The following is a 57,504-nucleotide window of genomic DNA, read 5'->3' as shown; positions in this document are numbered from 1 at the left end:
ATGAACAAAAGGGACGCCGAGGGCAACCCCATGAATTACGAACGGCTCGAGTTTTTGGGCGACTCCATGTTGGGCACCATAATTTCCCGTCACTTATACAATGAAGTACCCGAAGGAGACGAGGGATATCTCACCAAAATGCGCTCCAAGGTGGTTAGCCGAAAACACCTGAACGAGCTAGGTAAGGATCTTGGGCTGCTTCGATTTGTGGAAAGTAGGATTCCCAAATCCCATTTCGGGGAAAACATCCACGGCAATGTTTTTGAAGCGTTGATCGGGGCCATTTATCTTGATCGGGGCTATAAGTATTGTGAAAAATTCATCTATGACAGGGTCATCGAACCCTACGTAGACATTGAACAACTGGAAGGAAAGGTCATCAGCTACAAAAGTTTGGTAATTGAATGGTGCCAAAAACAAAAAAAGTCCTTCAACTACAACGTGTACGAAGATACCGGTAACGATGAGCTCAAACATTTTGCCGTTAAATTGACCATCGGGGACCGAATCATGGCCAAGGCCAGGGCCACTTCAAAAAAGAAGGCAGAGGAAAAAGCGTCCAAGCGTGCATACTTTGCGCTTCAGAACAAAATTGAAAATCAGTAACTTTAAATAAAGGCAAACTCAATCGTTTTCGTTTGATTTATAGGTGTATTGTATTGCAATAACTAGGCATTCAAACGGATTAAGAGTATATTTACCGTTCGTGTTTAGGGCATGTTGACAACACATCGAATATCGGCAGATTTTTATGATGACAGTTTTAAGCTCATCGCCATACACAGTAATTTGGAAGATTATGCCATAACCTATGCCATAAATTCCGGCTGTGGATTGTACTTGAAACGTATGGAAAGGGATCTTTGTCTTGAGGCAAATGCTAAATTTTCCGTTTTTGATTGGGACGATGAACTGAACGATCTGTATTGGACGCTGATTGCCAATAAATGTGTTGTGGAAGAAGTAATTCCCTCGGATGGACTGTTTGGCAACAACACTTCTGAACGTATGGATCACTTGATAAAAGAACGGAAGGAAGTGGATTATTTTTTGAAAGTAGACGCTGCCGATGACGACTTGATAGAAGAACAAGTACGACGCATCAACAAAATAGCCAGGGTTATGACCGCATACCCTATTGACACACAAACCTTAAAATCAAAAAGAAATTTAATCTTTTAACAATGCCAACTAGAAAGAAGACTAAAATTGTAGCAACCTTAGGTCCAGCCACCAGTTCGAAGGAGACCCTTAAAGCAATGATGCTGGCAGGAGTGGATGTATTTAGGATCAATTTTTCACATGCTGCCTACGAAGATGTTGCGGAACGCATTAAAATGATACGGGAACTGAATGAGGAGTTGGAAGTAAACACCGCAATACTTGCCGATTTACAGGGACCAAAACTTCGTGTAGGCGTTATGGGCGGAGAAGCCATTGTAGCACCGGGCGACGAAGTAACCTTTGCCACTGGCGAGCCCTTTGAGGGAACCGCGGAACGGGTTTATATGAACTACAAAAGCTTTCCAAGGGATGTAAAACCCGGTGAGCGCATTTTGCTTGATGATGGTAAGCTCATCTTTGAAGTAAGGTCCACCAACGGTGAAAATGAAGTAATAGCAACCGTAATCCAAGGAGGGCCCCTTAAATCCAAAAAGGGAGTGAATTTGCCCAACACGGCCATTTCATTGCCTGCCTTGACCAAAAAGGATATTAAGGACGCCATTTTTGCCATTGAACAGCAAGTGGATTGGATGGCACTGTCGTTTGTTCGGCACAGCCAAGACCTTATCGATTTGCAAGAATTGATCAAGAAACACTCCGATCACAAGATTCCGATCGTGGCAAAAATAGAAAAGCCTGAAGCCGTGGAGAACATCGATAAGATCGTTACCTATTGTGATGGTTTAATGGTGGCCCGAGGCGACTTGGGTGTGGAAGTCCCTGCCCAAGAGGTCCCCTTGATTCAGAAAAAACTGGTTTTGAGGGCCAAAAAGGCTCGGATTCCTGTAATTATTGCCACGCAGATGATGGAAACCATGATCACCAGCCTTACACCGACACGTGCTGAGGTGAACGACGTGGCCAACTCCGTTATGGATGGTGCCGATGCCGTGATGCTTTCCGGGGAGACCTCTGTTGGAAACTACCCAGTTCAGGTAATCGAAAAAATGGCAAGTATCGTTGCCAGTGTGGAAGGTTCCAACTTGATCAAGGTTCCTCAAACACCACCACATATCCGGACAAAAAGGTTCATCACCAAATCGGTGTGCTACCATGCCGCCCTTATGGCAAACGAGATTGAGGCCAAGGCCATTTCCACATTGACCAATAGTGGGTACACGGCTTTCCAAATTTCAGCTTGGAGGCCTGCAGCCCATATTTTGGTGTTCACCTCCAACAAAAGGATTTTGACCCAATTGAACCTATTGTGGGGCGTAAAGGCCTTTTATTACGATCGATTTGTGTCCACTGATCAAACTATTGAGGACGTGAACCAGATTGCATGCAAAAAAGGATTTTTGAATGTGGGCGATATGCTGGTCAGCTTGGCCGCAATGCCGATCAAGGACAAAGGGATGGTAAATACCCTTCGTGTTACCGAAATTGAGTCCTGTAATTTTTAAGCACCAATAAAGGTCAAAATAGACCCAAAAAATATATCCCCTGCTCCCTTTGGAGCAGGGGATTTTTTATGCTCCAATGTAAGTTTTACAAAGTAAGTTGGACTGATTGGAAGTATTGACCGACCCTTTGTCGGTGAACACAAGCATCATGAAATACGAGTACACAGACCAGAAAATGGGAGCCGTTTTAGGGTTTACCGATGACATCAAAAAAGATGAACATCGATTCGCCCACACCGAATCCACCATTAAGTTTCTTTGGAACAGAAACTGCGAACCGGTTCATTTTCAAGTGGATGGTATTCCCATGGTGCTCCAGCCCAACCAATTGGTTACGGTCACCTATTTGCAACATGTTTCCCTAGAAGCCACTGCGCTGCCTTTAACGGGAATCCTGTTCAACCGTGAATTCTATTGTATTTTTGACCATGATACCGAAGTGTCCTGCAACGGCATTCTGTTTTTTGGCACGCAAGATCTACCCATTGTTACCATTCCGGATGGTCAGTTGAAAAAGTTCAACTTGTTGTTCGATATGTTCTTGGAAGAGTTTTCCACACCGGATACTATTCAGGGCGATATGCTACAAATGCTGCTTAAACGAATGATCATCCTTAGCACCCGATTGGCCAAGGAACAGCTTATTGTGCAAACTTTGGACAACGATCAGATCGATGTGATTAGAAAGTTCAACTATTTGGTGGACTTGAACTTTAAAACCAAGCGCCGGGTAAGCGATTATGCCGAAATGCTCTTCAAATCGCCCAAGACCCTATCCAACCTTTTTGCCATTTACAACCAACGCTCTCCCCAACAGATCATATTGGACCGAATTGCCTTGGAAGCGAAAAGGCTCATCAATTATACCGATAAGCAAAACCAGGAAATAGCCTACGAATTGGGCTTTAACGACCCGGCCCATTTTAGCCGATTTTTTAAGAAAATGACGCAAATGAGCCCTTCCGAATACCGGGATAGTCTGGTTTTGACCCCTTAAGGGAAGAATGCACAACTCGTCGGGAAATCCTTCCTAACACCTGCCCTTTGTATTGCCCCATCTTTGCCCTGTAATTTAAAACAAGGTATTGATGAACATTTCCAACAAATCCATTTTCAATCTCATCGAGATTTTTAGAAGCACGCCCAAACAGGCACAACCTTTGGTTGCCACCGAGCATTGCGGTCAAAAGTTCCATCATGATTTTTATTGTGATGCCGAGAAACCCTTCATTCAGAAATATTAATTCCATATATACCCAAAAAGTAAATAGTATGAGCACATTTAATGTACCCAAAAGAGACGAGGTAAGTCCTGCAAACCAGACCGTATTTGACAATCTTGAAAAAGCATTGGGCTTTGTTCCCAACCTGTATGCCACCTATGCCCATTCAGACAATGCATTGGTGAATTATTTGAACTTTGCGAACGCGAAGACCTCCTTGAAAGCGAAAGAAAAGGAAGTGGTGAACTTGGCCGTGAGCCAAGTAAACAATTGTGAATATTGTTTGGCCGCCCATACCGCCATTGGCAAGATGAATGGATTCACCGAGGATCAAATCTTGGAACTAAGGGCCGGTAAGTCCACATTCGACACCAAATTGGATGCCTTGGCGAAATTGGCCAAGAACATAACCCAGAACAGGGGAAATGCCGATCAGGATGTATTGGATAACTTCTTCGAGGCCGGATGGACGAAGGAAAACTTGATCGATACCATTGTTTTGGTCGGGGACAAGACCATTTCCAACTACATCAACAATACCGCAGGAACACCAATCGATTTTCCTGAAGTACAGCCTTTGGATGAGGTGAATGCCTAATTCAATGTTTTAACTAAACTCCAGACCCTTTCATTAATTTGGAAGGGTTTTTTATTGTCGTTATGGTTCTGGGAATAGTGTGGCGGCTATATTTTTGGCCATATAAATGGGCCAATCATTTTTGAACAAATTACTTTCTGTAATGGCACTTTCATATAGCAGGTACAAACCACCCGATATTTTTTCGGTCTCGGCCTTGGACAGGTTGGGCACGTTATCGCCCACTACTTCCCCAATAAAGAGCAACAACTCCTTTTTCTGTTTTTGAATCACAGCACGAATCTTTGCTTCGTTAGGGCCCAATTCACCGAAAGTCTTCAAACACCAGCACCCTTCGAAATCTTCTTCACGGTACATGTCCTGTAACAGCTCGAACAGTGCCAATAATTGACTTTTACCAGACGGCTTTTTGGCCACAAAGCCTTTTAACCGCTCCAGAAATTGATGGTGTCGATGGTCCAAATAGGCTATACACAGATCTTCCTTGGACTTAAAATGACCATACAGGGTGGCCTTGGCGATATTACAGGTGTCAACGATTTCATTTATACCTGTTGAATGGTAACCTTGGGAATAGAACAGCTTGCCAGCGGTTACAATAATGTGTTGGTGCAATTCAGGACTTTGCATAATGCATTTTAAAAAGTTAAGCGGGGGAGCTGCCCGTGCAAAATAAAAAGAAATCTGGTATTGGACAATCAGACGTTTCTCTCAAAATTCAAACTTGAGTTGCACCAGAACAGCCTCATCTTTGGAATCTTCTTTTTTCTTCTCGGTATTGAGGTTGGCCAACGAAATGCCCAAGAGCCGAACCGAGTTTTCCAGATCGGCTTGGTACAGTAGTTCCTTGGCGGTTTCCAGAATCAGGTCCTTGCTTGCAATATAATAGGGAAGGGTTTTGCTTCGAGTTTGTAAGGTAAAGTCGCTGTACTTGATTTTCAGGGTGATGGTTTTTCCAGCGATTTTGGATTTTTGCAGCCTGCGTTCCAATTCGTTGGCAATGTTTTCCAATTTTTCCAGCATGAAGATCTCACTGCTCAGGTTTTCGGAAAACGTACGCTCTGCCCCAACCGATTTTGGTGTGCGATGCGGTTTAACCGGACTGTGGTGCACCCCTCGTACCACATTGAAATAGTAAGAACCGCTTTTTCCAAAATGCTCGTCCAGAAACTCCTCGGATTTTTGTTTGAGGTCTTTTCCAGTAAAAATGCCCAACCGGTACATCTTGTCGGCTGTTACCTTGCCCACTCCATAAAACTTTCGAATGTCCAACTCTTCCAAAAAGGCAATGACCTCTTCGGGGTTTACCGTTTTTTGTCCGTTCGGTTTGTTGTAATCGCTGGCCACCTTTGCGATAAATTTGTTGATGGAGATGCCCGCTGAAGCCGTCAATCCTGTTTTGTCCAATATTTTTTGGCGTATTTCTTTGGCGATCAAAGTAGCAGAGGGATTGCCTTTTTTGTTTTCGGTCACATCCAGATAGGCTTCATCCAACGATAGGGGTTCCACAAGGTCGGTGTACTCATAAAATATGTCCCGAATTTGCAGTGAGATTTCCTTGTAGCGATCAAACCGGGGCCGCACAAAAATAAGTTGAGGACAATTTTTTTGTGCTTGGTATCCCGACATGGCACTGCGCACTCCAAATTTCCGAGCTTCGTAACTGGCAGCCGAAACCACACCGCGTTTAGATCCTCCACCAACGGCTATTGGTTTTCCCTTAAGCTCTGGATTGTCGTGCTGCTCTACGGATGCATAAAAGGCATCCATGTCCACATGGATTATTTTTCTTAAGGGAAAATCGAATTGCATACCCAAATTTAGGGTATATTTAGTTTGATGGAACATTTGGAAATAGAGCGAAAATTCTTGGTCACCTCGGATGCCTATCGGCAGGAAGCCACTTCCCAAACCCGGATCGCACAAGGGTATTTGAACACTGACCCCGACCGGACCGTTAGGGTCAGGATTATGGGCGAAAAAGGGTTTTTGACCATAAAAGGCGGCCCCAACGATTCAGGTACTACACGGTTTGAATGGGAAATTGAAATTTCCACCCTGGAGGCCACGAACCTGATCGATCTGTGTAATACCGGTATTCTTGAAAAATACCGATATGAAGTGCCCATGGGCAAACATTTTTTTGAAGTGGATGAGTTCTTGGGGGAGAACAAAGGGTTGGTGATCGCCGAAGTGGAGCTTAACCACGAAGATGAAAAATTTGAAAAACCTGAATGGCTGGGTGAAGAGGTCACCGGACAGAAGCAATATTACAACTCCCAGCTGAGCAAAAACCCTTTTAACACATGGAAGCAATAATGGACAAACGCCAAATAAGCATCAATTTTTTAATCGTTATAGCTGCCATTGCAGCAATGAGCGCGGAGCATCTTGGATTTCGACAAGTGTATCTTTTTCTAAAACCCCTAACCACGATTCTGGTTATTTCCCTTTTGGTTTTAATTCCAAAAATCAACAATGCCAATTTTAGGAATTTGATGTTGGCCGCATTTATATTCTGCTTGCTCGGGGATATTTTGTTGCTTTTTGAAACCTATTTTGTTTTTGGACTTGCTTCGTTTTTATCGGCCCATTTATTATTTACCTTAAGCTTCATCAAATTGAAAGGATTTAGTACTCACGTTCTTTCCTTTGTTTTTGTATTTGGTGTGGGAACTGGTATTTTCTTTTGGTTGAAACCGGATTTAGGAACATTTCTTATTCCGGTGTCCCTCTATATTTTGGTAATCAGCTTAATGGCTTGGCAGGGGATTGGACTTTATTTGCGCAACAAGGGAAGGGCTTATGCTTGGATAGCCGTAGCCGTTATGTTGTTCATGCTTTCGGATACCATGATTGCCTTGGTCAAATTCAAGGCACCCTTTGCATATTCCAGCTTCCTTATTCTGGGAACCTATTGGCTGAGCATCGGCTTATTGGCTAATGCAACCTACCGGATTGTTCAGAAAGAAAAGGCTTGAGGGCCTAATCCAATTGTTTATCCAACGCCAGAATTGTGCGTAAGAGCACATTCGCGCCATTGGCCATGTCCTTCGCAGAGGTGAATTCCTTGGGTGAATGGCTGATGCCTCCTTTACTGGGCACAAAGATCATTCCCACGGGCGCTATCCGTGATATATCTTGGGAATCATGACCCGCTCCACTCGGCATGTATTGATAGGAAAGACCCAGTGCTTTGGCCGACGACTCAATTTCCTTTTGGATGGTGGGGTCGGTCAAGGCAGGTTCTGCCGTGGTATCCAGAGGCCTAAACTCTACTGAAACATTGGAGGACTTGGCAATTTCTTCCGTTTTTTGTTTAATGGCCTGATATACTTTTTCAATTACTTCAGAAGATAGATCACGTATTTCCAAACTGGCCACCACTTTGCCCGGAATTACATTGGGTGCTCCCGGTTCTGCCTTAATTCGTCCAACGGTGGCTACCTGAGCCCCATCAAAACTATTCGCTACTTCATTGACGGCCACAATATATTTTGCTGCGGCCAAAAGGGCATCCTGTCTGGCATTCATGGGTGTGGTACCGGCATGGTTGGCAAAACCGGTGAAAACCACATCCCACCAATTCAGCCCAACAATACCTTCTACAACTCCTATATCAAGCCCTAAACTTTCCAATTTCCCCCCTTGTTCAATATGGAGTTCCAGAAAGGCGGCCATGCTGCCTTTTTCCCTGGCAGCTTGCTTTATTTTTGTAGTGTCGCCACCAATTCGCATAATCCCCTCACCCATGGAATACCCAGTGGCGTTTGCAATGGGAAAAGCGGATTTTCCCAAGTTGCCGGCCATCGCCCTACTGCCCATAACGCCGCCTTCCTCGTTCGGGAAAATAATGACTTCCAAGGGATGTGAAGTGGTGATGTTGTTTTCGTTCAGGGTGGCAATCACTTCCAAAGCAGCCATAGAACCCACACAGCCGTCGTAATTGCCTCCATTGGGAACCCGGTCGATATGGGAACCAAATGCTATGGGCTTTTTAGAGGCATCTTTTCCAGCCCGCTGCCCAATGATATTTCCTGCGGCATCAATTCGTACTTCCATTCCAAAACCCTTTAGGGTTTCAACCACCCATTGCCTTGCTTCGATATCCGCATCGCTGAACGCAACACGTTCGGTTTCGCCATTTTTCTGTAGACCGAATTTGGCCAGGTCAAAAATGCGTTGTTCCAATCGTTGCTGATCAACAGTGGGTTGTTTCTTTTGAGAGAAGAGTATACTGAAAGATAGAAATGCCAGAAGTGTGATTCCGTGTCGTATCATGAGCGCCTTAATTTTCAGAAAGGTAGCAATTTATGCGCAGAGCGAGTTGTTGGTATTAGGCATTTTCAGTGGCTGGGGACTTTAGTTTTATTCCAAACCATTTGATGCTTGCCCATTTTTTATGAAACCCATTGAAGATGGGGATACACAGACCTATTGCCAATAAAACGAAGGCAACCAAAAAGATATTGAAGATATCCAAGAACAACGAACCACTGTTCAAAACAGCCAAAATAAGCAAGGTGGACAACGGAAAGGACAATGCTAGAATGGCTACCCCAAAGTCACTGCTAAAGTTTTTTTTCTTGGGTTTCAGGTCCATTTCCATGGAATCGACTGCTGCGATGTGGGCATACGGCCAAAAACTACAGGCGCTTAGACCAAAGGCCATGGTGAGCAAAATTTCGTTTCTCGCCTCGATACCGGAAATCATTACAAATAGTGCGGAAATCAACAAGACCACCCCGGCTCTTGTACACAACAAGGAAAAAATCTGGAAAAATTGTTTCCGTTTGATCTTAACAGCCAGCCCAATGAACAAGAGCACCAAAGGGGTCATGATCAAACTGAGTTTCTCCAAGGTCTCGCTTAAAAAGAAAGGAAGGGAATCCATCGTAAAACCAAAAACCAACAACAACAGGGCAACTCCAATGAAGATATTGACGGGTTCCGAGACCATGGCCTTGATCAAGGGCTTCAGTTTGGTACCACCATTTTTTTGTTGGTCCGATTGTAATGCATAATGCCAGTTCATGGCCACGAGATAGAGGAAGAACAGTACAAATATCTTATTGCCCAGATCGGACATGGCGGCTTTGGCCAGGTAATCTTCCCCCAAAAACTCCAAAATAAAGGGAAACGAGGATAAGCCAGGAGCCAATGAAGGCACCAAAAGTTTTGCGGTTCGGTATTCCGGGGAGTTCTTACCAATTCCCATAAGGGGCAAAACCAAAGGCATGGCCAAGAACAAGAGTAGGTTGAGCCCAAGGGCCAATAGGGGCAATATCAAAAGATGCAACTCTACCTTAATGCCCAATAATGCGATGAAAATCGTGGAGGGCAGGGCCAGGTTGAGAATGATTTTCTTGATTCCGTTGATCTCTTCCTTGGACTTGAACTTAACCTTGAGCAAGATTCCAATGAAAATGAAAAAGAGAAAAACAGCTGTCTTTTGAAATCCGATATCCACTATACCAATACTTTATTGATGGCAGCGGTAAACATTTTCATTTCTTCCATGGTACCCATACTAACGCGGCACCATTTTTTATCCATGAACTCAAAAGCCCTAACACCTACTTTTTGTTCGGTCATTTTGGTTAAAAATTCCTTTCCCTCCATTTCAATGGGGAAAATCAAAAAGCTGGTATGGGAAGGGACATATTCAAATCCCATTTGACCCAAACTCTCATAAACATATTCCCTACAGCTGGCATTCAGGGTTCGGGATGTTTCGATGAATTCTGCGTCGTCCATGGCGGCCATGGCAGCATATACGGAGGGTAGGGAAATACCCATACCGCCCCTGGTAATACTTTGCAAACGATCTAGGGTTGCTTCTTGGGCAACGATATATCCTACCCGAAGTCCAGCCATGCCATGAATTTTGGAGAAGGTTCTGGCGATGATCACATCCTTACCTTGGTTAATCAAGGACACCATGCTCTTTTTGGCGCCTTCATCCAAAAACCAGAGGTAGGCCTCGTCCACAAAAACAGGAACTTTTTCGGAAACCCTGGAACAGAAATCCACCAATTCCTCATGTTCGGTAAGGGTACCGGTCGGGTTGTTCGGGTTACAGATATAGACCAATTTGGTTTCATCATCAATGGCCTCTTCCATCGCCTTTAGGTCGTGCGACCAATCGTCTTTCAATGGAACGGGTTTCCATTTGGCCCCAACCGATTCGGCTACTTGAATGAGCGACATATAGGCTGGGTCTGCGGAAACTACATTGCCGCCATTCATGAAAAAGACCATGGCGGTTTTTTCCAAAAGATCGGAAGAACCTGGGCCCATCATAATGTTTTTGCTTTCCACACCTTCAAAATCGGCGATTTTATCTACCAATTGGAACAACTCTTTCCATGCGTACCTATTTCCATTGGCTGCCGAATTTTTAAAAGCCTCCAAAGCCATGGGTGATGGTCCATACGGATTCTCATTCGCATTCAATTTGGCGGATAGTGGTGGAAGTGGTTCGGCATTTTCTGGCAAGAATTCCTTGAAAAATGGCGTGTAGATAGCATTTCCGAGGCTATCCAATTGTAATGGAACCCTTGGGGTTTCAGCTATTCCAAAATATGGCAAGGCCATTGCACCGCCTGCGGTGAGTACACTTTTTCTAATCCAGTCTCTTCGGTTGATGTTGGTTGTTCCCATTGATTTTGAGTTTTTAGCAAGAATTTAAAATTATGCGATTGTTTTGCCAATTCCAACACTAAAAACGTAAAAATCAAGGGTTTAAAATCAATATATTGAAAATTTGACTGGAAAATATTCCATTATCCTTATTGAAGGAACCCTTTTTTGGGCCATTCGCCAAGGTCTGTGTCATTTCCATCCACCACCAAGTGCTCGATAAAGTTCCACGATTGCACTTAATTGTGCGTATTGGGAATCCACATAACCCAACTCGGAACTCAGGGCGTTTTGTCTTGCAGTGAGCACTTCCAAATAATTGACCAAACCATTGTTCAACAGCTCTTCGGAATATTCCTCTGCCGTTGTGTACGCGTTGAGTTCCTTTTGGCGTGCTTTCAATTTTTGGGTCTCCGCATCGTAGGTATACAACGCATCGGAGACTTCCCTGCCAGCGGTCAACAGTGTTTTTTTGTAGGTAAGCAATGCCTGCTCTTGGCGTGCCTTGGCCACTTCCAACTGGGTGCGCAACCTTCTGCCATTAAAAATGGGCTCCGTAAGCGATCCCACCAACTGGGAAAACAAGGAAGAAGCATCCAGCCAATTGTCAAATTCCAGACTTTGGAACCCCCCGTTTGCACGCAAGGTGACGGAGGGATACATACTACTCCTGGCCACATTGGTCAACTCAAAATTGTTGATCAGGGCATATTCGGCCTGCATCACGTCGGGGCGGTTAGCCAACAGCAAATAGGGCACCCCCGTTTTCAAGTCGGTATTAATGGATTGATCGTCCAAACTGCCACGAATAATCCCATGAGGTGCTTCACCCAACAATATGCTGAAGGAATTCTCCAACAGTTTAATGTTGTTTTCCAAATCGATCAAGATAATTTCAGCAGTATGTACCTGCGCAGCGGTTTGTTTTACGGCCACCTCTGTCACCAGTCCTGCATCCTTTAATGCTTGTGTGGTTTCCAAACTACTTTTTCTGGCCTCAAGGGTCTTTTTAGTGATATCGCGTTGTTTGTCAAGCGCCATAAGTTGATAGTACATATTGGCTATGGCCGCCACCAATTCGGTTTTAACCGCTTGATGCGCCGAAACGCTTTGAAGGTAGGAAGCACCGAATGCCCGTTTGTTGCTTCTGATTTTACCCCAAACATCGGCTTCCCATGAAAGGGCACCTGAAAGTTCGAACTGTTCCAAGGGCCTGGTGAAAAAACTACCGAATTGGCTGTTTTGTGAGTTCTTGGTCCTCGTGAAACTTGCGGTTCCTGACAATGTGGGGTAATATCCAGCTTTTCCCTGTTTCAAATAAGCCTCGGCAGCCACAACACTCTGAAGTGCAATCCGAATGTCGAGATTGTTCTCCAGTGCTTTTTCGATATAGGATTGTAGCTGTTTGTCCTCGAAAAGATCTCGCCAGGAAATATTCGCCATGGAAACACTGTCCTGGGGCAAATTGTCGGTTCTGTACAAGCGTTCGGTCTCCATGTTTGGCCGCTCGTAGTTCTTGGCCACAAAGCAAGACTGGAGTAACAATGGAGCCGTTACCAGTACAAGGATTTTATAGGTTGATTGTATTTTCATGATTGAATTGCGTTGTGGTTAAGCATTTTTAACTTCAATGGTCGGTTCCGGTTTTCCTGAGATGCGTTCCTGCAAAGCTTGGAACACAACAAACAGTACAGGTACCACAAATACACCCAGTATAGTGCCCACAAGCATGCCGCCTACCGCACTTAACCCGATGGACTGGTTACCAATGGCACCGATTCCGGAGGAAAGCGCCAAGGGCAATAGACCAAAGATGAAGGCAAAGGAGGTCATCAAGATCGGTCTCAGCCGAGCTCGGGCACCATCGGCCGCCGCATCGAACAGGGAAAGTCCTGCCCTGCGTCGTTGGAGGGCAAACTCCACGATCAAAATGGCGTTTTTGGCCAATAGACCAATGAGCATGATTAAGGCAATCTGGAAATAGATGTTGTTCTGTAGTCCACCCAATTTCACAAATAGGATAGCGCCAGCAATACCAATCGGAAGTGAAAGCAAAATGGAAAGGGGCAAAATGTAACTTTCATATTGGGCACTGAGCAAGAAATACACAAAGATCAAGCTCAAGATAAAGATCAAGATGGTCTGTGAACCGGCATTGGCCTCTTCCCGGGTCAATCCGGAATAATCGTAGGAATAGGTGGTAGGCAATACCTGCGCTGCCACTTCTTCAATGGCGTTTATGGCATCCCCAGTACTGTATCCTGCATTGGGCACCCCGGATATTTTAACCGAACTTAATAGGTTGAATCGTTCCACCACCTCAGGGCCATATATTTTTTTCAACGTTACAAATTGACTTACAGCAACTGATTCTCCATTAGCGTTCCGAACAAAGATGTGGTTCAGTGAATTTTCATCCGCCCTATCTTCCGGTTTGGCTTGGATCATTACCCGGTATTGCTTGCCAAACCTATTGAAGTCGGTTGCGTAGATACCGCCATAGTAGCCTTGCAGGGCATTGAAAATGTCCGTTGCCGAAAAACCGGCCATTTTCACCTTTTCCATGTCAACATCCAGGTTGTATTGTGGAAAGCCAGGATCGAACTGTGAAATGGCATATTGGATTTCCGGCCTGGCATTCAATGCACCCAAGAATTGATTCTTGATGTCGTTGATGTCCTGCCAATCTTCGCCCCCCTTACTTTGGAGCTGTACTTCAAATCCTGAATTGGTTCCAAACCCCTGGATGCTGGGTGGGGTAAAGTAGATGATCTGTGCATCCTTGAACTGGGCCGACATAGCAAATAGTTTTTGCATGGTTGCACTAAGGGACAATGAATCGGCTTCCCGTTCGCTCCAATCCTTCAGCTTCATGATGGAGAAGGCATAGGAACCTGCACTCACCCGGTTGATCAAACTGAACCCGGCCACACTCATCCGTGCATCGATCACATCCATGGACTCGTAGATCGAATCCAACTTCATGATGGTTTCCTCCGTTTTTTCAATGGTGGTTCCAGGGGGCATGCTCACGTTCGCAAATATGATTCCCCTGTCCTCATCGGGAACAAATCCGGATGGGGTGGTCTTGAAAAGATAAATGGCCAAAGCTGTAAATCCCAATAGCATGGCCACAGTGATCCACTTTCGTTTTACCAAATTACCCACCGTGTTGGTATATTTATTGGTAACGGCCGTGAACCCGATGTTGAATGCTTTGAAAAAGCGGGACATAAAGCTTTTTTTGTGCCCTTCTTCCGAACTATGTGGTTTTAAGAAAAGTGCTGCCAATGCTGGGCTCAAGGTCAAAGCGTTTACGGCAGAGATCAAAATAGCAACGGCCAATGTGATACCGAACTGTTGATAGAACACCCCCGATGAACCTTGGATAAAGGAAACCGGGATAAAAACCGCTGACATCACCAGTGTAATGGATATGATGGCCCCAGAAATTTCACCCATTGCCTTTTTGGTGGCTGTTTTGGCTGAAGTGGCCCCTTCCTCCAATTTGGCATGTACCGCCTCAACCACCACAATGGCATCATCCACCACAATACCTATGGCCAAGATCATGGCGAAAAGGGTAAGCATGTTGATGGAATAGCCAAAAATTTGTAGGAAGAAGAACGTACCCACAATAGCTACTGGAACGGCAATGGCCGGAATCAAAGTGGACCTGAAATCCTGAAGGAACAGGAACACCACAATAAAAACCAAAATAAAGGCCTCTATCAAGGTCTGCACCACATGGTCGATGGAAGCATCCAAGAAATCTTTGGAGTTAAAAGGAATCACATAATCCAATCCTTTGGGGAATTCGGTTTTACTTTCTTCCAGGATGGTTTCGATTTGATCGATAATCTCTTTCGCATTGGACCCAGAAGTTTGGTACACCCCAACGGCAACGCCAGGATTTCCCATACCGGTATTTTTACGCACATAACTGAATGCCCCCAGTTCAATTTCGGCCACATCCTTCAACCGAAGGAATCCACCATCATCTGTGGTTCTTAAAATGATATTTTCATACTCTTCCACATCGGACAACCGTCCTTTGTACTTCATCACATATTCAAAAATACCATCGGCATTTTCGCCGATTTTTCCTGTGGCAGCCTCGCGGTTTTGTTCACGTAGTGCTGCCTGAATATCCGAGGGAACCAAATTGAAAGCGGCCATTTTATCGGGAGAGATCCAAATCCGCATGGAGTAATCCTTGGCGCCGAATACGTTCACATTACCTACACCCTTGATTCGTTGTAACTTGGGTACCAAGTTGATCTTGGCATAGTTTTCCACAAAAGTGGCATCGTAATTTTCGTTTTTGGAGAATATGGAGAAAAACAAGAGGGCACTGTTTTGCGCCTTTTGTGTGGTTACCCCGGTATTGATCACTTCCTGGGGTAAAAGACTGTTGGCCCGTGCTACACGGTTTTGAACGTTTACGGCGGCAATATCGGGATCAACACCGAGTTCAAAGAACACGCTTATACTGGCGGCACCGTCGTTACTGGCAGAGGAGGTCATGTAGGTCATTCCTTCCACTCCATTAATCTGTTCCTCCAAAGGAACCACCACGCTCTTGAGTACGGTTTCGGCATTGGCACCTGTATAGTTGGCATTGACCTGAACGGTAGGCGGTGCAATTTCGGGGTATTGTTCCACAGGGAGCACACTGAGTCCCAAAACACCCAAGATCAAAATGATCACGGATATGACTGTGGAAAGTACGGGACGATCTATAAACTTATCGAACATAGCAGTTGGTTTCTTAATTTATTGAACAACTATTGGATGGGGTTGATGGTTTGACCATCCCTCAATTTGGAGACTCCTTCGGAAACAAGGGTTGATACGCCCTCAAGCCCATCGGAAACAATAAATTCCGTATCGGTCATCGCAACAATGGTAATCGGTTTTGTGTGTACCGTATTGTCATTGTCCAAGGCAAAAACCATTTTGGTGCCTTGTTGGTCTATGGTTACAAATTGGGGCACCACCCAAACATTGTTGTAGGTATAAGGTACTTTTATAGTACCTGTACTTCCTGAGCTCAATAATTGTTCTGGATTGTCAAAATCCGCCCTTAAGGTCACACTCCCCGTAGACGGGTTGATGATATTGTTTACCATGGCAATTCTTCCTTTGGTTGGATAAGTTTCCCCGTTCACCATAACCAGTTCCACTTCAGGTGATGTTTTGGTGCCCATTGGATTGCCTTTGGATGCCATTTGGGATTTCATTTGAAGCAATTCCTTTTCATTCATCGAAAAATAGGCCCGAACACTGCTGATGTCGGATACCACCGTCAACGGAGCCCCCATGTTGCTGCTTACAAGCGCACCCACTTTATAGGGGATTTCACCGATATAGCCATTGGCTGGGCTTACGATGTTGGAATAGCCAATGTTGGCTGCAATGCTGTTGTAGTTGCTTTTGGCCTGTGCCAATCTGGCTTTGGCTGTTTCCAACTGCACATTACTGATGATACCTTTCTGAACCAAGGGCACCAGTTTATCCACTTCCACTTGTGCCACGTTCACGGCTGCCTTGGCCGCCTCGGCATCTTGTGAAAGTGATTGGGTTTCAAGTTTGAACAATAGCTGGCCTTTTTTCACCTGTTGACCTTCTTCTACATAAATATTTTGGACAAACCCGGAAACCTTGGGCCAGATCTCCACATTTTGAATCCCTTGAATGGAAGTGGAATAGGTGTTATAAATGGTAAAGTCTTGCTTCTCTACAGCACTTGTTTTAAGTGATGGCGGGAGAGCGGAGGCCTGTTTGTTCTGTGCCTTGTCGCCACACCCAGAAAGGAACAGCAGGGATATGATTAAGGTTGATGCGATTGTTTTCATGTATGATTTGCTATTGATGAGATTATAGGTTGGTTTAACTTTTGATTTCCAATAAGGATTCCAATTTTTCAATGGATTCGTTTAGCAGTTTTTCATTTTTTTGCATGTACTCCAGATATATGGTGGTTTTGGGACGGCCTTCCTCATACTTGTTTGGGCAATGTTCCTTGTGGTATTCCATCACCATGGTGATGATGTTTTTTTCATTTTCCACACGCTTACGGCTTTCCTGTAACTTGGATAGGAAGAAGGTTTTTTTCTTGGCGGTGATAAAATAGCGCTTCCGGTCACCGTGTTTTGTGAAATAGGTTACCATGCCCATATTCACCAACAAGTTAAGAGAAGTCGATATTGAACTTTTGCTGGCCCCTCTTCGTTCCAGACAATCTTCAAAGGTGAGACCATCTTTGTCCGTTAAAATTAAAATGGCATAGATTCGGGCTGCTAGGGGGGGGAGATTGTATTCCTCTTCCAGGTGCAGACCCAAAGTTTCGATGATTTCCTCTCTTGATTTACCCATTATCAATAATTTGATCAGGCAAAATTAAAGTTAGTTCGGAACAAACAAAACCAAACGAACCTAAAATTGTGTTAAAAGGTTGAAAGGGACATCTTAGGATTTTAAAAAGGGTATTAAAAAGCGCTTTTGAACTGCTCCAGGAAGCGAACGTCGTTTTCGCTCAACAATCGAATATCCGAAATTTGATGCAAGAGCAGGGCGATACGATCAATGCCCATTCCGAAGGCAAAACCGGAGTACACTTCGGGGTCGATGCCACAGTTTTTCAACACGTTTGGATCCACCATGCCACAGCCCATGATCTCCAACCAACCGGTACCCTTGGTCATTCGGTAATCGGTTTCCGTTTCCAATCCCCAGTACACATCTACCTCTGCACTTGGCTCAGTGAACGGAAAGTAGGAGGGACGCAGACGAATTTTCGATTTTCCGAACATTTCGGATGTAAAGTATTGTAAGGTCTGTTTTAGATCGGCGAAAGAAACCCCCTTATCAACGTACAATCCTTCCACCTGATGGAAGAAGCAATGTGAACGCGCAGAAATGGCCTCGTTCCTGTATACCCTTCCCGGTGAAATGGTTCGAATGGGCGGTTTGTTGCTTTCCATGTAGCGGACCTGTACGGATGAGGTATGGGTGCGCAACAAGATATCGGGATCGGTCTGGATAAAAAACGTATCCTGCATATCGCGTGCCGGATGGTATTCGGGCAGGTTCAATGCGGTAAAATTATGCCAGTCGTCCTCAATCTCCGGTCCTTCAGAAACATTGAACCCAATTCGGGAGAAGATGTCCACGATTCGGTTGCGAACAATGGATATGGGATGTCTGGAGCCAATCTCCAACGGTTCTCCAGGGCGGGTAAGGTCTCCATATTTCCCTACTGCTTCCGACTGGTTCTCCAAAGCATCCTTTAAGGCATTGACTTTTTCGGTAGCGGCATTTTTCAACTGATTGACAACTTGACCAAATTCTTTCTTCTGGTCCGAAGGTACATTTTTGAATTCCGCAAAGAATTCGTTCAAAAGCCCTTTTTTACCCAAATATTTAATTCGGAATGCTTCGATTTCATCCTTTGAGGTTGAAGCGAACTGTGCTACCTCAGCCAAGTGTTCCTTAATGGTCTCAATCATGTTCGATGTCGCTATTGGCCGACAAATTTAGCAAATTGTCCCGGAAAATATAGGCAATAAGGAAATGTACTGCTATTCCACCGAAGAAATGCCATAGCCAATGGGTTCCCATGGGAAAAAGATTCTGTAATTTATCCATGATCCGGAAGGCAATGGCAACGCCAAAAATCCCGAATGACGATGTGATCAAGTGCACATTTTCCCAACGGGTCTTTTTCAGGTACAGCAGAATGGGAACCAATATGGTTCCGGCAGAAATGGCATAGCCCAAGGATATTCGCAACCCGCTGGGCATTGGTAATACCCGTAAAGCAAAAGAGATACTCAACAACCCCACAATAAAAACAAGCCTTTTCCACCATGCACTCACTAACTTGAAAACAAAATAAATAACAAGGGATGCCACCAAGAACATAATGGGCATCCAATCCAGGCGCAACCAAAATTCGTGGCTTCGGGTGGCGTGGTACACCGTGCCTCCCACAAAGCTTATGGCAATTATGGGGATTACCCAGGCCAAGTAGACATGTTGTTTCGGATTTTGATAAACTTTGATGCCCCAATAAATGATGATGGCCAAAAAAATAAGGTTGCTGTATGTGTTGAACGGCTCTACGGGAAACCTTCCTTGAAGGGTCTCTAGATAAATTGGTCCTGAATCTTTGGGAAATGTTTGCATCAACATTAAGGATAGTTCAAAACAATACTTAGGTAGCTTCGTTCAAATGTTCACTTAACCAGCGCATACAGTTTTTAAAGTTTTTAAAAATGTGTTCGTTTGGAATTAGATCGGGAATAATGTCGATACGCTCCATCATGTATCTGGGTTGGTCCAAAATGTTCACCAAAAGAACGGTGATGTTCTTTCGCTTTTGTTCCTGTAAAACATCTTCCATGGCATAGAGGCCGGATTGATCCATGTATTGCATTCTCCCCATTCTGATGACCACTATGGAGGCCGAATCGGGAACCTGGGCCGCCAACTGCTGAAATTCGTTGGTGGTTCCAAAAAACAAAGGCCCCTTGATGTGTTTGATGAAAACCTCCTTTTTGATTTTTTGGGACAGGTTTTCCTCATCGGACCAAACTTCTTCCCGCAATGGTTTCACATCGGATCGAAGTGCCGTAAGATCTCCAATTTTTTTCATGAACATCAACGATGCAAGCACTAAACCTATTCCAACCGCATATACGAGGTTCCAAACGGACGACAGGATCATTACCACCAACATGATAACCACTTCTGAACTTAGTTTTATTGGCCCCAGTTTAACATCTTTGGGAAGATAGGGAATTGCTTTCAGTCCCCTATAGTCCATTACCCCGATACCCACGGTTACCAATATACCGGCCAATACGGCAGCAGGTATTTGGGATGCAATTGGGCCTAAGGCGAGTAAAACCAATAAAAGTAAAACCCCTGCAACCATTCCGGAAAGTTTTGTTTTTCCACCGGAATTGATATTGACCACGGTTCTTATGGTGGCACCTGCTCCGGGGATTCCCCCAAAAATTGCGGCTATACTGTTTCCTATCCCTTGTCCTATCAATTCTTTGTTGGGTTTGTGTTTGGTTTGGGTCATATTGTCTGCAACCACCGAGGTGAGCAATGAATCTATGGCTCCCAACAAGGCCAACGTTAATGCAGTGAAAATATATGGTGTTATGGAACTTAGATTGAAACTGGAAAATATTTCTAGATTGGGAATGGGCAAACCACTTGGGATTTTCTCAATGGGCCTGTAATCCAGACCAAAGCCATAGGCTGCACCCGAAACTACAATCAGGGCCACCAAGGTACTGGGAACGGTCGTTGTTATTTTTTTGAAACCGTAGATAATGAGTACCGTTGCAATAGCAAGGCCCAGTTCCAACCAATTGATACGTTGAAGTGCCCTTGGCAGAACTTTGATGGTCCCGATGACCCCCGAAGCTTCTTTTGCGGCCATGGTCTGGGCATTGTTTACCATTTCTTGATGGGTAATGGCCTTGGCGCGGTCTATGGTTACTTCAAAATTTTCCAAAACCAAGATGCCCTCACCAGCTTCTTCTTTTAGGATGCTCTCCAAAATTTCTTCTTCTGCTGCCGGGATATAATGGCTTACCAATCCCTCATCTTCTTTGGGATAGTACCCTATTGCGGGTAAGATTTGGGTTACCAGAATTATGACACCAATAGCGGTCATAAACCCCGAAACTACCGGGTAGGGGATGTATTTAATGTATTTCCCCAAGCCGATAAGGCCAAGACAGACCTGCATTAATCCGGCCAAAAGAAAAACGGTAAGTATTGCCGGTAATGCTTTATCGATATCGCCATCATTCATGGCTATTATACTGGCTATTACCACCATACTTACAGCGGTCATTGGGGCCGTGGGACCAGAGATTTGTGTATTCGTCCCCCCGAAGAGTGCCGCAAAAAAACTAATGAAAATGGCACCGTATAATCCCGCACTGGGACCTAGTCCTGAACTCACCCCAAAAGCTAGGGCCAGAGGGAGGGCAACAATACCTGCTGTAATACCGCCAAATAGGTCACCTTTCAAATTTTTGAACATTGTTGGGTAGGTTAGATTAACAAGATGAAGGTACTGATTTTAGGATCAAAAAAGCCAATGACATCGAGAGCATTGGCTTTTGTATTAAGATTGGTTTAGGGCAAAAAGGTCACTTTGCCATCGGATAAATCATACATGGCACCTACAATGGAAATTTCGCCTTTTTCTTCCATTTCTTTCAGGATTACACTTTGGTTCCTAATGTTTTCCAAGGTCATCTCAACATTTTTTAAAGCAACGGCATCAACAAACTCAGAATTTTTTGAGTTCCTCAAGGATTCATCTTTGGGCATCTTGGTCTCGAATACCGCAGGTTCTATTTTGTTGATCAAGGCCGTGAGATTGCCCAAACGGGCATGATCGCAAGCACCCTTAATGGCTCCACAACTGGTGTGTCCCAATACCACAACGGTCTTGGTCCCTGCCAATTTGCATGCAAACTCCATACTTCCCAAAATATCTTGGTTCACGAAATTTCCAGCAATCCGAATACTGAATATATCCCCAAGGCCTTGATCAAAGACCAATTCTGCAGACACCCTCGAATCGATGCAACTCAAAATCGTTGCAAATGGAAATTGCCCATCTTTGGTCTCGTTTACTTGTTGCAACAGGTTTCTGTTGGCTTTCAAGTTATTCTGAAAACGCTCGTTGCCTTCCTTTAAAAACCGGATGGCCTTTTCCGGCGTCATGGTTGATTGTGTTTCTTTGGTATGTACTTTCATATGTTTTTAATCTTATCTGTGATAGTTATTGTATTTAGAAATTAGGCCCTCCCGTCAACAATAGAGGCACATTGAAAGTGCCGATAATATCATTGATGTTTGTTTTGTCTTGGCCCGTTTTTTCCCGATTGACAAATAGTACATCCACCTTAATTTTTGAAAGGTATTTGGATATATTTTTCAGGGCATTATCGCTTGTCGAAAAATTGTACTCAACAATTTTTTTGTCCAGGTCAATTTCTTCCGATCGGAAATGTCCATTGGCTATTCTGAATGATTTCAACGGCTGATTGGAATGTTCCAACAATTCCTCGGCCAAAGCGGTTTTCAAGCACTCCCATGTATCGTTGAACAAGCCCAAGGAGAGTTCTTGGTCCTGCTCCAGTACTTTGTCATGGGATGCTATCATCACAGGGCCATCAAAATTGCTCAAGACATGTTGGGTAATGCTATCGCCCAAAAGTTTGAACGGAACTTGCTTTCGCTGTCCCAATACAATAATGTCCGGTTGAAATGATTGTATCTGTTTGTTGATTTCTTCCTTTACATTCCCAAGAACAACTACGGGATCTATTTTCTGATGGTAAGATTCTGAAATGGGACCAACCAATTGCTCTATTTCTTTTTTGGTTGAGACATAGGAGGCATTGATGGATCGAATTGCTGATAGTTGGTTGTCCTGTTTCACCACTTTAGATGGTTGTTTCACATGAAAAAAACCAATATCACCACCTATCATCTTAGCTAAATGAGCTGTGTTTTTCAAGATATTTCCAGTAGAATCCCCTAAATCGGAAAGTACCAGTATTTTGTATTTCTTAGTTTCCATGATACATTAAATTTAACTTAAACTAATGCTCGATTTGGGCCGTGTTCTAAAAAACTCCACAAAACTGGGCGGGTTTTCCACGATTCCGCGTTTGGAGACCAGTTTAATGTCAATGTTACGTTCTTTGGCCTTAAAGGCAAAATCTTCGAGGATTTCGATGATGTCATTATCCAAGTATCTGGTTTTCATAAGGTCCAATTCCAAACAAGTATCGTTTGGAAGACTGTCCAATTCTTTTAAAATGGCCCCTTTGTTAAAAAAGGTGACTTCTTCGGCCAATGTCATTTTAATTTTATGCTTGCCGTTGCTTTTATCCTCAATATGGAGAAAATGCGAGTTTTGGTAGCTTTTTAATAGAATGACTACGATCCCCACCAACAATCCCAAGCTGATTCCCACCAGTAAATCGGTAAAAATAATGGCAACCACGGTTACGATAAACGGGACGAACTGTTTCCAACCCAATTTGTACATGGTTTTGAACAGGCTTGGCTTGGCCAGTTTGTAACCTACTACAAAAAGGATGGCCGCCAAGACCGATAAAGGAATCCTATTGAGTAATTTGGGAATTAAGATGACCGAGGCCAACAGCAGAAAACCATGTATTATGGCTGAAAGCTTTGTTCGCCCCCCGGATTGTATATTGGCGGAACTGCGAACGATCACTTGGGTAATGGGTAGTCCACCGATCAATCCGGATATGGTATTGCCTACTCCTTGGGCCAACAGCTCCCTGTTGGCAGGTGTGGTTCTCTTATGGGGATCCAATTTGTCCGTAGCCTCAACACACAGCAGTGTTTCCAAACTGGCTACCAAGGCTATGGTAAAAGCGGTTACCCAAATTTCTGGATTGGTTATTACCCCAAAGTTGGGGAAACTGAAAAAGCCAATAAAAGACTCAAAACTATCCGGAACTGGCACTGATACAAGGTGCTCTTCCGAAATACCCAGGGTACTGTTTCCTTTTGTAAGTGAAAAATAAAGAATACCCAATACCACGGCGACCAAGGGTCCTTGGACCAGCTCAAAAATTTTCCCTTTTTTATTCAGCACTTTATCCCAAAGAATAAGGATTCCCAAGCCCACTATCGCAATTATGGAAGCACCAGGACTTATGTAATTAATGGTATTGATGATTTCACTAAAGGTATTTTCGCCATCTACCTGAAAAAAGGCCCAATCGCCTTCCGGATCGGCATCGTATCCGAAAAAATGGGGTATTTGCTTAAGAATGATAATGATTCCGATACCTGTGAGCATTCCCTTGATCACGGATGAAGGAAAATAATAGGCAATGACCCCGGCTTTTAGAAAACCGAACAATATTTGGAGCAACCCCCCTAAAACCACTGCCAACAAGAAGTTTTGATAACCTCCGAGTGTTCCAATAGCTGTTAATACGATGGCGGCAAGACCAGCAGCCGGGCCGCTTACCCCTATTTGGGAACCGCTCAGGGCACCCACGATGATACCTCCAATGATTCCCGCTATGAGCCCTGAAAATAGGGGGGCTCCACTGGCAAGGGCAATACCCAAACAAAGCGGCAATGCCACAAAGAAGACCACAATACTGGCCGGCATGTCATTTTTAATATACTTAAACATGATATTATGTGTTGTTAACCTTCAATAATTTACACTATGAAGGTTTCAGTTAGAAATTGAATAAAAATGTAGAATTTAGGATATCAATTTCTTGGGAGGTGGGTCAAGAATTTCAATTGTGAATTCCAATACAGTGAATGAATAATCCAACGTATTTTGATGATGTTCCGCATTTAGGGTAGGATCAACGGAAAAGAAATTTTTAAGGATAAAATATTTACCGTCGAATATCTTGCTCTCCCCTAGGTCGTGTGAGTTGTTTTCTTCTTCGGATGAACCCAAAATCATGGCCGTGCAATATTCCTTCCCCAAAAAAGGAACTAAAGGAGCGGTCAACAATATTGTGACCAGCAATGCAGAAACAAAAGGAAGGGCCAGGATTCTAAGCACTGTCTTTTTTTGTAAATGTAATGAAATATGGCCAAGGCCATTCCGAATTTGCCTAAAAGTCTTTGAGGGCCTTGATGTTTTCCGTTGGCAACCAGCCGGTTTGTCCATCAGCAATCCTAATTTTTTCCCATCCATCAAGACTGTCCTCGATATTGACCTTTGTGCCTTCATGAAGGGTGAAAACTTGCTCGCTGGTTTTGTTCGGCTCAGAGGAAACGGATACTTCCTTACTGAATACAATGGCAGGATTGTCCCTTTGGTTTTGTTGTAATTGCAAATAGGCGATTAAAATACAAATTAGGCCAAATCCCAATGAAAAGAGGCTGGTAATAAATGCCATTCTTTTCCGATTTGCTTGTCTAATAAAATAATAAGCGAGGTAGGTGGCCACAAAAAGCAGCACCAAAGCAATAGCCAAATAGGCCCATTGGTTACAGGTAAATAGAAAAAGAATCTTGTTATATATTCGGGACAATTCGGTTTGGGGCATCTGTTCAATTGCATCCAAACGCATATTTTGGGCATAGCCCAAATTGTTCAGGATTTCGTCGTCGTTTGGTTTTAATAGGAGTGCCTTTTCATAATAGTAGATACTAGGGCCAATGGAGTTGAGCTTGTAATAGCAATTCCCCATGTTGAAGTATAGCTCGGCTGAATGTTGCCCGCTGTCCAGAATTTTTTCATAGTTGGCAATCGCTTCGGTATATTTCCCATTATTGTACAGCTCTGTGGCCTCGTCAAACAGCTTTTCATTTTGGGAAAATCCCAATGAAAATGCGAATAGAACAAATAAAAAGACAACCTTTTTCATTCTCATAACTGTTTGTCCAATTTAGAGATTACATCGCTGGCCTTATCGTAGTCGTTTTGCATCTGTACGTTCGAAAATGGACTGTATCGTGCCATTTCACAACTGGTCAACAAATCGATAAATCCTTTGGCATCTTCTTGGGCCACATTTTTTTCACCGAGTATCATGGTGATTTTTTCCTTGCTGAATTCTGTGGTTTCAATATGCAATTTTGCTTTCAGGTAGTTGTGAAGGCTTTTCTCCAACGCCACATAAAAGGCCTCTTTGTTGCCCAAGTTCTTTTTGGCGGTGGATAGGTATTTCTTGGCCAGTTTATTGGCTTGCTTTATTCGATTGCCGACTACATCACTGGCAATGGCCTCCCTTTTCTTAAAGATCAATATGGCCAAAGGTATGAGCAACAAGGGCAAAAACAATAACAGATAAAATGCTCGTGAACCAAAGAAACAGGTGATGTTCGTTGCAACTAAATTGGCATCCGTTTTAATAAAATGGAACTGTTTGCCAGTCGGTACTACCAATTGTTTGTTCACGCCAGGGGCAATATTTGTATTGTCAGAAGAGCCTGCGGGGCCATCAATTACTTCAATATTGATTTCATCGGAGTTTAGTGTAACGTATTGCTCTGTTTTGGGATCAAAATAACTGAAGGCAATACTGGGAATCGGATATTTTCCACGGAAGGAGGGTACAATGGTGTAATTGTTGGCCACTTTACCTTCCATTCCGGTACTATAGGTCCTGATGTTTTCATCGTATTCGGGTTCGTAGACCTCCAGCGCGCTTGGCAATACCGGTTCTGGCAGTTGGAACAGTTTTAAGTTCCCCTTTCCAGAAATCTCGACCCTGGCCTGAAGGGATTCGGCAGCATTAAGTTGGGTCTTGCTGGTGGTAACGGAAAAATCGAACTCACCGACGGCCCCGCTGAAATTGGCGGGTTTGCCTGCCTCTGGTAATGCCTTGACGTTTATGGTCCGTTTCCCTGCAGACACCGTTTTACTGGTCTGGGTATAGATCCTACCGCCAAAAAAGTCCCTTCTATTGGTGGGGACATCCACAAAAATTTCCAAAGACAATGGTTCTATGTCCAATTTACCGGCTTTTTGTGGGTAGAGCACCACTCGTTTTAAAACCACGTAGCGGTACGGCTTGCCTTCATAAGTGCCATTGAGTACCGTATGTTCGGTTACCGGGATATCCTGGCTCCAGAAATTGTTGTAGGTAGGATTGTCCAATGGCCGGTAGTTCGTCACTTTAATGTCTGGGCTCACATATAATTTGTATACGACCGTTACCGCTTCATTCAGGTAGGGATTGCCTTTTGAAACCTCCGCGACCAAATGCAAACTTTCGTCCGCTACATCATCTACGGTTTTTTGGTCGTTGGGCTTATCCACGGCGGCGGTTACTTCTACCTGCTTTGGTGTAGTTTTGTAGGTTTCCCCGGCAATATCGATGGTTGCCTGTTGAATGGTGAAGTTGCCCCGAGCAATAGGGGTCAGGATATAGGTGTAGGTTTTGGAAAAAGTACGTTTACCATTGATCCAACTGGAACTGATGGATTGTGAGGGGCCCATAACTACACGGAATCCATCAAAGGAAGGTGGGCTGAAATTGTCCCCGTCCTTGTTCATGGTAAAATCGACACGCAAGCGTTCGTTGATACCCAATTTTTCCTTGCTGAGATTCATGGTAAAAGAAACCCCCTCTTCATCCTGGGCATGGGAAATGGTCCCCGCAAAGAGTACCAGTCCCAAAAACAGCATTATGTTGCCCTTGATGCTTTTCATTACCAATCCTTTTCGTTTTTCACCTTTTTGCCCCTAACTTTTCTAGCCTCAATTTTTTCCTGCACCTTTTTCTCCTCGTTTTGCATGGCCTCTAGCAAATTCTGGATCTGTTGTTGAGACAGCTGGTTGGGACGGGGTTGTTGTTTCTGGTCTTGGGGCTGATCTCCTTCATTGGGTTTTTTCTCCTGTTCTTTTTTCTCGTCTCCATCCCCTTTTTGGTTTTCCTCGGGCTTGTCCTCACCATTTTCACCTTGGTCCCCTTGATCTTTGTTCTGATCTTGATCCTGTTTGCCTTCGTCCTGTTTATCGTTATCGCCCCCTTCGTTTTTCTGGTCCTTGTTTTGATCTTGGTTTTGATCTTTCTTGTCCTGCTGGTCTTGATTGTCCTTGTTATCCTGATTTTGATCGTTCTTTTGCTCGTCCTGTTGTTTTTCGAGCATTTTTTTGGCCAGAGCCAAGTTGTAACGGGTCTCCTCGTCGTTTGGGTTGTTTCTTAGGGCCTCTTTATAGGCTTCCACGGCTTTTTCGTATTCCTTGTTTTTCATGAACACGTTACCCATGTTGTGGAAAGCCTTATGTTTTTCGGGTTTGTCTTCTGCAGCTTCCCCGGCCTGTTTGTAGCGTCCAAAAGCTTCACCATAACTTTCGCGGTTATAGTAGGCGTTGCCCAAATTAAAGGGTGCAGCCGCGTTTTTATCACTTTTGGATATGGCTTTCCGGAGGTTGGCCTCCGCATCCACAAAGTCGTTTGCGGTGAGTTCCTTGTTGGCTTCCCAAGTAAGGTTGGTTGATTCCCGCAATGCTTTTTCCGCCAATTTCTGTGCTTCTTCGGCAGCTTTGTCCTGTGCATTGACAATCCCAACGTACAATAAAAGCCCCAACATTAATCTTATCTTATGCATCGCCATGTTCATTAAAAAGATTTAGTTTTTTCAGCCATTGGGTTTTTCGGTCCAAAATGAAGATGTCCAAAAATAAAAATAAAAATCCGGCAGCAAGAAACCATTGGAATTGGTCCTTGTATTCTGCAAATTGTTTGGCCTCAAATTCCGTTTTGTCCATTCGGTTCAGCTGCTCCTTTATGTATTCCACAGCCGCTTCGGTATTGGAACCGTCAATATACTCACCATTTCCCCTATCGGCAATATTGGCAAGTATGGTCTCGTTCAATCGGGTGATCACCACTTCGCCTTCATTGTCTTTTTTCAAGCTTTCCACAATTCCATTTCGCTTGATGGGAATAGGGGCACCTTTTTCTTTTCCAACACCAATCGTGAAAATCTGAATCCCGTTTTGAACGGCATTTTCCACGGAAGTAGTTGTTGAACTTTCGGAATGGTCCTCACCATCCGAAACAATGAACAATACCCGATTGGTTTGTTGGGAATCGTCATAATAGGTGCTGGCAAGGTCGATGGCCGCATTTATGGCCGTACCTTGGGACGACAACATATCGGTGTTCATGCTTTGCAGGAACATTTTGGCGGCTCCGTAGTCCGTGGTAATGGGCAGTTGGGGGTAGGCCTGACCTGCGTAGGCAATGATTCCGATACGATCACTAGCCAATTGGTTGATGATTTCGGATACAATGCGCTTTGCCTTTTCGAGTCGGTTGGGGGCAATATCCTCGGCCAACATACTTTTGGAAACGTCGATGGCAAAAACAATATCCACACCTTCCCTTTTTACGGTTTCCAGTTTGGTGCCAATCTTTGGATTGACCAATCCAAGGATTAGAAAGGAAAGGCCTGCCAATAAAAAAGCAAGTTTTAATGCGGATTTAAAACTGGAACGATTGGGTGCCAAACGCTTCATCAATTTGGCATTGGCAAAGCGTTTTTGGGTTCGTTTTTTCCAAATTTGAAGAAAAAAGAAGGCCAGGGCCATAATCGGAACTATGGCCAAGAGGTAGAAATATATTTTTTCGTCAAACTGAATCATTCCTAAATAAAACTTTTAAAGATGGAATTGCGCAATCCCCATTCGAGCAAAAGAAAAATGCCGGCCAGGAAAATCAATGGACGGAACTTTTCTTCGTACTTATAGTATTTGAATTCCTCTATTTCGGTTTTTTCCAATTTATTGATTTCATCATAAATCTCCTCCAGCGATTCATTATCGGTGGCACGGAAATATTTGCCGCCTGTAACCTCGGCAATTTCCTTCAACAGATCTTCATCGATCTCAACCTGCCGCATGCCATACCGGAAGGATCCATCGCGATTGTATGCAATGGGCGACAGAGCATTTCCGTTGGTGCCCAAACCTATGGTATAGGTTTTGATCCCAAATTCGACGGCAAGATCAGCGGCGGTCCTGGGTTCTATAAACCCAGAATTGTTCACACCGTCTGTTAACAGGATAATGACTTTACTAACGGCCTTGCTTTCCTTCAATCGGTTTACAGAGGTAGCCAATCCCATGCCAATAGCGGTACCATCTTCCAGTTCACCATAGGTGATTTCGTTCAAGGCACTCAGTACAATGGTCTTGTCACTGGTAATGGGGGTTTTGGTATAACTTTCCCCGGCATAGCCCACGATTCCGATACGGTCGTTCGGGCGTTCCTTGATGAAATTGGCGGCCACTTCCTTCAATGCGGATAATCGGTTGGGCTTAAGATCGCGTGCCAGCATACTTGAAGACACGTCGATGGCCATTACAATATCGATACCCTTCGTTGTTTTGGTACGGGTTGAAATATCTTCTGTTTGTGGTCTGGCCAATGCGGTAATTATGGCCGCCAGCGCCAAAAGCCGCAATATAAAAAGTGCCGGTTTGATCTTGGCAGTCCAATGGCTTATTGAAAAACCCTTGATACTTGAAATGCGCAAGGAGGCCATTTCATTTTTGCGCTTGAAAAAATACCAAAGCAAAGCCACTGGCAGCGATAGCAACAGCCAAAAGAACTCAGGGTTTGCAAATTCAATATTTTCAAACATTACACTTGTGTTTTTACATCCAAACTGCTCAGGATTCGCTCTACAATCTGTTCCGCATATTCATCTCCATCTTCCCAAGTAATCACGACCTGTTGCATAAATCCTTTGCCACCGAAGGATAGGATGTTGTACTTTGCTTTTTTGCCTTCATTGGCCCCAGAATCTTCAAATGTTCCGGTACCGAACGTTTTCAATCCTTTTACACCGGATTTGGTCACGAACTCCTCTTGTTTGGTAATGATGTTCTTTAGTCCCAATTGCTCAAAATTGGACAGAATACCACCAACGGCACCATCAAAATTGGGTTCATTTTGTTCTTTGTAGGTCACCGAACTGGCACTTACAGAAAAGATGCCCACATAACTTCCATAGGAAAAAGCCTGAAGTTCCTTGATCAATTCCTGCGTTTCCTTGGGGAGGTCTATTTCTTGGCGCACCAACACATCCGGCGTCTCCAATTCTACAGGAGGGAATCCGTAGGAACTGGATATCCATTCGTTTTCCAAAAGGTCCTTGGTGGGATATCCGAAAACTGTATCGCGTACTTTTTTGAAACCAAAATAAGTGACAGAAAACATACTGCCCAAGAACAATATGCCCACAAAAATGGCAGCTGCCCAATATAAGCGTTTACGCTGTTTTTTCTTGGCCAATTCTGCCAAATATTCCTCGTTCAACATCAGGTCTTCCTCAGTAGGCTCGGGAAGAGCCTCATGGGTTTTGGTAACCAGTAACTCTACTATTTTCCGATCTTGTTCTGCCACAGAAGTAGCCGGTTTGGACTTGGCAAACTTTACCAAATCGGCAGTCTGCAATATTTTTTGGAATTGATGGATGGTATCGTCCTCCAGCTTGAGCTCCCCGGCATCACGAAGCATTTCCAGTTTGGTGATCAGTTCCGATGTGGTACTCTCCATGGCGGAAAGGTGTACATCTTCCTCAAGATACATTCGCACAATTTGGGTGAGCTCGGAATAATATTGTTTGTACTCGTCTTGGATAAGGTATCTGGAATTTTCCAATTTTTTAAGCTCAAGAAGCGCACGATCGTAAGGCGGCAACAACGCCTCTTTTTCGGCTTCGGAAAGTGGTTTTTTTCGAAATACGAACCAATAAAGCAAAGCGGCCACCACGGCAAGTCCCAACAAAATCCATAGCAGGGTTTTCCAAATATTCGCAGTGCTGCGCTCCACTTGGATCAATGGCTTGATGTCGAACATCTTTTGTTTGGTGGTATCCACGGCAACATCCGCCACTTTCACTTGAAAGGAATCGGTAAAGATCTGCTGCTCATTAATGGTGACCAACTGTGGGGGAATGGTATAGGCCCCACTGTCGAACTGTGTTAGGGCATAGATTCGTTCAAGGGTCACCCTGTCGTTGTTTCTGAGCGTATCCGCCATAATGGCCTCCACGGTTTCCAAGGGCGAAAAGGTCTGTCCCTCGGGAAAATGAACTACGTCCGTTGAATCCGCTTCCACGGTAATTTTGTATTGGATCTGCTCACCAATTTTAATGGAAAGGGTATCTACTTCCGCATTGACCTTGGGTTGCTCTTGGGCAATCGTTAGGTTGGGAACGAACAAAAAGAACAATGCAAACCTTAGCACCCAAAGCGGGAGATTCATCTTCTTGCCTGTATGTTTTTGTTCCATCTGCATGTGTTATGCTCTTCGTTTAAAATAACCCAACAATTTGCGGACATAGCTCTCATCGGTTCTGCAACTGATTACCCCACAGCCAGATTTAGTGAAGGAATCCGAAAAATAAGCTACCCGTTCCATGTGGTATTTTCCATAAGCGTTCCGAATTCGTTTGGATTGGGTGTTCACCAATTGCAGCGCCCCGGTTTCTGCGTCCTGCATTTGTACCATGCCCAGGTTGGGAATGGACTCTTCACGATGATCGTAAACACGGATTCCAGTAACGTCGTGTTTGTTGCCAACGATCCTGAGGGTATTCTGGTAATCGTCCGCAATAAAATCGGAAAGCACAAATACAATGGCCTTTTTCTTCATCACGTTGGTCAAAAACTTCAAAGCCTCCGAAATGTTGGTCTTGCTGCTTTTTGGGGTAAATTCCAACAGCTCCCTGATGATGCGCAAGACATGGCTTTTTCCTTTTTTGGGCGGGATGAACAGTTCCACCTCATCCGAAAATAGGATAACGCCCACCTTATCGTTGTTTTGAAGGGCCGAAAAAGCAAGCGTTGCCGAAATTTCTGTGATGATTTCCTTCTTGAACTGCTTTGCCGTACCAAAAAGCTCCGATCCACTGACGTCAACCACCAACATCATGGTAAGTTCACGCTCTTCCTCAAAAACCTTAACAAAGGGTTCGTTGTAACGGGCCGTTACGTTCCAGTCGATACTTCGCACATCGTCCCCAAATTGATACTGTCGAACCTCACTGAAAGTCATTCCCCGTCCCTTGAACGTAGAGTGGTATTCCCCACCAAAGATATGGTCGGAAAGACGACGGGTCTTGATTTCAATTTTTCGTACTTTTTTAAGTAGTTCCTTTGTATCCATTTGGTTCAAAAAAAAGGGGTTTTTCGGGTTGGCTTAAAGTAGGGCTACTTTTACCGAGAAACATTGAACCGCTACGGCACTTCTACCTCGTTTACGATTTTGTTGATGATTTCTTCGGAAGTAATGTTTTCGGCCTCAGCCTCGTAAGTAATGCCGATCCTGTGGCGCAACACATCGTGTACCACGGCCCTTACGTCCTCAGGAACCACATAGCCCCTTCGTTTGATAAACGCGTAGCATTTGGAGGCAATGGCCAAATTGATACTGCCCCTTGGCGAGGCACCAAAGCTTATCAATGGCTTAAGACTTTCAAGATTGTATTTCTCTGGATATCTGGTAGCAAAGATGAGATCCAGAATGTATTTTTCGATTTTTTCGTCCATGTACACTTCGCGGACAGTGCTCTGCGCCCGAAGGATTTGTTCAAGGGAAACCACCTGTTTTATCGGTTCGGTATCTCCTTTTAAGTTTTGACGGATGATCAATTGTTCCTCGTTCAACTTTGGATAATCGATCACCGTTTTAAGCATAAATCGGTCCACTTGCGCTTCAGGAAGGGGATAGGTACCTTCTTGTTCCACAGGGTTTTGGGTGGCCATTACCAAGAAAGGGGCATCCAACTTAAAGGTTTCGTCACCGATGGTCACCTGTTTTTCCTGCATGGCCTCCAAAAGTGCCGATTGTACCTTTGCCGGGGCCCGGTTGATCTCATCCGCCAGCACAAAGTTGGCAAAAATGGGTCCTTTTTTGATGGAGAAATCGTTCTCCTTGATGTTATAGATCAATGTTCCGATAACATCCGCAGGTAAAAGGTCCGGTGTAAATTGGATACGGCTAAAACTGCCCTTAACGGCTTTTGCCAGTGTATTGATGGCCAAGGTCTTTGCAAGTCCGGGAACACCTTCCAATAAGATGTGTCCCTTGCCCAAGAGGCCGATCAGCAATCGTTCGACCATGTGGGTTTGACCAACAATGGTCTTGTTCATTTCAGTGGTAAGAAGGTCAATAAAAGCACTTTCTTGGGTAATTTTCTCATTCACAGCACTAATATCGATAGTAGTGTTTTCTTCCATGCTAAGCTCTTGTTGTTTGGTATTACTGTTAGTAATTTTGGTTGGCTGTGCAAAATGAAAATTTATTTAAAACCTGCCTGTTAATTAATGGTTAAAAAAAACGCTAAACCCCTAGTTTTATGAAGGATTTAAGGGTTTAATTTTATACTTTCATCCCATATGCAACAGACGAGGAATTTTTCCAGGATCATATCCGGAACCATGACGTGGGGAAGTTGGGGCAACCAACTTTCCAAGAAAGAAATGAGCGAATTGATGCACCATTGCATTGCTTGCGGCTTGACCACTTTTGACCATGCTGATATATACGGGAGCTACTCCACCGAAGGCGATTTTGGCGCAGCCTTTGCCGAGAGTGGAATACAAAGGGAAGATATCCAACTGATTTCCAAGTGTGGGATACAGATGACTCGGGGTAGGGACAATGCCATCAATCACTACCAATACGACAAGGAATATATTATTTGGTCAGTTGAGCGCAGTTTGAAAAAATTGGGAACAGATTACTTGGATTTGCTTCTCCTGCACAGGCCAAGCCCATTAATGGAACCCTATGAAATAGCGGAAGCCATTGAGCAATTGAAAAGGAGTGGAAAGATCAAGCAATTTGGAGTGTCCAATTTTACCCCATCACAGATTGCCATGCTGGAGAAGGCCATTCCGGTGAGTGCAAACCAAGTTGAATTTTCCCTTACCCATGATGCGCCCATGTACGATGGCACTTTTGATGACTGTATCTACAACAATAGAATGGCTATGGCTTGGAGTCCTCTTGGGACATTTTTTAGGGAGAAGGATACTCGAACCAAACGCATAAAAAAAGCCATGGAACCGCTAATGGAAAAATATGGTGTTGATGAGAGTCAATTATTGCTGGCTTGGTTAATGAAACATCCGGCAACCATTTTTCCGGTGATCGGGACCACAAATAAGAAAAGAATCGAACAATCGGCCAAAGCGGCCAAAATAGCATTGGAACTTCAGGATTGGTTTGCACTTTTAGTGGCAAGCCAAGGCCATGATGTACCGTAAAATAATATTTGGAATGGGAAAAACAGCTTTGATAACCGGAGCAACGAGTGGAATAGGAAAAGCGACCGCAGCTTTATTTGCCAAGCAAGGATTCAAGTTGATTCTTTGTGGCCGCAGACAGGAACGTTTGGAACAACTCCAAAATGAACTGGGAAGGGATACCGCCATTTTTGCCCTTAATTTTGATGTTAGAAATCGAGAGGAAGTGTTTTCTGCCATTGGGAATTTGCCCAAAGAGTTTTCAGATATCGACATTTTGGTCAACAATGCAGGTAATGCCCATGGGTTGGACCCCATTGATAAGGGCAACCCCGACGATTGGGATGCCATGTTGGACATCAACGTGAAGGGATTGCTTTATGTTTCCAAAGCTGTAATACCCAAGATGGTCGACCGAAAATCGGGCCATATCATCAACATTGGTTCCACGGCCGGCAAGGAAGTATACCCAAATGGTAATGTGTATTGCGCCAGTAAACATGCAGTCGATGCCATTAATCAAGGTATGCGTATCGATCTTAATCCTTATGGAATCCGAGTTGGGGCGGTTAACCCTGGATTGGTCGAAACGGAGTTCAGCGAAGTGCGGTTTAAAGGGGATTCGGATAGGGCATCCAAAGTGTATCAGGGATTTCAGCCATTGAAACCCGAAGATATCGCCGATATCATACTCTTTGTGGTGACCAGACCCTACCATGTGAACATTGCGGACCTCATTGTGATGCCCACGGCGCAGGCCAGTAGTACAATAGTGAAAAAGGACCTATGATCAACAAACGCCTTCTTGTAAAAAACTTATTGGCGCACAACGACGAAAACAGTTTTTACGATAAGAAGCGTTTTATATCCATTGGTGAAAAAGAAGGAAAGGCCAAATTTTTAAAGCATGTCTGTGCTTTGGCCAATAGCAACCCAAAGAACAATTCCTTTATTGTGATCGGTGTGGAGGATGCCGACAACGAAATTGTTGGGGTCGACTTTTTTGATGACAGCAAGATACAGAACCTGGTAAATGCCTACTTGGACAATCCGCCATTGATCTCTTATGAAAATATTCCTTTTCCCCACCTGCCCGAAGGCAAAGTGGTGGGTCTGGTGACCATCCGTTCCAATGGAAAGGTATGTGCACTGCGCAAAAATATCTGGAAATACTATGGTGGCTCGGTATTTTTTCGGGAAGGCAGCATAAGTCTTCCCAAAGCCTATGGGATTGAATTGAAAGACATCAACTCCAATGTGGTGGCGATGCTCGAGCAACATGCCCGCAATAATATTGAACTTACGCTGGATGCCGTGATCAATTTCATGAACACAAGGCACCCAGATCTAACCAGTGACTATAAGGTCTTCAAAGAGCAATTTGTGGTTTGCTGGGCGGGCAATAAAAAGAAGGTAAAGAACAAAATCTACTATTCCAGGGTAGATATTGAACTGATCAACGAACAGGTCAAATTGTTTTACTCCGCTTTGGATGAAATCACCATCGAATATGATGACGACTCCTTCAGCACGTTGGAATATGTGCAATTGGGACTTGGGGCACAACAAAAATACTATCCCCTGGAAGAAATGGTGATTACCTTTTCCGAAAATGGGAAGTATACCATCAACAGTAAATTGGTGTTCGAGCCGCCACAGTACGATAAAAAAACCTTGTACCACGTGTACAACACGAACAACTCGCTCCTGAAAAAACTGGAATCCAACATTCCGATGACAGCGGCAGAACATGTGGATGTGACCCACCTACCGGCCACATATCTCATTTGTTACCTTAATGGATTTGAAGAGGCAAAAGAACAATTGGAAAATGCGAGACCCTTATTGAAGGCTTATGATTCCCATGTGTACCAATCCGTGAAAGAATCGTTGCGAATCCTAAGAAAAGTCCGTTACAACTAGGACTTTTTCAGCCAGATCAGCTGGTAGGGTGCTATTTCCAACAAACCGCTATTGATACTCACTTTGTTTTCCGTCACCAAATCCACCGGGTCTCCTTGGGCAAAATATCCGAGCTTTTTGATCCAACTGGTTTCAATTACTTGCGGATTTTGATCGAAGTTGCTCAGAACCAACAACCCTTCGCCGGAGGCTAATTTTCTTTCAAAAACCAAGATATGATCGTTTCCCGTATGGCAAAGGGATAAATTATTGTGGTCTGCGAAAACCGGCTCATTTTTTCGAATGGCAATCAATCGCTTTAAAGTATGGAAGATTTTGGATGGTGGAGATTGTATGTCGTCAAGTTTTGCAATGGTTTCCCAATCCTGCATGGGTCGGTTAACCCATCGGTTGTCCTCCTTTTTGGCCGGATCTTTTTGGTACGAATAGTCGTTTAGGGTGCCAATTTCATCACCGGCATAGATCAAGGGTATACCACCAAAAGCAAGGGTTATCCCGTGCAGCATGATGATTTTGGAAATGGATGCTTCGATAAGCGACTTGTCGTTCAAGGCCAAGCCCTTTTCCAGCCCCAAAAGTGATGCCGCGCTGCCAGTAATACGTCCATCCCCCGTTTTTGGGTTGTACATGAACATGAGCCCAGTGGCGGGCGACCAATCCAAATGTTGACAATAGTAGTCCAACAAAAATTTACGGTGCATATCGGGGCTCCAGCCCAATTCTTGGATCAAATGGTTTTCATACCCCAACCCAATGTCGTCATGGCAACGGATGTAATTGATCCACGTACAATCTTTGGGTTTATCGGGCACATGCAGGAGACTTTTATAAAGCAATGTTGTTTTTTTGGTGGCAACGGAATTCCACAACAATGCCATTAAGGATGCATTGTAAGCAATCTCGCATTCGTTCCCCTCTTTTTGGTCCACCCCAAAATATTTGATGATATCCATTGGAGCCACAATGGCTTCGGCCAATAAAATGACACCGGGAGCCACCACTTGCAGGCACATCCTGAAAAGTGCGATCAGGGTATGGGCCTCGGGCAGGTTTTGGGAGATGGTCCCCATTTTTTTCCATAGGAAAGCCAGTGCATCAAAACGGACCACATCAACCCCTTGGTCCGATAATTTGACCAGATTGGTCAACATTTCCAGAAACACATCAGGGTTGGTATAGTTGAGGTCCCACTGATAGCTGTTGAAAACGGTCATGACCCAACGTCCCATTTCGGGGATGTAGGTGAAACTTCCGGGAGAGGTTTCCGGAAAGACTTCCGGCAATGTTTTTTCAAACTCGGCTGGAATCGTGTAATCCTCAAAAGTGTAGTAGTACCCTTGGTATTTTTTATCGCCCCTGATGGCCTTTTTCGCCCAAGAAAATTCGTTGGAGGTATGGTTCACCACAAAATCCAACATCAGGTAAATACCCTGTTTTCTAAATTCTGCGGTCAGTTCCAAAAGATCTTCTTTGGTTCCGTATTTGGGGTCTACTTTTAGGTAGTCGTTTACGGCATAGCCCCCATCACTTTCACCCTTCGGTCGGGTGGTAATGGGCATCAAATGGAGAAAGTTGACCCCTAACTCCTTGAAATACGGTATTTTTTCACGCAAGCCCTTCAAATCTTTGTTGAAGTGCTCCACATAAAGTTGCATGCCCACAATTTTTTCGGACTGGTACCAATTGCCTTCCTCGATTCGAGAGATGTCCTGAAGTTTCAAATGTTCTGGACGCTCCTTGAAAAGAACAGGCAAAAGGGACAATAATTTTTGAAAATTGTCCAGGTTGGTTTCCTCGGGATATAGGGAAAAGTACAGTTGCTGGATCAGGGTAAGGTTGGTGGCCAAACGTTGATCGAACAAGATCTTGGGGTCCTTTTTTTTGGCATTTGCCATTAAAAGTCGGTGGAGGCTGGCTTGGTTCATCTTGGGTTACAGTTGGTCCTTGGTCGGCAGGGCCACAATGGCGCCATATTTGGTTGTGGTAATGGCTCCGGCCTTGTTGGCGGTTTGTACCATTTTTTCCAGCAAGGCAAAATCCTCAAAAATGGTTTCGAAAGTGCCCAAATTCGATATTTGATACAGCAGGCAGCCGATAAAGGCATCACCCGCACCTGTAGTGTCAACTGGGGTTACCTTTATGCTGGGTATAAGTTTTTTGGTGCCTTGAGAACTTAACAAAGTGCCTTCGCCACCAAGGGTTACCGTGATAATTTTGGTGCCCACTTCATGCAATTTGTCACACGCTTCGTAAATATCGGTCTTGCCTGATAGTAATTGGGCCTCCTCTTTACTGAACTTGCACAGATGCGATTTTTCAATAAACGGCATGCACTTTTTTATAAAGGTATCCTCATCTTCCTTCCATAAATCGCCCCTAAAATTGGGATCAAAGCTGATGAACATATCTTTGGTAAGACCATCAAAAAGGTATTTGCCATACGCCTTTTCCAAAGAACCGCCCAATAGTGCCGTGGCAGCGCCCAAATGCAGCATGTTGCCCTGCAATACCTTGCGCAAGGTCGGGTCGTATTCCAATTCTTTATCGGCTCCCCTACTGAATACGAAGTCACGTTCCCCATCCTCTGCCAACGAAACAAAAGCCAGTGTGGTGAATGTTTTGGACAATTGGGTGAGTGAAATGTCTACCCCTTCATGTTTTAAGGTGTCCAACAAAAATTTTCCAAAGGGATCGTTTCCAACGCAACCGATAAAAACACCCTTTCCGCCTAATTTAGCGATGGCACAGGCCACATTGGCCGGGGCACCTCCCGCTTTTTTGGTGAATTGGACAGCTTTGGAGAGATCATTCCCCTGCTTTTCCGCGACAAAATCTATCAATAACTCTCCTATACAGTAAACCCTTTTCATCTCTTATTGTTAATATTCTAAGGTACACAGAATTTTGTTCCACGGCCAAATATCCCATTATCTTTTTGGTAAAACCTAAAGTCCTCATTTGATAAACTTTCCCCCAATTTCTTAGTGGTGAGGCTATTTGTGTGTAATATTGCCAAAAACTTTTTTATGCGGACTTTGGTCGTTGGGGATATTCACTCTGGGTTAAGGGCTTTGGAACAATTGCTTTCCAAAGCGAAGGTGACTTCTTCGGACAAGCTCATTTTTTTGGGGGATTATGTAGATGGATGGAGTACCGCTGTAGAAACGGTGGATTTTTTAATTGGATTAAAGGATGAGCTCAATTGCACCTTTATCCGTGGCAACCACGATGAACTTTGCAGGGCATGGCTCCAAAACCAAAGGGAAAATCCCCAATGGCTGATGCATGGTGGGGCAGCTACACGCGATTCCTATTTGAAAACAGATCGTGAAAAATGGGAAAGGCACTTGGAGTTCTACGCCAATCTGGAAAATCATTATTTGGCCAATGATAATCGCCTATACCTGCATGCAGGGTATACCAACTTGAAGGGTATCGAATTTGAATATTTTGAACAATCATTTTATTGGGATAGGACCTTATGGGAACTGGCTACCGCGCTGGACCCCAATTTATCTCCGAATGACCCAAAATTCCCAAAAAGATTGACCCACTATCATGAAGTATTTATTGGGCATACCCCTATTTCAAAAACGGATTTGGCTTTGCCCCAAAAGGCAGCTAATGTTTGGAATGTGGATACAGGTGCTGCCTTTAAAGGCGCTTTGACGATGCTGGATGTGGAAACCAAGGAATTTTGGCAAAGTGATCCGGTGCATACGTTTTATCCGGGCGAACGAGGGCGTAACTAACCTTCAATATTTTCCAGCCCGATGCTTTTCTTGCCAGTCGGCCAATTGTTTCCAATGGCCTGCATGGGCCATTTTGGCCTGCATGGGCCACGAAGCGGGATCATGCAGTCGATATCGCTTCCCACCTGAATCCAAAACTTCTTGACATTTATCCGCTGAAGATTCGGCCAATTGCTTCCAGGTCTTGATGTTAAAATTATGGAACAACTCCTCAATTTTAGGTCCGATGCCTTCCACAATCTTCAAATCGTTTTCCTTGATTTTTTTACCCATGGCATTTTTTGCCAAGGTCGCATCAAAAATCGGAGCTTTGTCCATGACCAAGGTGTTTTGGGCATTCTCTTTTTGGGAGGAGGGGTTGCCTGATGCCAAACGTTTTTTACAGGTATCCAGGTCGGCCTTTAATTTGGCATTTTCAATCTCCAGCACATTCAATTCGTCCGCAATATCGGAAACATTGGGAGTGTCGGATTTACCAAAAAAATAACCCAGGATTGCGGCACCAAAACCTACAAGGGCGACTATGAGCCAGTACCAAATTGTTGTGCCATTGAATTCCATTTCGATTGAGATTGAGCACATACAAAGTATTAAAAAAATGCCAACTTTCTGAATTTAACTCATACAATTTGAGCTAAATACCACCAAAATCCACCGTTAAGCCTAAAACTGAATGTTTCGAAAAGAAAAAAAAGATACCAGATATACACTTTTTTTGACCAGTTGTATGATACCGCTATGGTTTGGGTATAAAAAGATGGAACTTGTAACAGTATATAAGGCAAACGGCCCTGTTTCTCCCGACGAAGATCCGGCATTGGAGCAGGGCTTTAAGTTAAGTTTGAGTTAGTTAAGTTGGTTTTAAAGACTGCCCATTTAGTGTTCTTTCTAAATGGGCGGCTTTTTTTATAGGTCGAACTTGATACCTTGAGCCAAAGGCAATTCCGTAGTATAATTGATGGTGTTGGTTTGTCGACGCATATATACTTTCCAAGCATCAGAACCGCTTTCGCGTCCTCCACCCGTTTCTTTTTCGCCTCCAAAAGCGCCGCCAATTTCGGCCCCCGAGGTTCCTATATTCACATTGGCAATACCGCAATCACTACCGGCAACCGAAAGAAAACGTTCCGCCTCTCTCAGGTTATTGGTCATTATGGCCGATGATAGTCCTTGTACCACCCCATTTTGTTGCTCAATGGCATTTTCAACATCTCCGGAATATTTCAATAAATACAAAATTGGGGCAAAGGTCTCCTCTTGAACGATCTTAAAGGAGTTTTTTGCCTCCACAATGGCAGGTTTCACATAGCATCCGGTTTCATATCCATCACCTTGCAATACGCCACCTTCCACCAAAATGTTACCTCCTTCTTTTTTGGCTTCTGTCAAGGCATTAAGGTATTTGTCCACGGCATCGGTATCGATCAAAGGCCCAACATGATTGGATTGATCCAATGGATTTCCAATTTTTATTTGATGGTAAGCAGCAACCAAGGCTTCTTTCACCTTATCGTAAATAGATTCGTGTATGATCAACCTTCGGGTAGAGGTGCAACGTTGGCCCGCTGTGCCCACTGCACCGAATACCGCTCCGATCACGGTCATTTTGATGTCGGCATCGGGTGTTACGATAATGGCATTGTTGCCCCCAAGTTCCAGCAACGATTTACCCAAACGGGCAGCAACGGCCTGCGCCACAATTTTTCCCATTCGGATGGATCCCGTGGCCGATACCAAAGGTATTCTTTTGTCTTGGGTCATCAATTCCCCAACCTTGTAATCGCCATTGATCAAGCAGGAAATGCCTTCGGGCAAGTTGTTTTTCTTCAGTACTTCTGCGATGATATTTTGACAGGCTACTCCACAAAGGGGCACTTTTTCTGATGGTTTCCAAACACAGACGTCGCCGCATACCCATGCCAATGCAGTGTTCCAAGACCACACGGCAACCGGGAAGTTGAATGCGGAAATGATTCCGACCACTCCCAGCGGATGGTATTGTTCGTACATGCGGTGCCCCGGTCTTTCGGAGTGCATGGTAAGTCCGTGCAATTGTCTTGAAAGTCCAACGGCAAAATCACAGATATCGATCATTTCCTGAACTTCCCCCAAGCCTTCTTGGTACGATTTGCCCATTTCATAGGACACCAATTTTCCCAGAGGTTCTTTCAATTCGCGCAAACGATCTCCAAACTGTCGCACAATTTCCCCTCTTTGAGGGGCAGGCATCAACCGCCATTTTTTAAATGCGGCAGTTGCGGTCTGCATTACTTTTTCATATTCTTCCGGGGTGGTTGCTTTTACTTTTCCGATCAGCGTTCCATCAACAGGAGAGTAGGAGGAAATCAAATCTCCAGACCCAAAATTTTCCGAACCGGTCGATGTTCCATCATTTATCTCTTTAAGCCCAAGTTGTTGAAGGGCTTTGTCCATTCCAAAATCAGTAGCAACTATTGACATTTATAACTTTTTAAAAGTGAATTGTTATATTTTTTCAAAAATACAAATAATACTTCACAGGTGAATGAAGATTTAAACCATTTGTTGGGCCAGTAGCAACCCAATTCCGATCAGTGCGGGAAGGGCCTGAACAGTGAATATTTTCTTGGAAGCCGTAATGGCCCCGTAGATTCCGGCAATAGCAACACATCCCAAAAAGAATAGTGCCACATTGAACTGCCACTCGTGGTTTTCAATAAGCAGGGACCATATCAATCCTGCGGCCAAAAAACCATTGTACAACCCTTGGTTGGCAGCCAAGGTTTTGGTGGGTTCGAAAAGATTTTCCGGAAAATTTTTAAATACTTTCTTGGCCCTTGTGGTCCAAGCGAACATTTCCAGCCACAAAAAATAAAGGTGGAGCAAGGCAACGAGGGTAATAATAAATTTAGCAGTTATCCACATGATTAGTCCTCGTTGGCCACAAAGCGTTCATCCACAGGCATCACTGTGCCACAGTTATCACAGGTTCGTAGTTCCTCAGAACCATAAAAGTGTTTGAAATGGCCCAAAAAGTCCTTTTCAATGTCGGTCAAAGGGAAATAGACCTCGTACAACTTGTGGTTGCAATTATCGCAAAACCATAGCAGTCCGTCCTTGGCATCCAGCTCCACACGTTTCCGTTCCACCACAAGTCCGATCGAGCCTGCATGGCGAACGGGTGAATGGGGTACTTTGGCCGGGTGCAAGTACATGTCGCCCGGACCAAGTTTCATGGTTTTCTTTCGCCCATTTTCTTGGATATGCACTTCGATGTTGCCTTCCAATTGGTAGAAAAGTTCCTCGGTCTCGTTATAATGGTAGTCCTTTCGGGCATTGGGTCCGGCAACGATCATTACGATATAGTCATCGGATTCCTTGTACAGGTTGCGATTGCCCACCGGCGGCTTCAGGGAATCCCTATTTTCTTCTACCCATTTATTGAGATTGAAAGGTGATTGTATGGCCATGAAAAAAGATTTTACGAAAGGTAGCAAAATCCTTCAAGCCATCATAGGGAATAAAAAAAGACCTGCTTGACAGACAGGTCTTCCTATGCTTTAATTTCGATAAAACTATTCTATTTTAATGAAGATTTGTGTGTAATAGGGTCTTCCGTCCTTGTCCAGTTGTACGCTCAAGGTAGTGTGGGTAAAGTCGCCCTCCACCGCTTTTTTATGGCTTGCACTCTCCAACCAACTTTTCATGGTCACTTCGGCAGTGGCGTAATATCGGGCCACATTTTCTGAAATCTGTACCGCATTGGTCTCCTCGGCAATTTTGGCCGCTCGGGATTCAAAATTGTCATGACTCAACTTGTTATGGGCAATCATATAATCGTTGTGCCCCTCGGCATATTTATAGGAGGTTTCACTTTTGGAAAGGGCATTGAGATTGATGGACAACCGGTGTTTGTTGACCAAGTCGATGAGCTCGTTTTCCATGGCAACAGGATCGATCACCACCTTTTCGTTGCCCGCCGTGGCCTCGGAATAGGCCAACTCTGATTCAAGATCCGTTTTACTGCAACTGCTTGTCGCCAGCAATACGCATAGCGCCAGCCCGAAGCCAATTAATTTTTTCATTTTCGGGGTTTTGCTGGAGTGTTCTACGCTCCATAGTGTTCTGGCCACTAATCTAGTGGACGGTTGGGCCAATTCCATAAAATCTCCACAGAAGGATCAATTCTTGGGATGAAGTGCACTATTCATTTGAAGGTGATGTGATTTACCGACACAAAAGATCCGTAGGGCGATAAGTACTTTGATTAGATCACCTCTTGGTTGATCTCAATTTCATCTTCTGGGTCGTCCTCTGAATCCTCCAAAACCAAGGCGAAAACGAAAGCACCTATCTCCTTGATCGGCTCATAAAAAACCGATTCTTGTTTCGTTTCTTCGTTAATGATATCAAAAGAGGAGGTCAATCGTTCAAAGAAAATAAGAAGCGCGCCCAATATTACCGCCACCTTTAGCATGCCGAATAGGCCTCCGGCCACTTTGTTCAAAAGGCCCAACATAGCAAAATCAGCAATCTTGGTCAAGAATTTACCAGCGAGGTTTACCACGATAATGATAACGAAAAAGGTAATCAGAAAAGCAGCGATTTTCAGGTATTGCTCGCTCCAATCAAATTTTTCGGCCAAGTAATCCCCGGCGATGTATGAAAAATGAATGGCACCATAAAGTCCTGCAATGAGGGCGACCAAAGAGGCCACTTCCACGAACAATCCGTTTTTGAGTCCTTTGTAGAGGCCCCAAACCAACAGAATTCCGATTACAATATCCAAAAAGCTCATATGGAGGTTTTAACAAATATAGAATATTGATTTGTACCTTTGGGTTTCTTACAAAAACTTATGTCCAGAGACGAAATTTTAAAGGAACGATGGGAAGGATTGGTAGCAAAACTGTCCCAGCAATTTTCCGATGGAGACCCCCTGGAGCTGGACGGCATCATTTACTTGGTGGGCGTTCAGGAATTGGGCAATTTTCACCGCAAGTTCAAAAAGGATGAAAAGGTAAACCTGATGCACATTGCCATTTGCCGATTGTTGGAACCCTATGGCTATTACGACTTTGATTTTTTTGACGAGGATGGTTGGCCCCATTACAAAGTAAGGGAGCAATTGCCCCCATTGAAGGCCGGTGAGCAGACCGTATTGATGAAGGAGGCCTTGGTGAATTATTTTTTGGAAAAAGCCTATATCGAATAATGGAACTACAAAAGCCTTACTACGCCGTAATCTTTACCAGTCTGCGAACGAAAGGGGACCAAGGGTACGCACAAATGGCCCAAGAAATGGAGGACCTTGCCCGACAACAACCCGGATTTATTGATGTGGAAAGTGCGAGGGATGGGCTGGGAATTACCGTGAGTTATTGGGAAAGTTTGGAAGCCATTGCCCATTGGAAAGCCAACATGGATCATCGGCAGGCCCAAAAATATGGAATCAAAAAATGGTATTCGTGGTACAAGGTCCGCATTTGCCAAGTGCACCGGGAATACGAATTCAACAAATAACAACCTATGACCGAGAACATTACTTTTTCAAACGTTGGCCGAAAAGAAACGCTGAACAAAATCGCCAAAGAAACCTATGACCTCGTGGTAATCGGCGGGGGGATCACGGGTGCAGGGATTGCCCTCGACGCCTCGTCACGCGGTATGAAAGTGCTGTTATTGGAAAAAGGGGATTTTGCATCGGGTACCAGTAGCAAATCCACCAAATTGATACACGGAGGGCTGCGTTATTTGAAGCAGTTCGATTTTTGGTTGGTAAAGGAAGTGGGTTCGGAAAGGGCGATTGTACATAAGCTTGCCCCCCATTTGGTAATTCCCGAAAAAATGTTGTTGCCATTGATTGAGGGAGGGTCTTACGGCAAGTGGTTGACATCCATCGGATTGAAGGTCTATGATATTTTGGCCCAAGTGGAAGGCGATGACAAACGCCAGATGCTGGAAAAGAAGGAAGCCCTAAAATTGGAGCCGTTGTTGCCTAAGAAAATTTTGAACGGTGCCGGGTATTATGCCGAATACCGTACCGATGATGCCCGATTGACCTTGGAAAACATCAAAACGAGTCTTCAGTTTGGCACCAAGGCCATCAACTATGCACAGGTTACCGACTTTATATATAAAGATGAAAGAGTAGCGGGAGTCAAATTTCACGATGGTGTTTTTGGGGACGACTATGAAGTTTCATCCCAATATGTTATCAATGCCGCAGGGCCTTGGGTAGATGAATTACGCAGTGTGAACCAATCCAAAAAGGGCAAGCGATTGCATTTGACCAAAGGGGTACATTTGGTCTTTCCAAGGGAAAAACTGCCGGTGCAGCAATCGGTGTATTTTGATATTCCCGATGGCCGAATGATGTTTGCCATTCCAAGGGGAAAAGTCACCTATATTGGCACCACGGATACCAATTACAATTCCGACAAGGACCATGTGACCACCGATATTGCCGATGCCATTTATTTGATCACGGCGGTGAACCACATGTTCCCCGATATTCATTTGGAGCTGGACGACATCATATCTTCATGGGCAGGATTACGCCCATTGATCCACGAGGAGGGCAAATCGGCATCCGAGCTTTCCCGAAAGGATGAGATTTTCACCTCTGACACGGGACTCGTGAGTATTGCAGGTGGTAAATTGACCGGCTATCGCAAAATGGCCGAACGGGTTGTGAACCGCATTGCCAAGCAAATGGAAGAAGACCATGGTCGGAAATTGGAAGCCTGCACCACCGATAAAATTCGCCTTTGTGGCAGTGATTTCAAAAAGTTTAAGCATGTAAAAAAGTTCATTGCTATGGTGTACGACCGTATCCATGACAGTGGGTTCTCCGAATACGATGCGTGGTATTTGGTGACCACTTATGGCATTCAAACGGAGACCATTTTGGAACGGTATGCCCAATTGAACAGTGCCGACCCCTTCGAACGGATGATCAGGGCCGAGGCCCAGTTTACCATTGCCCACGAAATGGCATTAAACCCGATGGATTTCTTTATCCGAAGAACGGGTAGACTCTATTTTGACATTGATAGTGTCCGAAAATATATGGAGCCCGTTTTGGAGGAATTCCAAACGGCATATGGGTATTCATCTGAAGAAATGGACGCGTTTAGAGCTGAAATGGAAGGTGAATTGAAGGAACATTCCAATTTTTCGCTGGATAGAGCCTAATCCAACTTCTCCGTCAGCTTTTCAAACACCTTTTTGGGATCCTTGTTTTTGTACAAGATCTGGAACACAGCATTGATGATGGGCGTTTTGGATTTCTTTTCCAATTTTTCCATCAGCAAATGGGCACTCTTGGTGGCATAATACCCTTCGGCCACCATGTTCATTTCCATCATGGCACTTTTAACGGTGTACCCTTTACCGATCATGTTCCCGAACATCCGGTTTCTACTAAAAACGGAATACCCGGTCACCAATAGATCACCCAAATAGGCCGAAGCGTTGATGTTGCGCTTCATCTTGTATACCTTGTCAATGAAACGTTTCATCTCCCGAATGGCGTTGCTCATCAATACACTCTGGAAGTTGTCCCCATAACCCAATCCATGGGCGATGCCCGCGGCAATGGCGTAAATGTTCTTCAGCATGGCAGCGTACTCGGTACCAATGATATCGTCAGAAATTTTAGTGCGGATGTATTCGCTTTTCAAATGTTTGGCCACAATTTTGGCCTTTTTGGCATCGGCACAGGCAATGGTCAAATACGATAGTCGCTCCAGGGCCACTTCTTCGGCGTGACAAGGGCCCGTTAACACTCCAATATTTTCAAATGGGATTTGGTATTTCTCATGAAAATGCTCTCCCACGATCAACCCGCTTTCGGGGACAATCCCTTTGATGGCGGAAAAGATGATCTTGCCTTCGAGGGAGGCGGTAAGCTGTTGCAGTTCACCTTCCAAAAACGCGGAAGGAATGGCAAAAATCAACACATCCGAAGCTTCCACAATTTCGTTGATGTCGTGGCTTAAATGGAGTTGATCCACTTCAAACTCCACCGAACTCAAATAGTTGGGGTTATGACCCTCTTTTATGATGTGTCGAATAGCGGAATCGCTGCGCATGTACCATCCTACCTGATCCAGGTTCTCGGTCAACATTTTAACAATGGCCGTTCCCCAGCTTCCTCCTCCAAATACACCAAACCGTAACTTGTCTTCCATGCAGCTAAATTAGGCTGTAAAGCTAAAAAATAAAATCATCGCTTCATTAACAATTGATAATCAAATAGTTAAAAATTTTGGCACGGTGCTTGGTTTACATGAGGTGAACCTTAAAACCTCGATTATGAAAAATGGAAAACTACTCTTTGGCTTTTTAATGATCGGTCTTTTGGCCAGTTCTTGTTACACCGAGGTTATTGTGGAGGATGATATTTTTGTAGATCCACCGATCAATACCGCCTTGGTTTTGGAAAACTATGATCTTTGGTATGTGGATATCAATGCTACCAAAGGCAATGGTGAAGTTCCCTTTTTGCAACGTGCTTTTACCATCTCTTTTGATAGGGGAATTGTGTATGCCAACAACAATTTGGTGGGCATTGGAAAAACCGGAAACGGATTGGGTATCGATGTCGGGGCCTATGCCACCTTGGGAGGTGATGTGGAGATCAATCACGATGTGGATGGGCTCTGGCGATTGGAAGTCTACCGTGTAAACAACAACACACTGGAATTGTACGACACCAGATCCAATACCTCTTATATCCTTCGTGGGTTTCAGAGGAGCACCTTCGATTACGATGCCGTGTTCTACGACAACATCCATTATTTTTTACAGGAATATGAGGTTTGGGAAAAAACCTTTACCAGTGAATATGGTGCCATCAACGAGTTTGATGAGGAAAACTACCTACAGTTCTTTGTCGACAACGGCGGTTATTTCCGATCCTCGGTCGATGCACAAGGTATTCCACTATCCACCATTCAATGGGATTATGAGGGGGATTATGTAGTATATGATGTGGCCAACGATCCCACGTTGAAAACTTTAACACTGGATTATGACTTCTTGGGCAATGATTATTTTGAACTCTACGTTATCAATGACAGTACCATAGAGTTGTACCATGTGGCCAGCGAAACGGTGTATGAATTTACAGGAAGAGGCTACATGCAATATTTGAAATCGAACGATGGTTCGGGCAAAAAACGTTCAAAGACCCAAAATCCAACAATGAACGTTACCCGACAACGAAATATGTAAGGAAGAACAAAAAAGTTCGTCTATACAAATAGTTTTTTTGGTTGGTTATTTAGTTAAGGATTGCCCCAGGTAGAAATGCTTGGGGCGATTCTTTTTTAGGACTGTTTGGTTTTGTAGGTGGATGGATTTTCACCACTGATCTTTTTGAACGTTCTGTTGAAATAGGAGAGACTTTCAAAACCGCACTCGTAGCAGGTTTCGGTGATGTTCCTGCCCGCCAACAACAGCCGCTTTGCCTGGGTAATGCGGTATTGGTTCAAAAATTGGGTGAACGTACTGCCCGTGTTACACTTAAAATAACGACAAAATGCTTCCTTCCCCAAATTGACCCGTTGGGCCACTTCCTCCAACTCTATTTTTTGGGCATAGTGCTCATCAATATAGGAGTATACCTGTTGCAACCGTTGCTGTTGTTTGTTTGCCTTGTTGTTGATGATGGGATTGGTATGTAACAGTTCAAATTCATCACTGTGGGCCAAAACCTTCAACAATTTCATGATTTCAAGAAACTGACCGAACCGGTCCAAAGGCTGCAATTGTTTCATTTTGGCACCTACGGCTTTTTTGGTTTCCCCAAAAAACGCAATGCCATACTGGGACCGGTCCAACAGTTCATACACATCCTGCAGTTCTTCGATTTCCTGAAACACCTTTTCCTTAAAGGAGGCACTGATGTGCAGTACTTCTTTATGGTACTCCGTTTTTATGCCATGATCAAAGTTCAAATGTGGGATGTTGGAGCCGATGAGGACCAGATCGCTCCCGGTGAAGTTGGATAAATGATGTCCCACATGTCGTTTGCCATCGGCCCCCTCAATATAGACCAGTTCAAACTCGGGATGAAAGTGCCAAAAGAACAGATCGTTCAACTTGGGATTGTGCAATAGATGAAAGGAACTCTTATCACTAGGCTGTATATTTTCGAGTTGAATTTTCATTTAATTGTCACAATAATGATAAAAATAAGCAATTAAAGTCAAAATAGTTCAATTATTGGTCAATCACACGGTGGAAAGCAAACGGAACTCACCCTAGTTTTGACCTATACCTTTTTGAAACCTAAAAAAACAGAATAGATATGATGCAACAGCAAATGAAGGTGGAAATGGGCAACAAGGCCCACGCCGAGATACCGGGCAACCCGTCCACGGCCACTAGCAGCAAGATCAAATTGAACGATCGCTCCAACGGAAAACCATTACGGGTGTTATCCGAGGAAGATTGGGCGTTTTGGATAGAGAACGGTTACATCGTAATCAAAAATGCGGTGCCCAGGGAGCAGGCCAAAGCTACGGCCGACTTTATTTGGGAGTTCGACGAAAAGGATCCCAACGACCCCGAGACATGGTATGCGCCACCACGCGCCGAAATGAAAATGAAGGAACTCACCGGAACCGGAATGGTCGAGGTGTACAATCACCAGCATTTATGGAATAACCGACAGACCCAACGAGTGTACGATGCCTTTGTGGACATTTGGGGCACCGAAAAACTGTGGGTGACCATCGATCGCGCCAACTTGAACATGCCCCAACGCCCGGGAGAGAACAAAAAGGGATTCATCCATTGGGATTATGATCCTGAGACCCGTCCACAAAATGTACAGGGCGTGTTGGCCTTGGCCGACCAAACCGATGAGAACATGGGCGGCTTTCAGTGTATTCCTTGGCTTTACCGTAATTACGATACCTGGAAATTGACACAGCCTGAAGACCGTGATCATTTTCAGCCCGATGTCACCGGGTTGGAAGACAAGATCGTGAAGGTAAAACTGGAAGCCGGGGACCTATTGATCTTTAACAGTACCCAGCCACACGGCATACGGCCCAACAAATCGGGGGACAAGGTGCGAATTGCCCAATACATTTCCATGATGCCCGCCGAGGAAGACAATGAACAAATGCGACAATGGCGCATCAATTCCTGGAAAAATCGGGTGGCTCCTGAAGGCTATGCTTTCCCTGGTGATCCCAGAAATTGGGAGCAAACCAAGTACGATACCGCAAAATTAAGCCCCCTTGGCGAAAGGTTATTGGGGTTGACCAACTGGTAGATCATCAAATCCCTAAAAATGGAAGGCCCATTAGGGTCTTCTGTTTTATAGTGGTATTTTTGCGCGCTTCAAGAAAGAAGCCATGAAAAAGTACCTTAACCTTTTCGATTTTTCCCAAAAAGTAAACTATCGTACCGAGATTTTATCGGGACTCACCGTGGCCTTGGCCTTGGTGCCCGAAGCCATCGCTTTTGCTTTCATTGCCGGACTTTCGCCTTTAACGGGATTGTATGCTGCCTTTGTGATGGGGTTGGTCACTTCCATATTGGGGGGTAGACCCGGAATGATTTCCGGTGCAACTGGTGCCGTGGCGGTCGTCATTGTAAGTTTGGCCCAGCAATATGGTGTGGAATATGTGTTTGCCACAGTGGTCCTAGCCGGAATTCTGCAGTTGCTGGCCGGGGTGCTCCGATTGGGAAAATTGATGCGTTTGGTGCCACACCCTGTTATCTTCGGATTTGTGAATGGACTAGCGATCATCATTTTTATGTCGCAGCTAGATCAGTTTAAAACGGTGGATGGGGAATGGCTTTCAGGCAGCACCATGTTCATCTTTATGGGCTTGGTAGTGTTGACCATGCTGATCATTTGGGGATTGCCCCGATTGACAAAAGTGGTTCCCGCTTCGCTAGCGGCTATTTTGGTGGTTTTTGGGATTGTGTTTTTCTTGGGATTGGATACCCGTACCATTGGCGATATCGCTTCCATTCAAGGGACATTTCCTCCTTTTCATATTCCTGATTTGCCCTTTACTTGGGAAACCTTACAGATTATATTTCCGTTTGCGGCCATTGTGGCCGGGGTTGGCTTGATCGAAAGCCTTTTGACCCTGAATATTGTGGATGAAATCACGGAAACCAGAGGGCGCGGCAATAAAGAGGCCGTGGCTCAAGGTACGGCCAATATCCTTTCTGGATTTTTCTCCGGGATGGGCGGTTGCGCCATGATCGGCCAAAGTTTGATCAACACTTCCAACGGTGCAAGGGCCCGACTTTCCGGGATTGTGGCCGCTTTAATGTTGTTGGTCTTCATTATGTTCGGCTCCAACTTGATTGAAAAGGTACCCATGGCGGCCTTGACCGGTTTGATGATCATGGTGGCATTGGGCACCTTTGAATGGGCCAGTTTGAAAACCTTTAGACGAATGCCGAAATCCGATGTATTGGTCATGGTACTGGTTACTTTGGTGACGGTGTTCCTGCACAATTTGGCCTTGGCCGTTTTGGTGGGCGTGATCATTTCCGCATTGGTATTTGCGTGGGACAACGCCAAACGCATTCGAGCCAGAAAATATACCGATGAACATGGGGTGAAGCACTATGAGATATATGGCCCCTTGTTTTTTGGAAGTACCACCCTTTTTGCTGAAAAGTTTGATGTGCTGAACGACCCGGATGAGGTGATCATTGATTTTGCCGAAAGCCGTTTGGTGGACATGTCCGCCATTGAAGCCGTAAACAAGATTACGGAGCGCTATCGCAAAGTGGGCAAAAAATTGCACTTGAAACACTTGAGTAAGGATTGCCAACGCCTTTTAGCGAATGCCGACGATATTATTGAAGTAAATCTTTTGGAAGATCCAACGTATAAAGTAGTCGTGGATAAAATTGATTAAACGTTATTTCATCCGGAAATGATGTAGTAAATACCCAAACCCAAGAAAACGACAAGAAATAGGGCAATCAAATAATGTTGCGCTTTTTCAATTCTGTCCTTTTTTGCCTGCTCAATAATTTTGTCGCGAATTTTCTTTTGCTCAAACGGAGTTAGTTCTTTGAACTTAAGTTCCGAGTCACCCAAATAACCTTCGTAAGCCTCACGTATTTCTTTAAAACTACGTCGTTTCCGCAACAAGGCGCGATTGGCTTTAACCACTAACATTGGTTGACTGGCGGAACCCATAATACTTTCTTTTTTTATAGGTATAGAAATAGGAAGTATTGTTACAAAGTGGGTCAGTTATCCTTGGTCTTGCCGATAAACGGATTCACGTTGGGATTTTGCGGATTACCGCTGGCCCTGCGCATGAGTACGATCTGCCCAGTGTGGTACAAGCAATCGGATAGCTGCCCATTGAGCAGGTTCCAGAGCGCAAACTCGGATTGTTGATCTCCCCGTTGAAAAATCACCTTAAAGTTTTCCATATCCTCGGCAGATGCGCCGCGGAACTTTGCACTGGCAGCTTGCAGATTTTTCAGGGTTCTTGTCCGTAATTCTTCAAAGGAATAGGTTGGGGTTTCCGCTCCGATCACATAGGGTTGGGCATCCGGAGCGAGCAGGATGTTGTGTGACATGGTGTGGATGTGTTCCATGGTTTCCAAAATGGAGCGACCCTCTGCTGAAGGTTTAAAGGCCAAATCGGTGTCGGTCAATCCTTCGGTGGCCCAATACAACCGATAGCCCAAGCCATCGATCATTCGGGCAACCACATTGCCCGGTCCATAATTTTCGGGTTGTTGGGGTATTTCTTTATACGGGATTTCCATGTGTTGAGCGTTAACAGATAGCATGGTGAATAGGAGAAAGATTTGGGCTAGGGTGTGCAAGTTCGGTCTTTTCATAGATAACAAAGGTATGCTATTAGGGGATTTTCCAAACTGAAAATCCGCGAGGATTTTTAGAAGCCTGTTCTGAGAGCAGTCTAAAAATGGCGAGAATTTTGCTGCCGACAGTCAGGCAATTGTTTGTAGTTATTGTTGTGTTGTTTTTATTCTTTTTCCCAGTTTTGGGAAGCCAAATACTCTTTCTCAAAGATTATCAGTTCGTTCTCAAATTTCGGTGGCTTTATAAATCCTTTTTCAGCTTTTGAGATTTTGGCAAACTTTCTTGTTTTCAAGTCAACTATAGTTAAAGCTGTAATCGGTCCTTTTTGATAGTCAGTTGTCAGCCACTCTTGAAGTGCTAAATACTTTGATTCAGGATGCCATTTAAATTCAAATCCAAAAATTCTATTGTTGATCAACTCCCCGTCCAACTTCAATTTATAGTAATTCGGTCCGAATCTGATTTCTCCTTCAAAAATGAAGTCAAAACCGTGAGCTTTTCCTGGTGATTTATATGCTCCTATTTTTTCTTCCATTTTTTTTAATGCAACACAACGGTTAGTGATAGGTGTCGTGCGCGATTACGAACCGATTTCCTATCAAGTTACACTAACTTTTTTTACGAGCAACAAATGCTCGAAATCCTCTGAAACCCTTATACACTATACACATTGTTGGCAAATTGTTATTTTTTAAATTCTGAGTGTATTGGTTATTAGAACTTTGTATTTTTCAGAATCGTTTTTAAATTTTATAGTTGCCATAATCCAAATAATTATTCCGAAAGCGATAACTAGTCCACCTAAAATATAAGTTAGAGGTTGATTGTTTGTCGCTAGGAATAGTCCAAGAATAAGTCCCAATCCAAGAATAAGATGAGTAAATATTATTAATATTATTAAAAAGTGCTGTTTGAAAGAAATTTTAACTTCTGTACTGTTTTCAACTGTATTTTCTTCTAATTCGCCATAAACAACAGTCCAATTTTGGAATGCATAATACCAAGGGTACAGAATCCTCTTACGGAAACTAAAAGTATTAGTGTTTTTGTTATTAAATGAAAATCCTCCAATAAAGTTAAGTTCAGTTGTTAGTTTTTCAATAACTTCTTTTGGTCGTTTTTTTAATTTAAAGTTCCAATTTTTCATATTTTTCGCAATTGTTTTTAATGTTTGCCAACTTGTTTAAAGAAACATACAATACATCTCTCTACACCCAAAATAGGAATAAAATTGAGGATTTATGTTGTCTTCTATTTTGTAGTACCGTTTAACCCATTCGTTTTCACAGGTCGCACTCCGTTTTGGATAGCGGCATGTTCGAAGTAAATTTTAAAGTATTCTTGTCTTTAAAGGAAGTGCCCGTTGCATCCAATTCGCCAAAGCCTTCGAGCAATTGCCCGTTTTTCCATAAAAAAGCGACTTCACGGGTGTTGCCATCCGTCCCTTCGGACATAAAGGTGTATTTGCCGATCAGGATACTGTCTTGGAGCATCCCCGCGAACGTACCGGAATTGGCATCTTTTTCGGCCAAATTGTAGCTCAGATTGCCCAATACGGAGTTGTTGATCTCGGTAATTTCCAAAAGCACTCGGTCGCCGTTGCCTTCATAGGCATAACAACCCACTTCCAAGTTGTACACCGGTACTTCGACTGTCTCAATGCCCGTGTGCTCTTCAACGTTTTCTTTTTCCTTGTTCTTGCAGCCCAAAACAAGCAAGGCCAAACAGAGGGTGATTATGGTTTTTTTCATGGTCAGTCTATTTTTTTAAAGGTGAGCAGGTCGCTTTCATCACCATTGGACAGATACAGTCTGTTGTTTTCCACTTTGTAGGCCGTGGAACTTTGTAGGGCGTTCAAAAACTCGGATTCTTTTTCCATGTTGGGGCAGGCCATTCGCGTGGAGGCCACCTGGGAAAATCGCAACAGGTCTTTTTCAAAGAAAAGACTGCCCGTCATCCGGTTGCATCCCGAAAATCCAGAAAAGCGATTACTGTTAATATTGATTTCCATGTTTGGCATATCGTTGCCGTTAAAATCGTCTTTGGATACTTGGGTTCCCTTTAGGGTCTCCAACACCCAAATGTCATGCAATCGGTAATCGGTAATGTACGTGCCGCAGCCTTCCAAGGCTTGGGCTTCCCCATCATCTCCAGTGGCTTTGTAGGCAACGGTAACCGTGTAGGGCGATACTTGACCCGACATGGCATTGGTACACTCCTTGTGGGCAATGATGATGTCCATGGAAGTGGCTTCCGTTTGGATCCGGAACATTTTTAGGTTGGCATCCTGGGCCAAAATAGGTTCCGAAGATGGCGTAAATAGGGTATCGCTCATGGTCTGGAGCTCCACCTTGTTGTCATAGATTTTTAAGCCCCAAAACGGTTCGGTACCCGTAGCCTTGAAATAACTGCCGTCGGTTTCCACGGCAATCGGCTCCATTTTTCGGGTTTCAACGGAATCTTTTGATACTTCGTTGGTTGGTTCCGGCTCTACCGGTTCTGTTTTCTTTTTTTCCACACAATTGGTGAACAGGAACAGGCTCAAAACTAAAAAGGCTACTTTTTTCATGGCGCTACTTTTTTAAATCGCATCATGGGAATATCTCCGATCAGCAGGTTGAGTTTGCCTTCTTCAAAGGAGAGGCCATCAATTTTTTTCATGAGTTGAAGGAACTGTCGCTCGCTGCCACCGCAGAACATCATGGTCGTTGGACCCGGTTCCCCAAAGGAGATGGAATTGCCTTCCAAAGTGTAATCCGCGGAATAGCCATTGCAACTGTCGGTGCCAGCCACCCTGTTTTCGTTTTTCTCGAAAGTGAGCTGTGGTTTTTTGTTGGGGAACAGGCCATCGAAGGCAATACGGGGACCGGACATATACTCCAGTTCCCAAGTAACCCCATAAAGCTGTTCTGTGGGCGATGTGGAGGAATTACAGGATACTACCAATACCATGGTACTGGCAAATAGAAAAACGGCCGTTTTCATTGTACGGAATTAATGGATAATGTGACAGAAAAGTACTAAAAAATTAGCTTTATTCGGCCGAACTTGTACGTTAATAAATGAAAAAGAGTGGGTTACAGGGTCCGCTTGCTCCAAACTTCGTAAATGGGGTCGCCCTTGCTGCTCAATCCGGAATGGTGC

60 protein-coding genes (2 of these 60 cut by a window edge) are annotated in these 57,504 nt (G+C 44.2%); 18 read left to right on the top strand and 42 right to left on the bottom strand.

Annotated elements, in window-relative coordinates; translation table 11 throughout:
* The 6 genes from rnc to EO131_RS03230 all read left to right on the top strand — a co-directional run.
* On the top strand, positions 1–606 hold the 3' portion of the coding sequence (gene rnc / locus EO131_RS03250) for a ribonuclease III (protein ID WP_127018904.1). It extends 132 nt beyond the left edge of the window; the window shows 606 of its 738 coding nt (coding positions 133–738); its start codon lies off the left edge, out of view; its stop codon occupies positions 604–606.
* Between the two features lie 111 nt (positions 607–717).
* A complete protein-coding gene (locus EO131_RS03245; RefSeq protein WP_127018903.1) occupies positions 718–1,182 on the top strand; it encodes an IPExxxVDY family protein in 465 nt (154 codons plus the stop codon).
* Between the two features lie 2 nt (positions 1,183–1,184).
* Entirely contained in the window at positions 1,185–2,627 is a 1,443-nt protein-coding gene (pyk, locus tag EO131_RS03240; RefSeq protein WP_127018902.1) for a pyruvate kinase, read from the top strand.
* A 148-nt stretch (positions 2,628–2,775) separates the two neighbouring features.
* A complete protein-coding gene (locus EO131_RS03235; RefSeq protein ID WP_127018901.1) occupies positions 2,776–3,624 on the top strand; it encodes a helix-turn-helix domain-containing protein in 849 nt (282 codons plus the stop codon).
* A 91-nt stretch (positions 3,625–3,715) separates the two neighbouring features.
* Positions 3,716–3,871 carry a hypothetical protein gene (locus EO131_RS17070; protein ID WP_164731599.1) on the top strand — a complete coding sequence of 52 codons (156 nt, stop codon included), beginning with the start codon at positions 3,716–3,718 and terminating at the stop codon, positions 3,869–3,871.
* Between the two features lie 28 nt (positions 3,872–3,899).
* Positions 3,900–4,448 carry a carboxymuconolactone decarboxylase family protein gene (locus EO131_RS03230; protein ID WP_127018900.1) on the top strand — a complete coding sequence of 183 codons (549 nt, stop codon included), beginning with the start codon at positions 3,900–3,902 and terminating at the stop codon, positions 4,446–4,448.
* Positions 4,449–4,508: 60 nt separating this feature from the next.
* On the opposite strand, the gene EO131_RS03225 is transcribed toward EO131_RS03230, so the two are convergent.
* Positions 4,509–5,078 carry a TetR/AcrR family transcriptional regulator gene (locus tag EO131_RS03225; protein ID WP_127018899.1) on the bottom strand — a complete coding sequence of 190 codons (570 nt, stop codon included), beginning with the start codon at positions 5,076–5,078 and terminating at the stop codon, positions 4,509–4,511.
* 81 nt (positions 5,079–5,159) lie between these two features.
* Positions 5,160–6,260 carry a DNA polymerase IV gene (dinB, locus tag EO131_RS03220; protein ID WP_127018898.1) on the bottom strand — a complete coding sequence of 367 codons (1,101 nt, stop codon included), beginning with the start codon at positions 6,258–6,260 and terminating at the stop codon, positions 5,160–5,162.
* 27 nt (positions 6,261–6,287) lie between these two features.
* On the opposite strand from dinB, the gene EO131_RS03215 reads away from it, so the two are divergent.
* The gene (locus EO131_RS03215; RefSeq protein WP_127018897.1) at positions 6,288–6,767 is read left to right on the top strand and encodes a CYTH domain-containing protein; all 480 of its coding nucleotides are present in this window, start codon (positions 6,288–6,290) and stop codon (positions 6,765–6,767) included.
* A complete protein-coding gene (locus tag EO131_RS03210) occupies positions 6,755–7,429 on the top strand; it encodes a lysoplasmalogenase (protein ID WP_127018896.1) in 675 nt (224 codons plus the stop codon). The genes EO131_RS03215 and EO131_RS03210 overlap by 13 nt, the downstream gene beginning before the upstream one ends.
* A gap of 4 nt (positions 7,430–7,433) precedes the next feature.
* Here EO131_RS03210 and EO131_RS03205 read toward each other — a convergent pair whose 3' ends face one another.
* The 22 genes from EO131_RS03205 to EO131_RS03100 form a co-directional block, all read right to left on the bottom strand.
* Positions 7,434–8,729 carry a Zn-dependent hydrolase gene (locus EO131_RS03205; protein ID WP_241243785.1) on the bottom strand — a complete coding sequence of 432 codons (1,296 nt, stop codon included), beginning with the start codon at positions 8,727–8,729 and terminating at the stop codon, positions 7,434–7,436.
* A gap of 55 nt (positions 8,730–8,784) precedes the next feature.
* Complete coding sequence (locus EO131_RS03200; RefSeq protein WP_127018895.1) at positions 8,785–9,918, bottom strand: AEC family transporter; 1,134 nt, start codon at positions 9,916–9,918, stop codon at positions 8,785–8,787.
* Complete coding sequence (locus EO131_RS03195; protein WP_127018894.1) at positions 9,918–11,111, bottom strand: pyridoxal phosphate-dependent aminotransferase; 1,194 nt, start codon at positions 11,109–11,111, stop codon at positions 9,918–9,920. The genes EO131_RS03200 and EO131_RS03195 overlap by 1 nt, the downstream gene beginning before the upstream one ends.
* Positions 11,112–11,282: 171 nt before the next feature.
* The gene (locus EO131_RS03190; RefSeq protein WP_127018893.1) at positions 11,283–12,683 is read right to left on the bottom strand and encodes an efflux transporter outer membrane subunit; all 1,401 of its coding nucleotides are present in this window, start codon (positions 12,681–12,683) and stop codon (positions 11,283–11,285) included.
* Between the two features lie 18 nt (positions 12,684–12,701).
* On the bottom strand, positions 12,702–15,848 hold the full coding sequence (locus tag EO131_RS03185; RefSeq protein ID WP_127018892.1) for an efflux RND transporter permease subunit: 3,147 nt from the start codon (positions 15,846–15,848) through the stop codon (positions 12,702–12,704).
* 29 nt (positions 15,849–15,877) lie between these two features.
* Complete coding sequence (locus EO131_RS03180; protein ID WP_127018891.1) at positions 15,878–16,948, bottom strand: efflux RND transporter periplasmic adaptor subunit; 1,071 nt, start codon at positions 16,946–16,948, stop codon at positions 15,878–15,880.
* Between the two features lie 34 nt (positions 16,949–16,982).
* Positions 16,983–17,468: a GbsR/MarR family transcriptional regulator gene (locus tag EO131_RS03175; RefSeq protein WP_127018890.1), complete on the bottom strand. Its 486-nt coding sequence runs from the start codon at positions 17,466–17,468 to the stop codon at positions 16,983–16,985.
* A gap of 113 nt (positions 17,469–17,581) precedes the next feature.
* Complete coding sequence (pheS, locus tag EO131_RS03170) at positions 17,582–18,601, bottom strand: phenylalanine--tRNA ligase subunit alpha (RefSeq protein WP_127018889.1); 1,020 nt, start codon at positions 18,599–18,601, stop codon at positions 17,582–17,584.
* Positions 18,594–19,280, bottom strand: a complete 687-nt coding sequence (locus EO131_RS03165) for a ceramidase (RefSeq protein WP_241243784.1) — start codon at positions 19,278–19,280, stop codon at positions 18,594–18,596. Before EO131_RS03165 ends, pheS begins: the two co-directional genes overlap by 8 nt.
* Positions 19,281–19,308: 28 nt before the next feature.
* Positions 19,309–21,162: a SulP family inorganic anion transporter gene (locus tag EO131_RS03160; protein ID WP_127018887.1), complete on the bottom strand. Its 1,854-nt coding sequence runs from the start codon at positions 21,160–21,162 to the stop codon at positions 19,309–19,311.
* A 95-nt stretch (positions 21,163–21,257) separates the two neighbouring features.
* On the bottom strand, positions 21,258–21,887 hold the full coding sequence (locus EO131_RS03155) for a carbonic anhydrase family protein (RefSeq protein WP_127018886.1): 630 nt from the start codon (positions 21,885–21,887) through the stop codon (positions 21,258–21,260).
* A 34-nt stretch (positions 21,888–21,921) separates the two neighbouring features.
* The gene (locus tag EO131_RS03150; protein ID WP_127018885.1) at positions 21,922–22,716 is read right to left on the bottom strand and encodes a universal stress protein; all 795 of its coding nucleotides are present in this window, start codon (positions 22,714–22,716) and stop codon (positions 21,922–21,924) included.
* 12 nt (positions 22,717–22,728) lie between these two features.
* Complete coding sequence (locus EO131_RS03145) at positions 22,729–24,321, bottom strand: SulP family inorganic anion transporter (protein WP_127018884.1); 1,593 nt, start codon at positions 24,319–24,321, stop codon at positions 22,729–22,731.
* A 75-nt stretch (positions 24,322–24,396) separates the two neighbouring features.
* On the bottom strand, positions 24,397–24,711 hold the full coding sequence (locus EO131_RS03140; protein ID WP_127018883.1) for a hypothetical protein: 315 nt from the start codon (positions 24,709–24,711) through the stop codon (positions 24,397–24,399).
* Between the two features lie 52 nt (positions 24,712–24,763).
* Positions 24,764–25,522 (bottom strand): SH3 domain-containing protein, encoded by a 759-nt coding sequence (locus tag EO131_RS03135; protein ID WP_127018882.1) that lies wholly within the window; start codon positions 25,520–25,522, stop codon positions 24,764–24,766.
* A gap of 2 nt (positions 25,523–25,524) precedes the next feature.
* On the bottom strand, positions 25,525–27,312 hold the full coding sequence (locus tag EO131_RS03130; RefSeq protein WP_127018881.1) for a BatD family protein: 1,788 nt from the start codon (positions 27,310–27,312) through the stop codon (positions 25,525–25,527).
* Positions 27,312–28,214 carry a tetratricopeptide repeat protein gene (locus EO131_RS03125; protein WP_127018880.1) on the bottom strand — a complete coding sequence of 301 codons (903 nt, stop codon included), beginning with the start codon at positions 28,212–28,214 and terminating at the stop codon, positions 27,312–27,314. Before EO131_RS03125 ends, EO131_RS03130 begins: the two co-directional genes overlap by 1 nt.
* Positions 28,207–29,253: a VWA domain-containing protein gene (locus tag EO131_RS03120; protein WP_127018879.1), complete on the bottom strand. Its 1,047-nt coding sequence runs from the start codon at positions 29,251–29,253 to the stop codon at positions 28,207–28,209. Before EO131_RS03120 ends, EO131_RS03125 begins: the two co-directional genes overlap by 8 nt.
* A 2-nt stretch (positions 29,254–29,255) precedes the next feature.
* Positions 29,256–30,254 (bottom strand): vWA domain-containing protein, encoded by a 999-nt coding sequence (locus EO131_RS03115; protein WP_127018878.1) that lies wholly within the window; start codon positions 30,252–30,254, stop codon positions 29,256–29,258.
* On the bottom strand, positions 30,254–31,915 hold the full coding sequence (locus tag EO131_RS03110) for a hypothetical protein (protein ID WP_417935582.1): 1,662 nt from the start codon (positions 31,913–31,915) through the stop codon (positions 30,254–30,256). Before EO131_RS03110 ends, EO131_RS03115 begins: the two co-directional genes overlap by 1 nt.
* 3 nt (positions 31,916–31,918) lie before the next feature.
* Complete coding sequence (locus tag EO131_RS03105) at positions 31,919–32,785, bottom strand: DUF58 domain-containing protein (protein WP_127019001.1); 867 nt, start codon at positions 32,783–32,785, stop codon at positions 31,919–31,921.
* Positions 32,786–32,856: 71 nt separating this feature from the next.
* Positions 32,857–33,858, bottom strand: coding sequence for an AAA family ATPase (locus tag EO131_RS03100; RefSeq protein WP_127018877.1), 1,002 nt, complete (start codon positions 33,856–33,858; stop codon positions 32,857–32,859).
* A gap of 159 nt (positions 33,859–34,017) precedes the next feature.
* Here EO131_RS03100 and EO131_RS03095 point away from each other — a divergent pair, with 159 nt between their 5' ends.
* The 3 genes from EO131_RS03095 to EO131_RS03085 are packed head-to-tail and all read left to right on the top strand — an operon-like array spanning position 34,018 to position 36,792.
* Entirely contained in the window at positions 34,018–34,890 is an 873-nt protein-coding gene (locus EO131_RS03095) for an aldo/keto reductase (RefSeq protein ID WP_127018876.1), read from the top strand.
* Positions 34,891–34,903: 13 nt separating this feature from the next.
* On the top strand, positions 34,904–35,659 hold the full coding sequence (locus tag EO131_RS03090; protein ID WP_127018875.1) for an SDR family NAD(P)-dependent oxidoreductase: 756 nt from the start codon (positions 34,904–34,906) through the stop codon (positions 35,657–35,659).
* The gene (locus EO131_RS03085) at positions 35,656–36,792 is read left to right on the top strand and encodes an ATP-binding protein (RefSeq protein ID WP_127018874.1); all 1,137 of its coding nucleotides are present in this window, start codon (positions 35,656–35,658) and stop codon (positions 36,790–36,792) included. Before EO131_RS03090 ends, EO131_RS03085 begins: the two co-directional genes overlap by 4 nt.
* Here the strand turns inward: EO131_RS03085 and EO131_RS03080 are convergent.
* Both EO131_RS03080 and EO131_RS03075 read right to left on the bottom strand, forming a co-directional pair.
* Positions 36,789–38,717 carry an amylosucrase gene (locus EO131_RS03080; protein WP_127018873.1) on the bottom strand — a complete coding sequence of 643 codons (1,929 nt, stop codon included), beginning with the start codon at positions 38,715–38,717 and terminating at the stop codon, positions 36,789–36,791. The genes EO131_RS03085 and EO131_RS03080 overlap by 4 nt on opposite strands.
* A gap of 6 nt (positions 38,718–38,723) precedes the next feature.
* Complete coding sequence (locus EO131_RS03075) at positions 38,724–39,662, bottom strand: carbohydrate kinase family protein (RefSeq protein WP_127018872.1); 939 nt, start codon at positions 39,660–39,662, stop codon at positions 38,724–38,726.
* A gap of 156 nt (positions 39,663–39,818) precedes the next feature.
* Between EO131_RS03075 and EO131_RS03070 the strand changes: the two genes are divergently transcribed.
* The gene (locus EO131_RS03070) at positions 39,819–40,544 is read left to right on the top strand and encodes a metallophosphoesterase family protein (protein ID WP_127018871.1); all 726 of its coding nucleotides are present in this window, start codon (positions 39,819–39,821) and stop codon (positions 40,542–40,544) included.
* 3 nt (positions 40,545–40,547) lie between these two features.
* Here EO131_RS03070 and EO131_RS03065 read toward each other — a convergent pair whose 3' ends face one another.
* From EO131_RS03065 to EO131_RS03040, 6 genes are all read right to left on the bottom strand, one after another.
* Complete coding sequence (locus EO131_RS03065) at positions 40,548–41,126, bottom strand: hypothetical protein (protein WP_241243782.1); 579 nt, start codon at positions 41,124–41,126, stop codon at positions 40,548–40,550.
* A 324-nt stretch (positions 41,127–41,450) separates the two neighbouring features.
* A complete protein-coding gene (gene amaB, locus EO131_RS03060) occupies positions 41,451–43,004 on the bottom strand; it encodes an L-piperidine-6-carboxylate dehydrogenase (RefSeq protein WP_127018870.1) in 1,554 nt (517 codons plus the stop codon).
* A 72-nt stretch (positions 43,005–43,076) separates the two neighbouring features.
* Positions 43,077–43,448, bottom strand: a complete 372-nt coding sequence (locus tag EO131_RS03055; protein ID WP_127018869.1) for a DUF1304 domain-containing protein — start codon at positions 43,446–43,448, stop codon at positions 43,077–43,079.
* Positions 43,449–43,450: 2 nt separating this feature from the next.
* Positions 43,451–43,993: a 3-hydroxyanthranilate 3,4-dioxygenase gene (locus EO131_RS03050; protein ID WP_127018868.1), complete on the bottom strand. Its 543-nt coding sequence runs from the start codon at positions 43,991–43,993 to the stop codon at positions 43,451–43,453.
* A gap of 105 nt (positions 43,994–44,098) precedes the next feature.
* Positions 44,099–44,608, bottom strand: a complete 510-nt coding sequence (locus EO131_RS03045; RefSeq protein WP_164731598.1) for a CAP domain-containing protein — start codon at positions 44,606–44,608, stop codon at positions 44,099–44,101.
* A 182-nt stretch (positions 44,609–44,790) separates the two neighbouring features.
* On the bottom strand, positions 44,791–45,321 hold the full coding sequence (locus tag EO131_RS03040) for a CvpA family protein (protein ID WP_127018866.1): 531 nt from the start codon (positions 45,319–45,321) through the stop codon (positions 44,791–44,793).
* 60 nt (positions 45,322–45,381) lie between these two features.
* Here EO131_RS03040 and EO131_RS03035 point away from each other — a divergent pair, with 60 nt between their 5' ends.
* From EO131_RS03035 to EO131_RS03025, 3 genes are read left to right on the top strand one after another with little or no spacing between them, the layout of a single operon-like run.
* Positions 45,382–45,738 (top strand): hypothetical protein, encoded by a 357-nt coding sequence (locus tag EO131_RS03035; RefSeq protein ID WP_127018865.1) that lies wholly within the window; start codon positions 45,382–45,384, stop codon positions 45,736–45,738.
* Positions 45,738–46,046 (top strand): antibiotic biosynthesis monooxygenase family protein, encoded by a 309-nt coding sequence (locus tag EO131_RS03030; protein WP_127018864.1) that lies wholly within the window; start codon positions 45,738–45,740, stop codon positions 46,044–46,046. Before EO131_RS03035 ends, EO131_RS03030 begins: the two co-directional genes overlap by 1 nt.
* 6 nt (positions 46,047–46,052) lie before the next feature.
* The gene (locus EO131_RS03025; RefSeq protein ID WP_127018863.1) at positions 46,053–47,720 is read left to right on the top strand and encodes a glycerol-3-phosphate dehydrogenase/oxidase; all 1,668 of its coding nucleotides are present in this window, start codon (positions 46,053–46,055) and stop codon (positions 47,718–47,720) included.
* Here the strand turns inward: EO131_RS03025 and EO131_RS03020 are convergent.
* Positions 47,717–48,718 (bottom strand): NAD(P)H-dependent glycerol-3-phosphate dehydrogenase, encoded by a 1,002-nt coding sequence (locus tag EO131_RS03020; protein ID WP_127018862.1) that lies wholly within the window; start codon positions 48,716–48,718, stop codon positions 47,717–47,719. The genes EO131_RS03025 and EO131_RS03020 overlap by 4 nt on opposite strands.
* A 124-nt stretch (positions 48,719–48,842) precedes the next feature.
* Between EO131_RS03020 and EO131_RS03015 the strand changes: the two genes are divergently transcribed.
* Positions 48,843–49,763, top strand: a complete 921-nt coding sequence (locus EO131_RS03015) for a nicotinic acid mononucleotide adenyltransferase (protein WP_127018861.1) — start codon at positions 48,843–48,845, stop codon at positions 49,761–49,763.
* A 95-nt stretch (positions 49,764–49,858) separates the two neighbouring features.
* Here the strand turns inward: EO131_RS03015 and EO131_RS03010 are convergent, their stop codons facing one another.
* Positions 49,859–50,701, bottom strand: coding sequence for a helix-turn-helix domain-containing protein (locus EO131_RS03010; protein WP_127018860.1), 843 nt, complete (start codon positions 50,699–50,701; stop codon positions 49,859–49,861).
* A gap of 143 nt (positions 50,702–50,844) precedes the next feature.
* Here EO131_RS03010 and EO131_RS03005 point away from each other — a divergent pair, with 143 nt between their 5' ends.
* Together EO131_RS03005 and EO131_RS03000 are read left to right on the top strand one after the other, a co-directional pair.
* Entirely contained in the window at positions 50,845–51,816 is a 972-nt protein-coding gene (locus EO131_RS03005; protein ID WP_127018997.1) for a phytanoyl-CoA dioxygenase family protein, read from the top strand.
* Between the two features lie 82 nt (positions 51,817–51,898).
* Positions 51,899–53,431, top strand: a complete 1,533-nt coding sequence (locus tag EO131_RS03000) for a SulP family inorganic anion transporter (protein WP_127018859.1) — start codon at positions 51,899–51,901, stop codon at positions 53,429–53,431.
* 8 nt (positions 53,432–53,439) lie between these two features.
* Here EO131_RS03000 and EO131_RS02995 read toward each other — a convergent pair whose 3' ends face one another.
* The 8 genes from EO131_RS02995 to EO131_RS02960 form a co-directional block, all read right to left on the bottom strand.
* Complete coding sequence (locus EO131_RS02995) at positions 53,440–53,697, bottom strand: hypothetical protein (protein ID WP_127018858.1); 258 nt, start codon at positions 53,695–53,697, stop codon at positions 53,440–53,442.
* A gap of 74 nt (positions 53,698–53,771) precedes the next feature.
* A complete protein-coding gene (locus EO131_RS02990; protein WP_164731596.1) occupies positions 53,772–54,302 on the bottom strand; it encodes a DinB family protein in 531 nt (176 codons plus the stop codon).
* A 221-nt stretch (positions 54,303–54,523) separates the two neighbouring features.
* Positions 54,524–54,895, bottom strand: coding sequence for a hypothetical protein (locus EO131_RS02985; RefSeq protein ID WP_127018856.1), 372 nt, complete (start codon positions 54,893–54,895; stop codon positions 54,524–54,526).
* A gap of 156 nt (positions 54,896–55,051) precedes the next feature.
* Positions 55,052–55,507 carry a DUF423 domain-containing protein gene (locus EO131_RS02980; RefSeq protein ID WP_127018855.1) on the bottom strand — a complete coding sequence of 152 codons (456 nt, stop codon included), beginning with the start codon at positions 55,505–55,507 and terminating at the stop codon, positions 55,052–55,054.
* 136 nt (positions 55,508–55,643) lie between these two features.
* Positions 55,644–56,111, bottom strand: coding sequence for a hypothetical protein (locus tag EO131_RS02975; RefSeq protein WP_127018854.1), 468 nt, complete (start codon positions 56,109–56,111; stop codon positions 55,644–55,646).
* A 2-nt stretch (positions 56,112–56,113) separates the two neighbouring features.
* Entirely contained in the window at positions 56,114–56,929 is an 816-nt protein-coding gene (locus EO131_RS02970; RefSeq protein WP_127018853.1) for an META domain-containing protein, read from the bottom strand.
* Positions 56,926–57,345 carry an META domain-containing protein gene (locus EO131_RS02965; protein WP_127018852.1) on the bottom strand — a complete coding sequence of 140 codons (420 nt, stop codon included), beginning with the start codon at positions 57,343–57,345 and terminating at the stop codon, positions 56,926–56,928. The genes EO131_RS02970 and EO131_RS02965 overlap by 4 nt, the downstream gene beginning before the upstream one ends.
* Before the next feature lie 92 nt (positions 57,346–57,437).
* Positions 57,438–57,504, bottom strand: the 3' end of a protein-coding gene (locus tag EO131_RS02960; RefSeq protein WP_127018851.1) for a membrane or secreted protein. 641 nt of this gene lie beyond the right edge of the window; only the last 67 of its 708 coding nucleotides appear in the window; its start codon lies off the right edge, out of view; its stop codon occupies positions 57,438–57,440.

It is taken from the genome of Flagellimonas beolgyonensis (genome assembly GCF_003992615.1).
Classification (GTDB): domain Bacteria; phylum Bacteroidota; class Bacteroidia; order Flavobacteriales; family Flavobacteriaceae; genus Flagellimonas; species Flagellimonas beolgyonensis.
This window is presented reverse-complemented; position numbering and strand designations above follow the sequence as displayed.

Bases quoted from the DNA above. Each gene is read 5' to 3' on its own strand.
- EO131_RS03145 (WP_127018884.1), bottom strand. From the start codon at position 24,321: ATGTTTAAGTATATTAAAAATGACATGCCGGCCAGTATTGTGGTCTTC.
- EO131_RS03095 (WP_127018876.1), top strand. From the start codon at position 34,018: ATGCAACAGACGAGGAATTTTTCCAGGATCATATCCGGAACCATGACG.
- EO131_RS03230 (WP_127018900.1), top strand. From the start codon at position 3,900: ATGAGCACATTTAATGTACCCAAAAGAGACGAGGTAAGTCCTGCAAAC.
- EO131_RS02995 (WP_127018858.1), bottom strand. From the start codon at position 53,697: ATGTTAGTGGTTAAAGCCAATCGCGCCTTGTTGCGGAAACGACGTAGT.
- EO131_RS03180 (WP_127018891.1), bottom strand. From the start codon at position 16,948: ATGAAAACAATCGCATCAACCTTAATCATATCCCTGCTGTTCCTTTCT.
- EO131_RS03245 (WP_127018903.1), top strand. From the start codon at position 718: ATGTTGACAACACATCGAATATCGGCAGATTTTTATGATGACAGTTTT.
- EO131_RS03080 (WP_127018873.1), bottom strand. From the start codon at position 38,717: ATGAACCAAGCCAGCCTCCACCGACTTTTAATGGCAAATGCCAAAAAA.
- pyk (WP_127018902.1), top strand. From the start codon at position 1,185: ATGCCAACTAGAAAGAAGACTAAAATTGTAGCAACCTTAGGTCCAGCC.
- EO131_RS03055 (WP_127018869.1), bottom strand. From the start codon at position 43,448: ATGTGGATAACTGCTAAATTTATTATTACCCTCGTTGCCTTGCTCCAC.
- EO131_RS03215 (WP_127018897.1), top strand. From the start codon at position 6,288: ATGGAACATTTGGAAATAGAGCGAAAATTCTTGGTCACCTCGGATGCC.
- EO131_RS03225 (WP_127018899.1), bottom strand. From the start codon at position 5,078: ATGCAAAGTCCTGAATTGCACCAACACATTATTGTAACCGCTGGCAAG.
- EO131_RS03160 (WP_127018887.1), bottom strand. From the start codon at position 21,162: ATGTTCAAAAATTTGAAAGGTGACCTATTTGGCGGTATTACAGCAGGT.
- EO131_RS03110 (WP_417935582.1), bottom strand. From the start codon at position 31,915: ATGCAGATGGAACAAAAACATACAGGCAAGAAGATGAATCTCCCGCTT.
- EO131_RS03025 (WP_127018863.1), top strand. From the start codon at position 46,053: ATGACCGAGAACATTACTTTTTCAAACGTTGGCCGAAAAGAAACGCTG.
- EO131_RS03130 (WP_127018881.1), bottom strand. From the start codon at position 27,312: ATGAAAAGCATCAAGGGCAACATAATGCTGTTTTTGGGACTGGTACTC.
- EO131_RS03070 (WP_127018871.1), top strand. From the start codon at position 39,819: ATGCGGACTTTGGTCGTTGGGGATATTCACTCTGGGTTAAGGGCTTTG.
- EO131_RS03010 (WP_127018860.1), bottom strand. From the start codon at position 50,701: ATGAAAATTCAACTCGAAAATATACAGCCTAGTGATAAGAGTTCCTTT.
- EO131_RS03115 (WP_127018878.1), bottom strand. From the start codon at position 30,254: ATGTTTGAAAATATTGAATTTGCAAACCCTGAGTTCTTTTGGCTGTTG.
- EO131_RS03045 (WP_164731598.1), bottom strand. From the start codon at position 44,608: ATGAAAAAATTAATTGGCTTCGGGCTGGCGCTATGCGTATTGCTGGCG.
- dinB (WP_127018898.1), bottom strand. From the start codon at position 6,260: ATGCAATTCGATTTTCCCTTAAGAAAAATAATCCATGTGGACATGGAT.
- EO131_RS03075 (WP_127018872.1), bottom strand. From the start codon at position 39,662: ATGAAAAGGGTTTACTGTATAGGAGAGTTATTGATAGATTTTGTCGCG.
- EO131_RS02965 (WP_127018852.1), bottom strand. From the start codon at position 57,345: ATGAAAACGGCCGTTTTTCTATTTGCCAGTACCATGGTATTGGTAGTA.
- EO131_RS03125 (WP_127018880.1), bottom strand. From the start codon at position 28,214: ATGCATAAGATAAGATTAATGTTGGGGCTTTTATTGTACGTTGGGATT.
- EO131_RS03195 (WP_127018894.1), bottom strand. From the start codon at position 11,111: ATGGGAACAACCAACATCAACCGAAGAGACTGGATTAGAAAAAGTGTA.
- EO131_RS03020 (WP_127018862.1), bottom strand. From the start codon at position 48,718: ATGGAAGACAAGTTACGGTTTGGTGTATTTGGAGGAGGAAGCTGGGGA.
- EO131_RS03135 (WP_127018882.1), bottom strand. From the start codon at position 25,522: ATGAAAAAGGTTGTCTTTTTATTTGTTCTATTCGCATTTTCATTGGGA.
- EO131_RS03205 (WP_241243785.1), bottom strand. From the start codon at position 8,729: ATGATACGACACGGAATCACACTTCTGGCATTTCTATCTTTCAGTATA.
- EO131_RS03090 (WP_127018875.1), top strand. From the start codon at position 34,904: ATGGGAAAAACAGCTTTGATAACCGGAGCAACGAGTGGAATAGGAAAA.
- EO131_RS02975 (WP_127018854.1), bottom strand. From the start codon at position 56,111: ATGAAAAAAACCATAATCACCCTCTGTTTGGCCTTGCTTGTTTTGGGC.
- EO131_RS03175 (WP_127018890.1), bottom strand. From the start codon at position 17,468: ATGGGTAAATCAAGAGAGGAAATCATCGAAACTTTGGGTCTGCACCTG.
- amaB (WP_127018870.1), bottom strand. From the start codon at position 43,004: ATGTCAATAGTTGCTACTGATTTTGGAATGGACAAAGCCCTTCAACAA.
- EO131_RS03100 (WP_127018877.1), bottom strand. From the start codon at position 33,858: ATGGAAGAAAACACTACTATCGATATTAGTGCTGTGAATGAGAAAATT.
- EO131_RS03000 (WP_127018859.1), top strand. From the start codon at position 51,899: ATGAAAAAGTACCTTAACCTTTTCGATTTTTCCCAAAAAGTAAACTAT.
- EO131_RS02985 (WP_127018856.1), bottom strand. From the start codon at position 54,895: ATGGAAGAAAAAATAGGAGCATATAAATCACCAGGAAAAGCTCACGGT.
- pheS (WP_127018889.1), bottom strand. From the start codon at position 18,601: ATGATTGAGACCATTAAGGAACACTTGGCTGAGGTAGCACAGTTCGCT.
- EO131_RS03155 (WP_127018886.1), bottom strand. From the start codon at position 21,887: ATGAAAGTACATACCAAAGAAACACAATCAACCATGACGCCGGAAAAG.
- EO131_RS03005 (WP_127018997.1), top strand. From the start codon at position 50,845: ATGCAACAGCAAATGAAGGTGGAAATGGGCAACAAGGCCCACGCCGAG.
- EO131_RS03235 (WP_127018901.1), top strand. From the start codon at position 2,776: ATGAAATACGAGTACACAGACCAGAAAATGGGAGCCGTTTTAGGGTTT.
- EO131_RS03105 (WP_127019001.1), bottom strand. From the start codon at position 32,785: ATGGATACAAAGGAACTACTTAAAAAAGTACGAAAAATTGAAATCAAG.
- EO131_RS03190 (WP_127018893.1), bottom strand. From the start codon at position 12,683: ATGAAAATACAATCAACCTATAAAATCCTTGTACTGGTAACGGCTCCA.
- EO131_RS03165 (WP_241243784.1), bottom strand. From the start codon at position 19,280: ATGCAAACATTTCCCAAAGATTCAGGACCAATTTATCTAGAGACCCTT.
- EO131_RS03210 (WP_127018896.1), top strand. From the start codon at position 6,755: ATGGAAGCAATAATGGACAAACGCCAAATAAGCATCAATTTTTTAATC.
- EO131_RS03065 (WP_241243782.1), bottom strand. From the start codon at position 41,126: ATGTGCTCAATCTCAATCGAAATGGAATTCAATGGCACAACAATTTGG.
- EO131_RS03030 (WP_127018864.1), top strand. From the start codon at position 45,738: ATGGAACTACAAAAGCCTTACTACGCCGTAATCTTTACCAGTCTGCGA.
- EO131_RS03120 (WP_127018879.1), bottom strand. From the start codon at position 29,253: ATGATTCAGTTTGACGAAAAAATATATTTCTACCTCTTGGCCATAGTT.
- EO131_RS03150 (WP_127018885.1), bottom strand. From the start codon at position 22,716: ATGGAAACTAAGAAATACAAAATACTGGTACTTTCCGATTTAGGGGAT.
- EO131_RS03040 (WP_127018866.1), bottom strand. From the start codon at position 45,321: ATGAGCTTTTTGGATATTGTAATCGGAATTCTGTTGGTTTGGGGCCTC.
- EO131_RS03085 (WP_127018874.1), top strand. From the start codon at position 35,656: ATGATCAACAAACGCCTTCTTGTAAAAAACTTATTGGCGCACAACGAC.
- EO131_RS03035 (WP_127018865.1), top strand. From the start codon at position 45,382: ATGTCCAGAGACGAAATTTTAAAGGAACGATGGGAAGGATTGGTAGCA.
- EO131_RS02980 (WP_127018855.1), bottom strand. From the start codon at position 55,507: ATGAAAAATTGGAACTTTAAATTAAAAAAACGACCAAAAGAAGTTATT.
- EO131_RS02970 (WP_127018853.1), bottom strand. From the start codon at position 56,929: ATGAAAAAAGTAGCCTTTTTAGTTTTGAGCCTGTTCCTGTTCACCAAT.
- EO131_RS02990 (WP_164731596.1), bottom strand. From the start codon at position 54,302: ATGGAAATCCCGTATAAAGAAATACCCCAACAACCCGAAAATTATGGA.
- EO131_RS03185 (WP_127018892.1), bottom strand. From the start codon at position 15,848: ATGTTCGATAAGTTTATAGATCGTCCCGTACTTTCCACAGTCATATCC.
- EO131_RS03015 (WP_127018861.1), top strand. From the start codon at position 48,843: ATGAAAAATGGAAAACTACTCTTTGGCTTTTTAATGATCGGTCTTTTG.
- EO131_RS17070 (WP_164731599.1), top strand. From the start codon at position 3,716: ATGAACATTTCCAACAAATCCATTTTCAATCTCATCGAGATTTTTAGA.
- EO131_RS03050 (WP_127018868.1), bottom strand. From the start codon at position 43,993: ATGGCCATACAATCACCTTTCAATCTCAATAAATGGGTAGAAGAAAAT.